Consider the following 49,005-nt stretch of genomic DNA (forward strand, 5'->3'; position numbering starts at 1 on the left):
TGCAGTACCGAAATCAGGCCTTGGCCGCTTAGTTTTTCACTGTCCAAGTTTATGGGGTCAGTTCAATGAGGTGTCGTTTTTGTTTTCGGCAACCGACATGGGAGCTTACTCTGGCGTTAAGGTTTGCACCTCATCAGCCTGACAAGGCCCTGGCTCGAGATTCAACAAAGTGCGAACCTGGTTCATATCAGATGGGAGAAACGGTGGATAAATGAGCGTTTATGGAATGCTTTTCATCGCCTGGGGCGCCGGTCTTATGGCACTTTTCGGGGGCTTTCTAGCACATGTTGAGGGAACCGCAAACACGATTGCCAAGCAAGAGCTTGTGCATGGAATCACAGCGTTTGGCGGCGGAATTTTAATGGCTGCTGTTGCCTTTGCGCTAGTGCCAGAGGGAATGCGTGAGTTAAACGCTTGGCAATTAACGGGATTGTTTGCCGCAGGTGGAGTCATTTTTTGTGTTTTGGATGCCTGGCTACAAAACAATGAAGGCAATGTCGCACAGTTTATGGCGATGTTATTAGATTTTGTGCCGGAAGCGGTTTCACTTGGCGCGGTGTTTGCTGCTAACCCGCAAATGGGTGTCTTACTGGCTCTTTTTATAGCTGCGCAAAATTTTCCCGAAGGTTTTAACGCCTATCGTGAATTAAGAGCCGCGAAATTAACCACCAAAACAGCATTATGGGGACTGTTGGGCGTGTCATTTTTCGGCCCGCTATCTGCAATAATGGGGTATTGGTGGTTAAGTGAGGCGCCACAAATTACGGCTATGATCATGAGCTTCGCAGCAGGCGGTATTCTGTATCTGGTATTTCAGGATATTGCGCCGCAAGCGCGAATGCGGCGCCATTGGACACCCTCACTGGGTGCTGTACTTGGCTTTATCATTGGCATGCTGAGTAAGCAACTTTTAGGCTAGCCTTCAGTTTATAAATAATGGTCATATCATCTGTAGTCGAGCGCCGGGAGAACAAAAGACCACCACTGCGGTGTACCTGAGAATACCCGACCCGGTTATCGAGCGGCTGCCGGTATAACGGGTGGGGGGTTGCGCTGGAAAGATGTCATTCCCATGCGAAATGAAGCCCGTAACTCCCCAGCCAGCGCCCCACACTCACCCATTACCGTCGCTCTAATCACTTTTTCTTACAAAACGTGTAAGGTTGGTACAACAACGGCCACTAAGTGGCATCGCTGATTCAGCAACGACACGGACTGCTCTATGCCGATACCGACTGAAGCGCGTTTACAGGCGCTGGCAAGTGAATTAAAGCGGGCCGGAATTACCTACCACGAGCTTACGCCGATGGCGGATACCGGGCTGGCCCATGATCATGTGTGGATTCACCGCATTGAGGGCGATGACTGGGTGGCGAGACTGCCCAAGCAGAGCCAGATGAACCTGCCGCCTGAAGAGAATCTGGCTTACCAAACCGCCTGTTACCAGCGCTCTAGCCCTGGCGGGCATACGCCAAAACTGTATAGCACACTTCCGCCGAACGAGGCACTGCCACGGGGCGGGCTGCTGGTCGAAGCGATCCGCGGCCGCTTGGCGCAACTGCCAGAAGATCTTCCCGCCATCGCGGATGCTCTAGCCAGCCTGCATAGCCAACCCCTGCCTAACGCCGCGAAGCAGGCGCCACTGCTTGCCCCTGAAGACCCCTGGCAGGCGATGATAGAAGAAGTGCGCCAGCAGGCGAACTGGTTAGCCGATGCGCAGCTTTCGTGCAAAGTCACTCAGCGCATTAAACAGGAGCTGGATCTTCTTCCCCCCCGTTTAAGCGATGCCACACCGAGACTGATTAGCTTCGACACCCACCCTGGCAACTTTTTAATCCGTGACGATGGTCGCGCGGTGCTGGTGGATTTAGAGAAGTGCCGCTACGGCCTGCCGGGTATCGATCTCGCCCACACCTCGCTTTATACCTCCACCACCTGGGACGTCAGCAGCCAGGCGGAGCTAACGCTAAGTGACGTAATTGATTTCTATCGCCGCTGGCAAACGGCCATGGGTGAGTCACCCGATACTGACACCCTGGTCGCCTGCCGTCGTGCCACCTGGCTCTGGTCATTAACCTGGTGTGCCAAGTGGCGCGCCCAGCACTTGAACGCCAAAGATGGCCAGCAGCTCGGTGAAGACTGGTCGGCAGAGCTTACCGATCCCAACGTGATTGACCACGTGCGAGACCGAGTGGAGCACTACCTCTCGCTGCCGATTATAGATCACGTTCATAGCGAGCTTCAGTGCTTGCAAGCCTCTCTATAACGCTTTGAATTCCTAAAAGAGAAATGCGATGCCCATTCAACATCTCCCTTTACGCCTAACGCTCGCCACAGCGATGTTAGCGCTTGCGCTTCCTACTATGGCTAACCCTGCCCCTGATGATTGGCAAGGCGTTTTAGCAGAAGCTGAAGGCCAAACCGTTTACTGGAATGCCTGGGGAGGCGATACACGCACCAATCGCTATATCGACTGGGTGGCAGAGCAACTGCAGGCGCAGTACGGCGTCGAAGTGGAGCATGTCAAACTGGACGATACCGGCAGTGCAGTGGCGCGGGTGTTGGCCGAAAAGCAGGCGGGTAATCACGACGAGGGCAGCATCGATCTAATCTGGATCAATGGCGAGAACTTTGCTGCCATGCGCGAAAATGATCTACTGTTCGGCCCTTTCGCAGAAGCGCTACCCAATTTCGCACTCACCAACCCCGACGAGAACCCCGAGGTGGTGACTGACTTTACGCTTCCCACTGAGGGCTATGAATCTCCCTGGGGTAAGGCACAGATCACCTTTTATTACGACAGCGCTCAAACCGAGACACCGCCACAGGATATCCAGGCACTACTTGAGTGGGCCCAAGCCAACCCCGGCCAGTTTAGCTATCCGCGTATCCCCGACTTCACCGGCAGCACCTTTTTAAAGCAGGCGCTGATTGAGCTTACCGAGCAGGACGAGGCACTTTACCAGCCGGTTTCAGAGAGCGATTTCGAGGCTGTGACTGAGCCACTGTGGGCCTATTTGGATGCGTTGCACCCGCACCTCTGGCGCAGCGGGCGCGCCTTTCCCGACTCGGGCCCCAACCTGCGCACCTTGATGAGCGACGGCGAGTTAAGTCTGGCGTTCTCTTTCTACCCCACCGATGCTGCCGTCGCGGTGATGGAGTATGAACTGCCCGATAGCGTGCGCAGCTACGTGCTGGAAGGTGGCACCCTCGGCAATGTTCACTTTGTGGCGATTCCCTATAACTCGCCGCATAAAGCCGGGGCTATGGTGCTTGCTAATTTTCTGCTCTCGCCGGAAGCACAGGCGCAAAAGCAGTCGCTGGCGATGTGGGGCGACCGCAGCGTGCTGGATATCGATCAGCTAGATGCTGAGACCCAAGCGCTGTTTGAGCAGGGAGATCGCCACCCCTCAGAGCTGCCAGCGGACGCGCTGTCTAACACCCTACCCGAGCCGCACCCCAGCTGGATGACCGCCCTTCAAGACGCCTGGCTTGAGCGTTACGGCGTTAACTAGGTCATGCTGCGACTGGCCCCAGTACTCATCATTGGCTTGCTGGTACTACCCGTGGGATCGGGGCTACTCATGGTACTACTGCCTGCGTTTGGCTACTTGCCAGCGCTAGGCGGCTATGGCTTTAGTTTAGCTCCCTGGCAAATGCTCTTTGCCCAGCCGGGGCTAGGACGTTCGGTGGCGGTTAGCTTTGCCAGCGGGTTAGTAAGCGCAGCCTTAGCGCTGGCTATTGTCGTGCTGTTTTTAGCCGCCAGTCGGGGCACTTGGTTAGATCGCAGCATACGACGGTTGGTATCGCCGCTGCTCGCCATCCCTCACGCCGCTATCGCCTTTGGGTTTGCTTTTTTGATTGCCCCTTCAGGCCTGATGGCACGGCTAATATCGCCGTCGCTGACGGGCTGGGAGCGCCCCCCGGACGCGTTGATAATCAACGATCCGTGGGGGCTTTCCCTAATGGCGGGCCTGGTGCTAAAAGAAGTGCCATTTCTGCTACTGATGAGCTTGGCAGCACTCCCGCAGTTAGCGCCGGAGAAGCGTTTGATGCTGGCGCGCTCGCTAGGCTATTCACCCACCATTGGCTGGTTAAAGACGGTACTGCCGTCGCTCTACCCCCTGATTCGCCTGCCAGTGTATGCGGTCATCGCTTACGCCACCTCGGTAGTCGATATGGCGCTGATTCTGGGGCCAACGCTGCCTCCCACGCTGAGCGTATCAATCTTAAGCTGGTTCAACGATCCCGATATTAGCCACCGCTTTATGGCTTCGGCGGCGGCAGTATTACAACTCGGGGTCACCATCGCTGCGCTGCTCTTTTGGTGGCTGCTGGAACAACTGACCCGCATACTGACACGACGCTGGCTGACCAATGGCAGCCGCCAGGGCGGTGAAATCGCCCTGCGTGTGGTTGGCCGCTCGGCGTTACTGTTTTCAAGTATCACGGCGCTGGCGGCCCTGGCCGGGTTGGGGCTATTTTCACTGGCTGGTTTCTGGCGCTTTCCAGAAGTGTTACCGCAGATGCTAACGCTGGATCACTGGCAACGCAGCGGCCCGATGCTGGTCACGCCGCTCATCAATACCGCATTGATTGGCCTGATTTCTACCGCCTTGGCCACGGCGCTAGTGCTAGCAACGCTGGAAAATGAGCACCGTCAGCACATTCAACCCAAGCGCGCGTTATGGCTACTCTATTTACCCCTGCTAGTGCCGCAAATTGCGTTTCTCTTTGGGCTAATCGTGGCGGCGGAAAGCCTGGGCATTCGCCCTCCGCTTGGCTTGGTAATCGCGGGCCACCTGCTCTTTGTGCTGCCCTATGTGTACCTCTCCCTGGCTGAAACCTACCGCCGCCTGGATCCCCGCTGGCTTAAGGTAGCGCGTTCACTGGGGGTGTCACGTAGCGCCGCTTTTTGGCGGGTTCGTCTGCCGCTGTTAATCGCGCCGCTGTTAACGGCCTTTGCGGTGGGCCTGGCGGTGAGCATTGGCCAATACTTACCCACTCAGTTACTCGGTGCGGGCCGTGTGACCACCGTGACCACAGAGGCCGTCGCGCTTGCCTCTGGCAGCAATCGGCGCTTAATCGGTGTTTGGGCATTAGTGCAGGCGGGCCTGCCGTTGATTGGCTTTATACTTGCGTTAGGGGTGCCCCGTTTATTGGCTACCCACCGCCGTGATCTAGCTACCTAAGAGAGGCATTGTGACGACTTCTTTATGTGCGCCGCTCAGCCTTGGGCAAACACTACGCCTTGAGCACATTAGCATCGCCCTGGCAGGCCGAGAGTTACTGGCCGTGGATGCCGCTATTGCCGCGGGTGAGGTGCTCACGGTAATGGGGCCTTCGGGGTCGGGCAAATCCACCTTGTTGGCCTATATTGCAGGTTTTCTTGACCGCGAGTTTACCGCCAGCGGCGGCGTATGGTTGGGCGAGCGCGATTTACTCGGACTGCCCGCCGAGAAGCGTGGTATTGGGCTGCTGTTTCAGGATCCACTACTATTTCCTCACCTCAGCGTGGGCGGCAACTTGCGTTTCGGGCTGCCTCGCAGCAGCAAAGAGAAGCACCAGCAGGTTAGCCAGGCCCTGGAGCAGGTTGGTCTTGCGGGGCTAGAGTCCCGCGATCCAGCCACCCTTTCCGGTGGCCAGCAATCACGCGTGGCGCTAATGCGCCTGCTGCTCTCCAAGCCCAAAGCGGTGCTGCTGGACGAACCGTTTTCCAAGCTGGATACGGCGCTGCGCCAGGAGATGCGTGCGCTGGTGTTTAGCCAACTGCGTGAAGCAGGTCTGCCTGCACTGCTGGTCACCCACGACCACGCGGATGCCAAGGCGGCGGGAGGGCCGGTCATTGAGCTCGGCTGACCCAGCGCCTCGATTAAGCATCATTATGCCCATGCTCAACGAGGCCGACAGTATTGAAACGGCCCTGGTGCCGCTGCAATCTCTGCGCGCCCAGCACCTCTCGGCACAGGTCGAAGTGATCGTAGTCGATGGCGGCAGTGGCGATGACAGCGTTCGCATCGCCAAACCGCTGGCCGACCGGGTGCTCAGCAGCCCACCGGGGCGAGCACGGCAAATGAACCTGGGCGCACAGCACGCCAGTGCGCCAGCGCTGCTGTTCCTGCACGCGGATAGCCTACTGCCTGAAGGCGCCGTTGAGCAGATAACCCACGCACTCATCCACCACGCTTGGGGGCGCTTTGATATTGCGCTTTCAGGTCGTAGCCGCTGGCTACCCGTAGTGAGTTGGATGATGAATCAGCGCTCGCGGTTAACCGGCATTGCCACCGGCGACCAGGGCATGTTTGTAAGCACCGCTAGCTTCAAGGCAGTCGAGGGCTTTCCCGAACAGCCGCTGATGGAAGATATTGCGCTCGCTGAACGGCTCAAACAGGTATCGCGCCCCGCCTGCCTAACGGCGAAAGTGATAAGCTCGGGCAGGCGCTGGGATCAGTTCGGCGCTTGGAAAACCATCCGCTTGATGTGGCGACTGCGCTATCGCTATTGGCGCGGCGTGAGCGCAACCCAACTCGCCAAGGAGTATCGCGATGCCCGCTGAAACACCCCACCTGCACCTGCTCGCCAAAGCGCCGCTGGCGGGGCAGGCCAAAACGCGCTTGGCGCCCCTGCTAGGTTTAGAAGGGGCTGCCAACGCCCACGCGGAGCTGGTACGCCACTGCGTCGCCAGCGCCTGCAAAGCGCTGCCTGCTGAAAACGTCACGCTATGGACGGCGCTTGATCACGTACACCCGCTGTTTACCGAGCTTCGCGAAGCCTTTGGTGTGGCGCTGTGCGCTCAACCAGAGGGTGATTTAGGCGCACGGGTTCGCTATGCCCTGAACAGTACGCCAGGGCCTGCCATGCTGATGGGCAGCGACTGCCCGAGCATCACCAGCGAACTGATCACGGCCTGCGCGCAGCAACTGGCTAGTTTTGATGTGGTGCTGTTACCCGCAGAAGATGGCGGCTACGGCTTTGTGGGTACCCGGCAAGACTACCCCGCACTGTTTGAAGATATTCCTTGGGGTACTAAAAGCGTACTGACCACCACTAAGCAGCGCATTGGGCAACTGGGGTTGAGCGCCGCCTACCCGGCAACAATTTGGGATGTGGATCGCCCGGAAGATTGGCAGCGCTGGAAAAGTGCTCCCGTGTCAGTGTAAGGAAACGGGCGACCCTCTCACAGATTAACCACCGATACTGTCCTTATTATTAGCGCTGGAGTTTTTATTGTGACCCGACAACGTTTGATGATTGCAGCGCTACTGATCACTGCCATTGGCGTGTTTTTCCTCAGCGGCGCCCACCACTGGTTCACCCTGGAAACCCTCAAGGCGTACCAGAGCGACTTTCAAACAGCGTTTAACCAATACCCGTGGCAAGTGGCGGGTGCCTTCTTTGCCGTTTATGTCGTGATGACGGCCCTTTCACTGCCTGGCGCCACGCTATTGACCCTGCTGGGTGGCGCGCTGTTTGGGCTTGGCTGGGGGCTGCTGATTATCTCCTTCGCCAGCACCATGGGTGCCACCCTGGCCTTTTTACTCTCGCGCTTTCTATTCCGTAACCCTATCGAAAAGCGATTTCCCCGCCAGTTCGCCGCCGTGAACCGCGGTGTCGAGCGAGACGGCGCCCTTTATCTCTTCACCCTGCGTTTGGTGCCGGTGTTTCCATTTTTCATGATCAACCTGATCATGGGCCTGACGCGGATCAAGACCGTCACCTTTTACTGGGTCAGCCAAGTCGCCATGCTGCCCGGCACCGCTATTTATGTAAATGCGGGTGGGCAGTTGGGAGACTTGGAGAGTCTGGGGGGCGTTCTGTCGCCAACCCTTATCACTTCGTTCTTGCTGCTGGCCATCTTTCCCTGGATCGCCCGACGCATTGTGCTGCTGGTGCAGCAGCGCAAGACATATAAAGGTTTTACCCGACCCGCATACTTTGACTACGACATTGTGGTGATCGGCGGCGGCTCGGCGGGGCTGGTCACCAGCTATATCGCTAGTGCCGTACAAGCCAAGGTGGCGCTGGTGGAGAAACATAAAATGGGTGGCGACTGCCTGAACACTGGCTGCGTGCCCTCCAAAGCACTCATCCGCGCCGCCCGCGCCGCCCATGAGATACGTAGCGCCCACCGCTTCGGGGTGACCGCCAGCGAGCCAGAGATCGACTTTGCCAAGGTAATGGGCCACGTCAAACAGGCGATTAGCGATATCGAACCCCACGACAGCGTGGAGCGCTATCGTGGCTTGGGCGTTGAGGTCTACCAGAAGCACGCTAAACTCACTTCACCATGGGAAGTTCAGGTCGGCGATAAGACCCTCACCGCCCGCCATATTGTGCTGGCCACCGGCGCACGGCCCCGGGTGCCCTCACTGCCAGGTATTGAGAGCGCCCCTGTTTTAACGTCCGAAAACCTCTGGTCGCTGACCGAACTGCCCAAACGCTTAGTGGTACTGGGTGGCGGCGCCATTGGCTGCGAGCTCAGTCAGAGCTTCGCCCGCTTGGGCAGTCAGGTTACGCTGGTGGAAGGGCTGTCCCAACTACTGAGTCGTGAGGATCAAGAGGTTGGTGAGCTGGCTGAAAGCACTTTGGCTGACGAAGGTGTGATGGTGATGACCGGCGCCAAAGCGCTGGAAGTTTTTAACGAGGATGGCGGCTATCAGCTAGCGGTGGAGCATCATGACGAGCGCAAATTGCTCCCTTTTGACTATTTGTTGGTGAGCGTGGGTCGCCAGGCCAATGTTGAGGGCTTAGGGCTGGAAGCGCTGGGGATCACAACTACCCAAGCAGGCACTCTTGAACTTAACGAGCGGCTGCAAACCCGCCTACCCAATATCTGGGCCTGTGGTGATTTAGTCGGGCCTTATCAGCTTACCCACGCCGCCGCGCACCAGGCGTGGCACGCGGCAGTCAATGCCTTGTTCGGCGAACTGAAAAGCTTCACGGTGGACTACCGCTATATGCCTGCAGTCACCTATACGCAGCCAGAAGTCGCCAGAGTTGGGCTGAATGAAAAGGAGGCCAAAGCACAAGGTATTGCCTTTGAGATTACCCGCTATGCCATGAGCGAAAGTGACCGCGCTATTGCCGAAGGCGCGACCCAGGGCTTTATTAAGGTGCTTACCATGCCTGGCAAAGACAAAATCCTGGGCGCCACCATCGTTGCCGAAAACGCTGGCGAGTGGCTAGGCGAATTTACCATCGCCATGAAGCACGGCCTGGGCCTCAACAAGCTGTTGGGCACCATTCACCCCTACCCAACGCTGGGCGAAGCGGCCAAGGCCACGGCGGGCGTATGGAAAAACGCTCATAAGCCCGAGCGGGTACTGGCACTATTGAAGCGTTACTTCAATTGGCGGCGCGGTGATAAAGATTAACGGCCGTCTTTCGGTGGATGTGCCTTAGCAAATGTTTCGATGATGTCGCGCACGACCTTTTTCTGCGCGGCAGGCAGCCCCCGATAGAGTAAAAGAACCTGCCACTCGTCACTTGAGGATGAAACCTCCCAGTTTGGCGTTGGCTCACTCACACTATTATAAGCGCTGTCGCCATAACGCAATTGGTGCGGATCCACTAGTAGCCAGCGTGCTAATACCTGAAGCTTGTCCTGACTGGGGATTGAGTCACCTCGCAGCCACCGCCTTACGGCCTGAAATGTAATCGGCTTTCCCCAGTAGCGCAGGTTAAATTCCCGCTCAAGCACCGATGGCCGCGCTTCGTAACCGGCTGCTTCGAGTGCTGATTTCAGACGCTCAGCGAACATGATTTTTTCATTCATGCCGCCAATGTGAAGCGATTGTTCAATAATAGTTGAATAACGGTTCACCTTTTGATTGAACCATTAATTCAATTTCGAGTTTTCGCTTAGCAGTATTAGGCGAGTGGCTATGCTAAGCGCTGAAACACGGCGCTTGAGGAGTCATTCATGATGAGTGGCACACTATCTCCATCAGTGCAAAATCTCGACAACCTGTGCCAAAAGCTGGCGCTACTATGCGGCTCAGCAACGCCTCTGGAGCTTTTTGAACTGCTGGCTAAAACGCTCCACGCACTTACCCAGGGTCAACCCGTGGTACTTTATCGCCGCTTAAGCACAGGCAACCTTCGATTGGCATACTGCTATCCGCTGGAAAGTACGCTGGTCTCCCATCACGCGCTGCTCGCTATTCGTTGTTATGAGGATCTGGCGACCTCAGACCTGCAACTTTATGAGCTAAAAGGCGAACATGAGGTATGGGGGTATATTGGGCATCCTCCTGCGGTTCACGCTGGGCCTGACAAGTGGATCCAGCTACTTGTCGACATTGCATCCCAGCGCTTACGCTTGTTAAAAGCAGAGCGTATAGCTGCTCGCCACTCAGGTTTAAAGTCTCTCCGCAGGCTGCTCTCCCGGGATATTAAACGACTCACCTCCATCGATGATATTTTGCAACATCATGGCGCCAGCTGGTGCGATATATTTCAGGCCGAAGGCATTGCGCTGGCTTATCAGGGCGATCTTCACTGCTTTGGCAAGTGCCCCTCGAAGCACCAGCTGTTTCATCAATTACAGCAGTTGAATCAGCAAAACACCCATGACGAAATTATCGAGCTGAATGGCAGTTGCCAAGGCGGCTTGGCTGCCCCTCTTAGTGTCGCGCATGCCCCTCTAGGCTGGTTGCTGCTGTTTCGCCAGCAGCCGCTCCTCCCTGCGTTGATAGCTAATACAACGTTTCAAGACGTCTTGAGCTATTGGCTGCCTCTGGAAGCCTCCATGATCATCGAGCTGGCCGACGATTTAGCAGTGGCCATAACAGCCCAGGAGGTCGTTCACCTCAATCGCCAGTTAACCAAGACCAATCAACGCCTTGAGGGCCTGGCCCATACCGATCCCTTAACGAAATGCTGGAACCGCTACTACACCGAGTTGGTGATGGAGGATTTGATCCACTCCTCTATCAGTTTCTCCATGTTGATGTTTGATATTGATGACTTTAAAAAGGTTAACGATACCTATGGCCACGCCATCGGGGATGATATCTTGTGTGATATAGCGCAGTTAGTGCAGGAAACGCTGAGAGCTGATGATCACCTTGGTCGCTGGGGAGGCGAAGAGTTCGTCGTCATATCCAAGCAGCTTGACCAAGACGCCAGCTTGAAGCTGGCTAACCGGCTCTGCCGCTGTGTGGAACAACACACCTTCTCCATCGCCGACCAGTTAACGGTGAGTATCGGCCTGACCCTATTAAAGCCCGGCGACCAGCCTCGACAGCTATTTGAGCGGGCGGATCAAGGCATGTATCTGGCCAAAATGGCGGGTAAAAACCAAGTCTTTGTCTGCTAAACATTCAATATCACCTTGCTTCTCTATAGGCGATGCCCATGCAGCAATTATTACTGATTGGTGCGGGCCATGCCCACGCCTTTGTCCTCGAAGCCTTTGCCCAACAGCCTGCTTCAGATATTGCCATTACTGTCGTGAGTGATAGCCCCTTCGCCGCTTACTCCGGCAGTGTACCCGCATGGCTAGCGGGAGAGTGCACGCTGCGCGAGACACAAATCGACGTGGCGGCGTTATGCCAACGGGCCAACGCTCGACTGATTCTTTCCCCAGCGAGTAGCATCAATAACCAGGCACGTTACGTAGCGCTGGCGAATGGCGAGCGCGTTAATTTTGATGTGGTTTCCTTCAATATCGGATCGACCCTGGCGCCCCCTCAGCAGCTGGGGGAGAACCTCCCCAAGCTACTCGCCATGCGACCACTAAGCAGCCTGCACCAGCGCTGGCAAGTAGTGAAAAATGAGATTAGCCGCTTGCCCAGCGGCGGTGCCCAACGAGTTCTAGGCGTTGGGGGCGGTGCAGCAGGCTGCGAAACACTGATGAGCGTACTGACCCAACTGCGCAAGCAGCGCCCGGATATTGATTGGCAGGGGCACTTACTCACTGCCGCTAATGCACTCTTGCCTGGGGCCGGGTACTTGCCACGCTGGCTTACCCGACGCGCGCTCTCAAAGGCAGGCATTACCGTGCACGTTGAGCAACGCGGCGAGACCTTGGTGGAAGGTGGGGTAACCACCCAGGACGGTACTCGTATTGATGCGGACATTGTGCTCTGGGCAACCGGGGCTATCGGCCACTCTTGGCTTGCAAGCACCGAACTACCATTGGATAAACACCACTTTATTCAGGTAGAAAATACGTTGGCAGTCGCCAGCCAGCCAACTATTTTCGCCGCGGGCGACTGTGCAGCATTGACCCCAGCGCTACCCAATGCGGGTGTATATGCAGTGCGTATGGGCCCCCACTTGGCAGACAACCTCCGCCGTGCCTGCCACAGCGAACCGTTACTCCCCTGGCAGCCACCCGAGAGGGTGTTGGCACTGATTGGCACCGGTGATGGCCGCGCCATTGCCAGCCGCGGTGGCTTCGGGGTATCCGGCAGGTGGGTATGGCAATGGAAAAAGCGGATTGATGCGCGCTTTATCGCCCGCTTCAACCCGCCTTTTGAGAGCTAACCGACTGTATTAGTTGCCTTCGCGCCAGCCGCCTAGCACCCGACTATCAGGGCCAAAGAAGACCAACCGATCATGGTCAATCAAATACCGATAGGCGGTTTCCAACATACCCGTGACCCGTTTGGCATCGGCCATTTGCGGGCATGCCATACGGGTGGTGGCCAGTTGGCTAAATCCTATGCGCTGGTTTTCACCGAGTGTGACTTCACCAGTAAAGCGGTTACAGCCGTCGTGGCCGCTAACCTTGCCCTCTTTTGAAATCTGGAAAAATGGCGTTTCCGGCATGGAGAGCCGCTCATCAGTTCCCACCAACAGTAGATTCCAACGCTGCTCAACAATAGCCCCCTCAAGCGAGGCATCGCTGGCGCCCGGTTGCGGTGTAGAACTTGGCCCTGGCGAACTGCTACAAGCACTTAACAGTAGCGCAGCGGAAGCCAACAGTGGCAGTAAATGCCAACCTTTCATGGTCATGATGAACTTTCCTTGTGTCATAGCCTTTGTGGAATAGCCTTTGTGGAATAGCCTTTGTGGAATAGTCTGTGTGGAATAGTCTGTGTGGAATAGCTCTTTGTGTAATAGTTACCAACTGCCGGTGTTTTCCATTGAGGCCCAGGGCTCTTGTGGTGCCAGGGCATCGCCTTTTTGCAACAGCTCTACAGAGATGCCGTCCGGTGATTTAACAAACGCCATATGACCATCACGGGGTGGGCGGTTAATGGTCACGCCGTTGTCCTGAAGGTGTTGGCAGAGCGCATAAATGTCATCCACCCGATAGGCTAGGTGGCCGAAATTACGCCCGCCAGTGTACTCTTCGGGATCCCAGTTATAAGTAAGTTCAAGCTCCGGAGCCGTCAGCCGCTCTGAGCGTGGCTCATCTTCTGGCGCAGCCAGAAACACCAGCGTGAAGCGCCCTTTCTCATTCTCTTTACGGCGCACTTCTTTAAGCCCCAGCAGATCGCAGTAAAAACGCAGCGAAGCATCTAGGTCACTGACACGCACCATAGTATGTAGATATTGCATATCGACTCCTGGTAAAAAACGCTCTTAGTCATGCTTTACAAAAACGTGACAGCGAAAATAAATCGCCGCGACGCTGTATAATTTAATCATAACGTTTATCTTAGCTGGGTTTACCCGTCGGAGAAACCTGTGGACTCAATGACTCAAGCCGCGCTGGGCGCAGCCATTGGCGGTGTCGTGCTGGGCCGACGTTTAGGCCGTAAGGCCATTCTCATCGGCGCCGTACTGGGCACCCTGCCCGACCTTGATGTAGCGTTGGATTATGGTGACGCCGTGGCCAATGTCACGGAGCATCGAGGTTTTAGTCACTCGCTTTTTGTACTGACAGGATTGGCGACTCTGTTGGCGTTACTATGCGCGCGGTTGGCTCCCGCAAAAGCTATTAGCCTGCCCCACTGGTGGTGCTTTTTTGCGCTGATTCTGATTACCCACCCTCTGCTTGATGCGCTAACCACTTACGGCACCCAGCTATTTTGGCCGCTTGACCTCACGCCCGCCGCTTGGCCGATTGTTTTCATTATCGACCCCCTCTATACACTGCCGCTGTTATTCGCTTTGGGGATCGCCTTGATCTCTCAGCGGGTGTGTAAAGCCTACACATGGGGGTTGGCCATCACCAGTATTTACCTCGTAATGGCGGCGGGTGCAAAGTTAGTGGTCGAGCAACGTCTGTCACCGGCCCTGGCAGAGCAGGGATTGGAAGAGGCGCCGCTATTGATACAACCAACGCCGTTTAACATTGTGCTATGGCGGGCCACGGTGGTTGACGGGGATCGCTATTATGAAAGCCTGATCAGTGTGCTTGATGGTGACCGTCAGCCGCGTTTTGAGCCGCTTATTCGTAATGCTGCCCTTGAGGACGTCGCACTGGCCAGCCATCAAGGGCGACGCCTGAACTGGTTTGCAGGCCCCTTTCTACGCTACGAAACACGCCTGTTGGACGGCAAAGAGACGCTGATCGCCACCGATATTCGGCTTGGCTTTCCAGGCTTCCATCCGTTTAGCTTTACCCTGGCGACCCTCGAAGGTGAACGCTGGGAACCACTTGCGGTAAGCGAACAGCTGTCGAGTACCCGCGGCATTCAACTGGAAACACTTTCGCGCCTCGCCGCACGTGCCGCTGGCAACACCTCGGCCCTGTGCGCCAGCGATTTTGTTGCGCATGAGTGGCGGGCCGAACGCTTTGTCTACCGTTGCTGATCTAACGCCTAGGGGGCGATACCCTGTCCACAGCCACTATATTGCTCCCCGCCATAGGTCAGCGTAACGCGAGCGGGAAAAGGCTTGCCGCTCATGTTATCGAAACAGGCTCCAGCGTCGATACGCACGCGGAAAAAGGGTTCCACGTCAGCATTTTCAATCACGACTCGGCCAGCCTCATTGTCCATCACGCTGACCATATAGGGTAACTGAAGACGCTCTTCCCCATAGTTCATCTCCAGTGTCAGCGTGGGCGTGTCATTAGCGAGCGCAACCGTCCAGCCAGGCTCGTTACCCTGCCCAAAGAGCATCACACCGGGCTTCTCCGCACGGGTTAAGGCATCACGCTGCTCGGCCAGCGAGCACTGCAGTTGGCCTCGCGGTGTTTCCACAAGCGCCTTTTCTCCTCGGTTCCAGAAACTGATCTCACCATCTTGATAGCGGGCGCCGCTAGCCACGACGGCTTGGGGCAGCCGCCATGCGCCGTGCAGCGACCATAGACGCAAATCGTTGGCATTGGTGGCAGTCACTAAGTGCTGCTGCGCAGGCTCGCAGTGCCACGCATCAAAACGCTGGGCGGAGCCAGGGAAAAGCGCCGAGGGCAGAAAGGGCGCCCGGTTATCCAACGTTGCTTGGTTAGCAGCTGTCGTTTCTGTTGAGGGGGTGGCTGCACACCCTCCGAGTACCACCATCATACTGGCTGCGGCGATGGCCCCGCCCCATGCTTTTAACGTATTCATACGCCTGCTCCCTGTAGAACTCACGCTATTGCTTGCTGAACGTCTTACCCGCGTTTGAACGCCTGTAGATCGTGTGTATCGATACTTTCTACCTGCGGGGGCAATCCCAACTCTTCGCGTTTGATTTTAACCTGCATTTTTTCCGCTAGCCGTTCGGCGTCGTCGTCGGTGGTGCGCCCATTAAGCTCTGCCAACTGCGCCATGCCCTGGTGATAGAAAGTGAGCAGATCCAGCGCCGTGCGGTTGTTCTCTTCCACCGCTTTACGCAGTTGCGAAAGATAGCCACTGACTTGCGACAGGTGATGTTTGAGCTGCCAGACGTAGCGCACCTCCGTCATCCATGGGCGCTCACGCAGCACGGCAAAGAGCGCACTGGTGGCCAATAGCCCAAGCAGCACACCTAGGGCATTGAGCCATAGGCTGCTGCCAAAGGTGGAGGTAAGGAGCATTGAGAACAGGAGGCCGAAAATAATCAGTTGCCCCGCCATGGCAAAGCTGATCATGCGGGCTTTGCGGCGGTAGGTTTCGGGGTCGTGATGTTCTAGGGTAAATACCATGGCCAGCCTCATTATCGCTGCAAACGCCCTATGATACGGGGCTGGCCAGGGCAAACAAGTAATAGCGTTTACAAATGCAATTACGCCAAACGCTCCGCGGCCGTTTTGAGTAAGTGTTCGGTGGTTTCCCAGCCCACGCAGGCGTCGGTCACCGATACGCCATAGCGCATAGCACCAGGCTTGAGCGGCTGCTTGCCTTCAAACAGGTGACTCTCCAGCATCAGCGCGACCAGATTGGCTTCGCCCGCCTGACGCTGCGCCAATACATCCAGCATGACTTCACTCTGGCGGCGATGATCTTTGCGGGCATTGGCATGGCTGCAATCCACCATTAGCCGTGGGTTTTGCCCGGCATTACGCAGTGCGGTGGTCGCCGCACGTACGTGTTGGGCCTGATAGTTAGGCTCTCCGTGACCACCGCGTAGCACCACGTGGGTATGCGGGTTGCCCACGGTTTGCTGGACGACCGGATGACCGTGAGCATCCACTGCAAAACGCTGGTGCGGGTGGGCCGCCGCACTCATGGCATCAATCGCCACTTGTACATCGCCACTGGTGGCATTTTTGAACCCCACCGCCGCTGACAAATCACTGGCCAGCTCACGGTGCAGCTGAGATTCGGTGGTGCGTGCGCCAATCGCCACCCAGCTTAGTAAGTCGTCTACGTAGGGCGCCAGCATCGGTTGTAAAAGCTCGGTAGCCACCGGCAGGCCGCGTGCGGCTACCGCATGCATCAGCTCACGAGAGAGCGCCAACCCACGGGGCATATCGCCGCTGCCATCCAAGCCTGGGTCGTAGGCCAGCCCTTTCCAGCCCACAGTGGTGCGCGGCTTTTCAACGTAGACGCGCATGACCGGTAAAATACGTTCACTGACCTCTTCGCTTAGCGCAGCCAGGCGGTCGGCGTACTCCAGCGCGGCATCGGGGTCATGCACGGAACAGGGGCCGACCACCACAAGGAGACGGTTATCCTGACCACTCAAAATTTGCTGCACGGCATGACGCTGGCGGGCAATTTGTTCGCTTAGCGAGTCGCTTAACGCAATACGTTGGCGTAGCTCGGCGGGGGTTGGCAATCGGTTTGCAGTGAGCGCAGGCGCTGAAGGCGTTAGTCGAGCAGTAACTTGGGCAGCAGGGCTGATAGGCGCATTCATGATTAATTCTCCGCAATCGTGTGACATCGTATGGCTGTGTGACCACCCAAGTGAACACGGTCGGAGGTGGCAGCTAGCACCGACCGCGCGTCGCTAAATCGCCAGCTATAGCCATAACCTACAAAGCCGGTAGCGAAAGCGTTAGTCAGTGCGCGATAGATCATGATGCTGCTCCTTAATGAAAAAATGATGAATAACGGTTGCTGAAAATCACTCAGTCTATAAATCGCGGGGGCCCAAAAACGCCAGAAGCCCCGGCGGGGTTACCGACCGGGGCTTCTGTGCTTGCGGCAGGCAACCGGGTGGTGTGCCTGTTGGCGCGACGTTAGGCGTCGGCCAGGGGCACACCGTGGCTAAACCAATACCCATAAAACGCAAAGCCGCCAGCCAATTCTGGCTGCGGGTTCACTGTAGGTGGGTTGGTTAGTCGCTGCATGCTCATCTTCCGTTAGATTCTGTTAGTGCCGCTGGCAGTCGCTAGCCCGGGTAAATCGTCTGACAGGGCTGCTCCATGGCATTGTGCTTTATCCTGCCTGCAAGCGCTGCAAATGGCAACACTCAACCGCTAAAAGCTTGTACCCAACCAATGGTAGCGGGCAGCGCGCTCATACTTACCAGCACAACCACGCCTAGAAAAATGGACAGGAAACCAGAGTCGTCTTTAAAGTTTTCGTCGTGATGGGCCATGTTAGCCTCCTTTTTTAACAACGCTATATCAGGGGGAGCGTTACAACGCTGCGGTCATATTAAGTAGAACGGGGGGCGTAGGCAAACACATCCGAAAACACCCGTTCAAGCTTTATGCCTTTTGTGTCGAGCACATCCAGGCAGGCGTAGACCATGTTGGGCGAACCCGAGATATAGACATCGTGGGTGTCTGGGGTGACATCGGCGCTTTTCAACACCTGATCAATACGGCCCAAGTGATGGAAGATCCGCTTGCCCGCTGCTAACGGCTCTTCTAAAGGCGATTCGGTTACCGCATGGAAGCAGACATTGGCGTGGGTTTGTGCCCAGTGGCTCGCCAGTTGCTCCAAATAGAGATCGCGGTGTTCGCGGGCTGCCCACCACAACGAAATTTCCCGCTCAGGCTGTTCGTGCAGCACCGCTTCGATGATCGCTTTCATCTGGGAAAAACCAGTGCCTGCGGCAATCAGCATTAACGGACGTTGGCTTTGACGATCAAGCACGCACTCGCCGCTAGGTAAACGCAGCGTGAGCTGGTTGGCTACCTGCAGCAGTTCACGCAGCCGCGCTGAGTTATCCCGCTCCGGCCAGTGCTGTATATGTAGCTCGATAACACCATCACTGCGGTCGGCACTGGCGATCGAAAACGGCACCCAGGTGGCATCGTCCAGTTTAAGCTCTAAATATTGCCCCGGCGCGTGCTGCATGGCTTCGGCGCGCCCGGCGAGCGTCACACCAAACACATCCGGGCTTAAGTTCTCAACCTCGGTGACCTGGCACGTCAACGTCCTTGCACTCATGAAAGCCTCTTTTAACAAATTTGTTCAGCGATACATCGCATTCAGCGGCGAGCGGGCGGCAATTCAAGGTCAATCCCCAGCGCTTCCCAACGTTCATCCACCCGCGCTTTAACAGCATCGTCCATCACAATCGGGGTGCCCCATTCACGATCCGTTTCGCCTGGCCACTTATTGGTGGCATCTAGGCCCATTTTTGAGCCGAGCCCCGAGACTGGCGAGGCGAAATCGAGATAATCAATCGGGGTATTTTCGACCATCACGGTGTCCCGGGCGGGATCCATCCGGGTGGTGATCGCCCAGATTACGTCTTCCCAATTGCGCGCGTCCACGTCGTCATCCAGCACAATCACAAACTTGGTGTACATAAACTGGCGCAGGAAGCTCCATACCCCCATCATTACGCGCTTGGCGTGGCCGGGGTACTGCTTCTTCATGGTGACCACCGCCATGCGGTAAGAACAGCCTTCCGGCGGCAGGTAGAAGTCGACAATTTCGGGAAACTGCTTACACAGAATGGGCACAAAGACTTCGTTGAGCGCCACGCCCAGAATCGCTGGCTCGTCCGGCGGACGCCCGGTGTAGGTCGAGTGATAAATCGCATCACGGCGCATGGTCATCCGCGTGATGGTAAACACCGGAAAGTGATCGACCTCGTTGTAGTAACCGGTGTGGTCACCAAAGGGGCCTTCCGCCGCCATGTCGTCAGGATAGATAAAGCCTTCGAGGATAATCTCGCTGGACGCGGGTACATCCAGATCAGCATGGCCGCACTTTACCAGCTCAGTACGCGAACCGCGCAGCAGGCCCGCAAAAGCGTACTCCGAGAGCGAATCCGGCACCGGGGTTACGGCGCCCAAAATCGTCGCCGGGTCGGCGCCAAGCGCCACTGCGACAGGGAAAGGCTCACCTGGGTGGGCTTTCTGGAACTCCAGAAAATCCAACGCGCCGCCGCGGTGGGAGAGCCAACGCATGATCAGGCGGTTTTTGCCAATTTTCTGCTGGCGATAGATCCCCAGATTCTGGCGCTTCTTATGCGGCCCTTTGGTAATCACCAGTGGCCAGGTGACCAGCGGCGCTGCATCGCCAGGCCAGCAGTGCTGAATCGGCAGTAGGTCAAGATCGACCTCGTCATCTTCATACACCACCTCTTGCACCGGCGCATGCTTGACGTTTTTGGGACCCATGCTGAGCACTTGCTTGAAGATCGGCAGCTTGTCCCAGGCGTCTTTCAAGCCTTTGGGCGGATCAGGCTCTTTGAGAAATGCTAACAGCTTGCCCACTTCTCTGAGTGCTTCTACCGACTCCTGCCCCATGCCCAGCGCCACCCGTTTGGGGGTGCCAAACAGGTTACCCAGCAGCGGCATGTCGTGGCCTTTGACGTTTTCAAACAGCAACGCCGGGCCACCGGCACGCAGTGTGCGGTCACAAATTTCGGTGATTTCCAGGTAAGGATCGACTTCGACATGGATACGTTTGAGTTCCCCCTGGGCTTCAAGCGCCGCGATGAACTCACGCAGGTCTTTGTACTTCAAGGCACGCTCCCTGGCTGGCGAATGCGCCGCTAGATGACATTAGCGGCGTTGATCATAGCGGCGGTTCTGCACTACACGCTAGCGTCGCACTTGCGCTGCCACTTAGCGACGTTTCATCGCTTCAAAGAACTCGAGATTGGTCTTGGTATCTTTCAGACGGTCAATCAGGAATTCAGTGGCGGCGGTATCTTCCATCGGATTGAGTAGCTTGCGCAGAATCCACATACGCTGCATTTCATCTTCAGAGGCCAGCAGGTCTTCACGACGGGTGCCACTACGACGGATATTGATCGCCGGGAATACGCGACGCTCAGCCAGCTTGCGATCCAGGTGGGCTTCCATGTTGCCGGTACCCTTGAACTCTTCGAAGATGACTTCGTCCATTTTGGAGCCGGTATCGACCAACGCCGTGGCGATAATCGTCAGGCTGCCGCCCTCTTCGATGTTACGCGCCGCACCAAAGAAGCGTTTCGGCTTTTCCAGGGCGTGGGCATCGACACCACCGGTAAGTACTTTGCCTGAGCTCGGTACCACGGTGTTGTAGGCACGCGCTAAGCGAGTAATCGAGTCGAGCAGAATGACCACGTCTTTCTTGTGCTCGACCAGGCGTTTGGCTTTCTCGATAACCATCTCGGCCACTTGCACGTGTCGCGCCGGTGGCTCATCGAAGGTCGACGCCACTACTTCGCCACGCACGGTGCGCGACATTTCGGTCACTTCCTCAGGGCGCTCATCGATCAGCAGTACGATCAGATGACACTCTGGGTTGTTGCGTGTGATGGAGGTCGCGATGTTCTGCAACATCAGCGTTTTACCCGCCTTGGGCGGCGATACCAGCAGACCACGTTGGCCTTTACCGATTGGCGCGGTTAGATCGATGATCCGCGCGGTAAGGTCTTCCGTGGAGCCGTTACCGATCTCCATACGCATACGATCGTCTGGGAACAGTGGCGTTAAGTTCTCAAACAGGATCTTGTGCTTGGCATTTTCCGGACGGTCAAAGTTGATTTGACTGACCTTCAGCAGGGCGAAATAGCGTTCCCCCTCCTTCGGCGGGCGGATTTTGCCGGAAATGGAGTCACCCTTGCGCAGATTGAAACGGCGGATCTGCGAAGGCGATATATAGATATCGTCGGGACCGGCGAGATACGAGCTGTCAGCGCTACGCAGGAAGCCGAAGCCATCCTGAAGAATTTCCAGCACACCGTCGCCATAGATATCCTCGCCACTTTTGGCGTGTTTCTTGAGGATGGCGAAAATGATGTCCTGCTTGCGCGAACGGGCCAAGTTATCAATACCCATTTCACGGGCGATATCGAGGAGCTCGGGAACGTTTTTTTGCTTGAGTTCAGTGAGATTCATCGGTGTGTTAGAAAGTTGCTCATGGAAGCTGGGCGCCAGGCGCCGGGAGTAAGACAGGAGGCGTGAAAGTGACGCCGTGTGATGCGTTCAGACCCCGGTAAAGGCACGCGCTCGAAGATGAAAGGAACGTCGCTGGACTTAACTAACAACGCTGCTGCTGGTTGTTATTAAGACTCAACTCGAGGGTGCTAACACTTGCCAACTCTGGTTCTCACAGGAGAGTGGTTGAACCAGTGGGTTATCTGACGACTTGGAATTCTGGCTGACGCTAACGGGATACACTGAGAGTAACGTCTGGGGCGACTAAGGTGCCGTACTTGAACGACGCATGCAAGATGTTTTACCTAAACAACGTATCTAAGACGCTCTTTATCTCTGAGCTAGCTCTAATAAACTATTCTTAAGACGTTGCGTAATCTCAACCGCGGCGTGCTTGTGGACACACTAACTAACCAGGTCAGATCAAGCCAGTAGGTCGATGGTAGTCAAGCGCCGCGACAAACGCAAGCCTTTAGGCGCCTGGCAATTGACAATAGATAAAGGTCGCCGCAACCTTGGCACAGCCAACACGAAGGAAAGCTCATGCCCAAGGACATTACGCTCCCCATTGCCCCCTCTGCCGCTGAGGTAGACAGCGGTGCGCCGCAGCGCTTCGCCGCTATAGATCTGGGCTCCAACAGCTTTCACCTACTGGTGGCTAACTACCAGCACGAGCGCCTCCAGGTGGTGGCCCGCTTGGGTGAAAAGGTACAGCTCGCTGCAGGCTTGGACGATGACGGCCTGCTCAGCGAAGAGGCGATGCAGCGCGCGCTGGACTGCCTGGGGCGCTTTGCGCCGTTTTTAAGCGATATTACCAACGCCAATTTGCGTATTGTCGGCACTAACGCTCTGCGCGATGCCGATAATAGCCAGGCATTTATCGAGCGCGCCGAGACCCAGCTAGGTCATGCCATCGAAATTATTGCCGGCCGTGAAGAGGCGCGTCTGATCTATTTAGGTGCTGCCCACGCGCTGGCCGAAAATGGCCGCCGATTAATCGTCGATATTGGCGGCGGTTCAACCGAATTTATCATTGGCGAAGCCTTTGAGCCCAAAGCGCTGGAAAGCCTACGCATGGGCTGCGTGACCTTTTCCCGGCGCTTCTTCCCCGACGGCGAATTAAATGAAAAACGCATGCGCCGCGCCGAACTCGCCGCACTTTCCGAGCTTGCTAATATTCAGCGCCCCTACCAACGCCTGGGCTGGGACGACCCGGTCGGCTCCAGTGGCACCATCAAGGCTGCCGCCAGCGTACTGCATGCCTACGGCGACACTCCCCATGAAGGCGTTATCACCCGCGACGGTTTGCAGAAGCTGCGCGAACGGCTGCTGAAGTGTAAACAGCTGGATAAAGTCGTGCTGGATGGACTTAAAGCCGACCGCGCCAAAGTCTTCCCGGCAGGTATTGCCATTCTTGGAGCGATTTTCGAGGCCTTTGATTTAACCCAGATGCGCTATGCGGATGGCGCACTGCGCGAAGGCGTCCTCTACGATATGGCCGGACGCAACACGGCAGAGGATTCACGCTCCAAGAGCCTCGAATCGCTGAAGCGTACCTACGACGTGGATAGCCGCCAAGGGCTGAACGTTGCTGATACCGCCATGCGTCTGTTTAACCAGGTGCGCCACGCCTGGTCACTCAGCCCCGAGCAGGGGCGCTACCTGCAGTGGGCCTGCCATCTACATGAAATCGGTCTGGCGATCTCACATAGCCAGTTTCATCGCCACGGTGCCTACCTGTTAGAGCATTCGGATCTCGCTGGTTTTTCACGCCCTGAACAGCGCCAACTGGCGTTTCTGGTGCGCGCCCACCGGCGCAAATTTCCGCTCAAGGAGTGGCAGGCCCTGCCCGAGGCGCAGCAGGCGACCACTCAAAAACTTGCCCGACTGCTGCGTTTAGCCGTGCTGCTCAACCATTCACGCCCGGAAACCGCTCCCTCGCTGCCAGAAATAAACGTCGACAGCGATAGCCTGACCATCACTCTGCCCGCCAATGATGAACCCACCCTGCTGAGCACTGATTTGGAGCAGGAGCAGGCCTTTATGGAAGCTGCCGGTTTTAAACTGGTAATTAAGCAGGCAAATTAAGACGCGCAAAGCGAGTGCCCTCTGCTTGCCATAACAGCTGAGCAGGGGGGCGTATGATGCCGACACATGCCCCTGCTTGCATAATGACCACCAGCCGCTCGCGCTCCCAAGGGGGGATGTCCGCCTCTTGCAGTAACCGCTTCACATCCCGCCGTCCTCGCTTGGGCAGTTGAATCACCTCCCCACCCTGCCGCCAGGTCGCTTTCAAGACCTGGGGCTGAGACGGCTGTTTTAGCACGACCACCTGCCAGCCTAACGGCCCGATGGGCGTTTCCAGTGGCGTTTGACCATCCCAGTGAACTTCCCAAGCCGGGAGCGGTTCAAACGGCGCCAGCAGATAGAGCCGCTTGCGCCACAAGCGCGCCTGAGCGCCCGGCCACTCGATGCATACCGCGGCATCCGCTTTGGCTGATAGCTGCTCAAGAAGGCTCGCTAGGCGCTTCTGGGGCGGTGTCGGCAAGCCTTGGCGCTGGCATAGAGTCCGTACCAGTAGCCGCTGGCGTGCCCGGGGGCGCTCGCCCAGTGCCGTCGCGTCGATGCATGAACCAAGGTACGGACTATCGAGCCGTAAGCGGTGCAGCTCTTCTTGGGCGTATTCGCGCAGCAACAAATCCGCTTCGCCGACATGGGCAGCACTGCTCGCCAGGGCTGTATCGGCCGTTGGCCAGCGCTCACGTAATACGGGCATTAGCCGGTGACGCAGACGGTTGCGATCAAAGCGAACATCCTGATTGGTGGGATCTTCGCACCAGCTCAAATCGAGCAACTCGGCTGCAGCTTCCAGTTCAGCCCGGCGCACGCTGAGCCATGGGCGCACCAGGGTAATGCCCTGGGCCTCACGCCGAAAGGGCATGCTCGCCAGGCCAGGCAGTCCGCTGCCGCGCAGAGCGGCAAGCAGAAAGGTTTCCGCCTGATCATCCTGGTGCTGGGCCAGCCAGAGAGTATCGCCCGCGGCAAGGGTGGCAGAAAACGCCTTATAGCGGGCAGTGCGGGCGGCGCCTTCGATGCCTTCACCTTGTACATCTACCGACACATTGACCACCGCCAGCGGCACGCTCAAACGCTCGCAGAGTGTTTGAGCGTGCGCTTGGAAGGTCTCTGCCGCAGCCTGGAGACCATGGTTAACGTGAATGGCTTGCAAGTGGCGGCCTGCTTGTTCGCAGACCTGTGCGGCTAAAGTGAGCAGCAGGCAGGAGTCCAAGCCGCCGGAGAGTGCCACCCAAACAGAGCGCCCCGGCGGGGTTTCCGCCAGGGCGTCGTTGAGCAGGCCTTGCAGCGTATTAAGCGGCTGGGGCGCCATAGCTCATTAAGCGCTTGTAACGACGCTCTAGCAGCGCGTCGGTGTCCATCGCCTGCAGGCGTTCCAGGCTGGCGGTCAGCGCCTCTTTGACCCGCTCCGCGGTAGTCAGCGGGTGGCGGTGGGAGCCACCGAGGGGCTCTTTGATCAGTGAATCGACAAAGCCCAGCTCTTTTAAGCGCTCGGCGGTGATCCCCATGGCTTGGGCCGCTTCAGAGGCTTTTTCAGCGCTTTTCCATAAGATTGAGGCGCAGCCTTCCGGTGAAATAACCGAGTAAGTAGAGTACTGCAGCATCTGCAGCTCATCGCAGACGCCAATAGCCAGCGCGCCGCCGGAGCCACCTTCGCCCACCACGGTGGAAATAATCGGCGTTTTCAGTCGCGACATAACGGCCAGGTTATAGGCGATGGCTTCGGACTGACCGCGCTCTTCCGCATCGATGCCGGGATAGGCGCCAGGGGTGTCAATAAAGGTCAGCACCGGCATCTTAAAGCGCTCCGCCATCTCCATCAGGCGGCACGCTTTGCGGTAGCCTTCCGGGCGGGGCATGCCGAAGTTACGGCGCACTTTCTCTTTTACATCACGGCCTTTTTGATGACCAATCACCATCACCGGGGCATCGTTCAAGCGTGCGATGCCGCCGACCAACGCCGCATCATCGGCGAAGTTGCGGTCGCCGTGCAGCTCGTCGAAGTCGGTGAAGATGTGTTCGAGATAGTCCAGCGTGTAGGGTCGCTGGGGGTGCCGGGAAAGCTGAGAAACCTGCCAGGGAGTCAAATCCTTGAAGATCGATTCCGTCAGCTTACGACTCTTCTCTTCCAGCCGAGAAATCTCGTCGGAAAGGTTGACTTGGCTATCGGAGCTGACTAACCGCAGCTCCTCAATTTTTGCCTGTAGTTCGGCAATCGGCTGTTCAAAATCGAGATAATTAGGATTCATCGGCGCTGCCTATAAAAAAGTAGCCTGATCAAAATAAGCATTGATAAGTAATAAAAGAGTAAGCGCATTATCGCACCCTGACCCAGCCACGCAAGTTGAGTGCCTGCCGCCCCTCTATTTAACGATAACGGAGTTGCACACCCGTCTGGCCCTGGACATCCCGCAGCGCCAGCAGTAAATCGTCGCTAGGGGCGACCTTCCACTCATCATCCAGTTCCAGCCATGCCACCGCCGCTGGGTGGCGGTACTGCAGCCGCACGGGCAAGCCCTCTTGATCGCGATAGGGCGTCAGGCTGTCGCGCAGGGTTTCAATTAAGCGACCATTGATCTGCCCCGCATCCAGCGCCAGCTCCACCGCCTGGCCGTAGCGAATGCGCGCCGTCACCATCGGCGTGACGTCTTTACCGCGCAGGCGCAGGCCGCCAGAGAATTCATCGCTAGAGACTTCGCCCTCAACGATGAGTACCTGATCGGCCTCAATCTGACCGCGCAGTTGCTCGAATAGCTCCCCAAACAGCGAAGCTTCAATACGTCCGGTGCGGTCATCCAGGGTGATAAACGCCATGGTATCACCACGCTTGGACTTCATGGTGCGCACGCCGACCACGAGCCCAGCCACGCGCTGGGGATCGCGGGAGGGTTTCAGATCGCTGATCCGGGTCGACACAAAGCGCTTTAACTCACGCTCGTACTCATCAATCGGGTGGCCGGTGAGGTAGAGTCCCAGGGTATCTTTCTCTCCCGAGAGCCGTTCGCGATCCGTCCACTCACGGGCGTTGATATACTCGGCGTAAACGTTGCTGTCACCGTCGTCTTCATCGTCAGCGGCGAACGCATCACCAAACATATCCAGCATGCCCAGGTTCTGATTGGCGTGGTTTTGGGCAGCGGCTTTTAGTGCATCCTCCATCGCTGCGAACAGTACCGCACGATTGGGGCCTAAAGTATCCAGCGCACCGGAGCGAATCAGCGCCTCCAGGGTGCGTTTATTCATCCGCTTGGGATCAATGCGGCGGCAGAAATCAAAGATATCTTTGAAAGGGCCATCTGCTTCACGGGCTTCGACAATGGCGCCAATGGGGCCTTCGCCCACGCCGCGAATGGCACCTAGCCCATAGACCACCCGGGCGTCGGTATCGACGGTGAACTTGTAGCCACCGACGTTGACGTTCGGCGGCGTCACGGTGAGGCGAAGATTGCGACACTCCTCAATCAGCGGCACCACTTTATCCAGGTTGTCCATTTCCGTGGACATTACCGCGGCCATAAAGGGCCCCGGATAGTGGGCTTTCAGCCACGCGGTCTGGTAAGACACTAACGCATAGGCGGCCGAGTGGGATTTGTTAAAGCCGTAGCCGGCGAATTTCTCTACCAGGTCAAAGATGTTACCGGCCAGGTCTTTATCGATACCGTTGGCAGCACAGCCTTCCATAAAGCCGTCACGCTGCTTGGCCATCTCTTCAGGCTTTTTCTTACCCATGGCACGGCGCAGCATATCGGCCTGGCCGAGGCTGTAGCCTGCCATTACCTGGGCGATCTGCATGACCTGCTCTTGGTAGAGAATGATGCCGTAGGTGGGTGCCAAGACCGGTTTCAACAGCTCGTGCTGGTAATCTGGGTGTGGATAAGAGACTTCGGCCCGGCCGTGCTTACGGTTGATAAAGTCGTCGACCATGCCCGACTGCAAGGGGCCTGGGCGGAACAGCGCCACCAGGGCAATCATGTCGTCCAGGGAGTCGGGCAGCAGGCGCTTGATCAGTTCCTTCATGCCGCGGGACTCAAGCTGGAACACCGCCGTGGTTTCGGCGCGCTTGAGCATCTCGAAAGTGGGGGCGTCATCCAGCGGGATGCTGTCGATGTTGAGCGGATCCTGGCCGTTAACGCTGCGCACCTTGTCGACCATCTCCAGCGCCCAGTCGATAATCGTCAGCGTCCGCAGGCCTAGAAAGTCGAATTTGACCAGCCCGGCCTCTTCAATGTCGTTTTTATCGAACTGTACAACTAAACCAGAGCCATCTTCATCGCAGAGCAGCGGTGAAAAATCAGTCAGTTTGGTGGGGGCGATAACCACACCCCCGGCGTGCTTGCCGGTACCGCGGGTGGTGCCCTCTAGCTTGAGCGCCATCTCCCAGATTTCTTCGGCTTCGTCGTCGTTGCCGATAAATTCTTTGAGCGCGGGCTCCTGCTCAATCGCCTTGGACAGGGTCATGCCCACTTCAAAGGGAATCAGCTTGGAGAGCTTATCCCCCAGCGAGTAGGGACGACCTTGAGCACGGGCCACGTCGCGTACCACGGCCTTGGCCGCCATGGTGCCGAAGGTGACAATCTGGGAGACCGCATTACGCCCGTAGCGCTCGGCTACGTACTCGATCACCTTGTCGCGCTTCTCCATGCAGAAGTCGACGTCAAAGTCGGGCATCGAGACACGTTCCGGGTTCAAAAAGCGCTCGAACAGCAGGTCATAACCAATCGGGTCTAAGTCAGTGATCTTCTGCGCATAAGCCACCAGCGAACCGGCACCAGAGCCCCGCCCAGGCCCAACCGGCACCCGGTTATCTTTCGCCCACTGGATAAAGTCCATTACGATCAGGAAGTAGCCGGGGAACCCCATCTGGATAATAACGTTGAGTTCAAACTCCAGCCGGTCGCGGTAGCGCTGGTCGATCGCCTGGTACTCTTCGCTGTCGCGGGGGTAGCGCTGCGCGGGAAACAGAAAATCCAACCGCTCGGTTAAGCCGTCATGGGAGACTTTGCGGAAGAACTCATCCTGGGTCATGCCTTCGGGAATGCCGAACTCGGGCAGGAAAATCTCGCCCAGGCGTACGTCCACACTGCAGCGCTCGGCAATCATCACGCTGTTTTCCAGCGCTTCGGGAATATCGGCAAACAGCGCCGCCATCTCATCGGGGCTTTTTAGATACTGCTCTTCGCTATAGCGACGCTCCCGGCGCGGGTCGTCCAGCGCTTTACCTTCGCCGATGGCGACGCGGGTTTCGTGCGCCCAATAATCGTCACGCTCAAGAAAGCGCACGTCATTGGTCGCCACCACTGGCGTGCCTGTTTCAATGGCCAGCTTGACGCTGGCGTGAACGCAGGCCTCTTCCAGCGCGCGCCCGGTGCGAACCAGCTCCAGATAAAACCGATCTGGAAATGCCGCCTGCCACTCTTCGAGTAGTACCCGCGCATCCTGTTCATGATCAGACAGCAGGTGGCGGCCAATTTCCCCCTCCCGGGCGCCGGAAAGTGCAATCAGGCCTTCGCTCTGTTCCAGCACCCACTGTTTATCGAGAATGGCGCGCCCCTGGCGTTGACCATGCGTCCAACCTTTCGAGATCAATTCGGTCAGGTTGCGATAGCCCACATCGTTCATCGCCAGCAGCGTTAGCCGGTAAGGATGGGACTCGTCATGGGGATTCTGGAGCCATAAGTCGCTGCCAATAATCGGCTTCAACCCCGCCCCCTGGGCGGCTTTGTAGAACTTCACCAGGCCGAACAGGTTGGTTTCATCGGTCAAAGCCAGCGCTGGCATCGCCCGTTCAGCCGTGGTACTCACCAGCGATTTAAGCTTCACCAAGCCATCGACCAGGGAGTATTCACTGTGCAAACGCAGATGAACAAACGGTACCGTCATAACACTCTCGCTAAATAAATAAACAGGCTTAAAGCAGCGCTAGCTGACGCTGCACCGGCGCGAAGCTACGGCGATGTTCGGCCAGTGGCCCGTGTGCTGCAAGCGCCGTCAGGTGCTCTTTGGTCGGGTAGCCTTTATGGCGCGCAAAACCATACTCAGGATAGCACTCATCCAAGGCGACCATCTGCGCATCGCGAGCGACCTTGGCCAAAATCGATGCTGCGGCAATGGCACAGTGGCGTGAATCGCCCTTTACCACAGCCTGCCCAGGCAGCAGATGGCCAGGTAATTTATTGCCATCCACGAGTAGATATTCCGCCGCCGGCGCCAGCGCATCAATGGCGCGGCGCATGGCCAAGTGGGTGGCATGGTAAATATTTAGCGCATCCACTTCGGCGGCGCTGGCTTCTGCTACGGCAAAGGCTAACGCCCGCTCACGAATCTGACTATCCAGCGCTTCACGTTTGCGCGCCGTCAATTTTTTAGAGTCGGTAAGACCGTCGATGGGCTGAGCGGGGTCAAGAATCACCGCGGCGGCCACCACGCTACCTATCAACGGCCCGCGGCCTACTTCATCGACCCCCGCCAGCCGCTCGCCGCTGTAGGCAATTTCTAGCGTTGGAAAATACTTGTGTTCGATCAACCAGTGCTCTGTCACCCTATCTTTAATGGCCATCAACACTCTCCAGCGGCTGCCCCGCGACCAACAGGCTTACTGCCTCGGCGGCGCGACGGCTGGCATTGCGCTGGAGCGTGGCATGCATCTCGGCAAAGCGTGCTTCCAGGGCGTGTCGGCTTGTCTCGTCCGCCAGCATGGCACTGAGCTGCTCGGCAATGGCTTCAGGCGAGGCCGCGTCCTGAATAAGTTCAGGCACCAGCGTCTCCTGGGCAATCAAATTGGGCAGCGAAACCCACTGGGTTTTGACCATTCGCTTGGCCAGCCAGTGGGTCATCGGCGCCATTTTATAGGCCACTAGCATGGTGCGGTGGCACAGCATGGCTTCAAGCGCAGCCGTGCCAGAGGCCAGCAGTACCACATCGCTCGCCACCATGGCTTCGCGGGCTTGGCCGTCCAGCAGTCGAGTACGCTCCGCCAGCAGGGGGTAATTAGCCAGCAGTGCGCTGATTTCCTGGTGGCGATCAGCGGTGGCCGCAGGAATTACCACCTGCAGCGCAGGGTGGCGCTGACATAGCTGGTTGGCAGCGGCAAGAAAGGTGTCGCCCAGAAAACGAATTTCATTGGCCCGGGAACCCGGCAGCAACGCCAACACCTGACTGTCTAGCGACATTTCCAGCGCCTGCCGGGTGGCAATACGGTCATTCTCCAGCGGCATTTCATCGGCCAGCGGGTGGCCCACAAAGGCGACGGGCACCCGATGATCGCGATAGAAGGCGGCCTCAAAGGGTAGCAGTGTCAGCATGCCGTCTACCGACTTGGCGATACCTTTTACCCGCCCCTGGCGCCATGCCCATACGGAAGGACTCACGTAGTGAGCGGTGGTAATGCCTGCTTTGCGCAGTTGGCGCTCCAGACCTAAATTGAAGTCAGGTGCATCAATGCCCAGCATGATATCCGGCTGCCAGGCGAGCGCTTCGGCTTTCAACGTACGCCGTACCCGGATCAGTTCGGGGAGATGCTTCAGCACCTCAACCAACCCCATCACCGCCAGTGTCTCTAAAGGAAAGCGGCTCTCCATGCCCTCTGCCTGCATGCGCGGGCCGCCAATGCCGCGGAACTCGACGTTGGGATGGTGTGCCTTGAGTTCGCGCATCAGACCAGCGCCAAGAATATCGCCGGATAGCTCTCCGGCCACGAGATAGACGCGTTGCAGGGTCATAGGCAGATCAGCATGGGTTAGCGGGTGATGCCGCGGGTCGAACGCTCAATAGAGGCGGCAAAATGCTCGATTTCGGGCAGGTCAAAACGGCTACGCATTTCGACTAGTGCCTGCTCAGTGGTTAGCCCTTGGCGGTAGACCATTTTATAAGCAGCGGTTAAGGCACTAATCGCCTCGCGGCTAAAGCCTCGGCGCTTTAAACCCACCAGGTTAAGGCCACGCGCTTCTGCTGGGTTGCCATTAATCATGATATAGGCGGGAGTGTCTTTGGTAATGATCGAGCCACCACCGGCCATGGCGTGATCACCAAAGTGGCAGAACTGATGCACTGCCGCCAAGCCACCCAGAATGGCATGATCGCCGACGGTGACATGGCCCGCCAGGGTGACCTGATTGGCTAAAATGCAGTCGTTACCAATCACACAGTCATGGCCGACATGCACGTAGGCCATAAACAGGTTGCGCGAACCAATGGTGGTTTCACTGCGATCCTGAACGGTGCCACGGTGAAGGGTGGCGCCTTCGCGAATCACGTTATCGTCCCCCATCACTAACCGCGTGGGTTCACCTGCATATTTTTTGTCCTGACAGTCTTCGCCTACCGAGGCAAACTGAAAGATTCGCGTGCGCTCACCCAGGGTGGTGGGGCCTTTAACCACCACATGAGGGCCAATCACCGAACCCGCACCGATGGTGACGTCAGGGCCGATAATGCTAAAAGGGCCTACCTCAACATCGTCGGCAAGGCGCGCCGTCGGGTCGACCAGGGCAGTAGGATGTATCAAGCCACCTTCCTCTCGGCACAAATAATTTCCGCTTCGCAGGCCAGCTCACCGTCAACCGTGGCACGGCAGGCGAATTTCCAAATACCGCGTTTACCTTTAATCACATCGGCCTCTAGAGTGAGCTTGTCACCCGGCATTACCGGGCGCTTAAAGCGCACTTTGTCACTGCCTACGAGGTAATATACATAGCCATCGGCAGGCAGTTTATTGACCGTTTTAAAGCCAAGAATGCCGCATACCTGAGCCAGCGCTTCAATCACCAGCACACCAGGCATGATCGGGTGATGCGGAAAATGGCCGTTGAAGAACGGCTCATTGATGCTGACATTCTTGTACGCAACGATGGATTCACCGATGGTGAGTTGCGTTACTCGATCCACCAGCAAAAACGGGTAGCGGTGGGGCAAGTACTCGCGAATTTCATTGATATCCATAACCATCGTAGCGACCTCTAAAATAAAAACGCCTGATGTACTCCTAAAGAGAGCCAGGCAAATACCAGCACGTCCGCTGATTAAAAGGCTGAGATTATACCCTGCCGCCATCTAGCCTCAAAACAGCAGCCGGCAAAATTCAATCAGCACTCATTAATCACGCTGTTTTTTTTCCAATCTGGCTAGGCGCTTAGCGATGTCATCAAGCTGTTTAAAACGCACCGCGTTCTTACGCCACTGGCTATTGGCCATGGCGCCGGTTCCGGAGGAGTAGACCCCTGGCTCATGGATTGAGTTCGTTACTAAACTCATTCCTGTTACCTGAACGCTATCGCAAATCGTCAAATGGCCTGACAAACCAACGCCACCACCCAGCATACAGTGCTTACCAACCTTGGTAGAGCCAGCAATACCGACACAACCCGCTAAGGCGCTGTGATCACCAATGATGACGTTATGGGCGATTTGCACCTGACTATCAATTTTGACGTCATTGCCAATCACCGTATCACCCAGCGCGCCACGATCAATGCTGGAGCAGCTTCCCACCTCGACATCATCGCCTAGCACCACGCCTCCCAACTGGGCGATTTTATGCCATCCAGAACCGTCATGGGCGAAACCAAACCCGTCACCACCGATGACACAGCCGCTTTGCAGGATGACTCGCTTACCCACCACCACCCCATGGCAGACAGTGACATTGGCGTGCAGGCGCGTTGCTTCACCGATAATGCTGTCGGCCCCCACCACGCTCCCTGCCCCAATTACTACACGGTCGCCCAACACCGCACCCGCTTCAATCACGGCGTGCGCTTGAATGCAGACATCGGCGCCTATTTGAGCGTCCTCTGCCACTACCGCCGTGGGGTGGATACCGACGACGTCGCGGGCAGGCAGCGGGTCAAACAGCTGCGATAGCTTGGCATAGCCCAAGTACGGGTTATCGATTTCCAGACGCGCTACCGGGCAGTGTTTGCCATGCTCCGGGTGCAGCAATACCGCTGCTGCCTTGGTGGTCGCCAAATCTTTCAGATAGGCACGGTTGGCCAGGAAAGCGACTTGATCCGGCTGCGCTTCTTTTAGCGTCGCCAAACCACGTATCGGCTGCTGGGCGTTGCCGCTAACGGTAACGCCCAGTTGGCGCGCAATGTCTGCGAGGGTTAGGTGATGAGAAGCGTGCGTCATGGGAGCCCAGGGAAGCTTTAGTGTGGCTTGGCCACAGCATTCATCGTTTAAATTTAGTTCAAGGTATCAAAAATCTGCGTGACTTCGTCGGTCACATTGGGCAGATCCACACCTGAGTGCAGGACGCCCTGAGGCTCAACCAGTACATCAATACCGTGGCGTTCCAATACCTGTGCGACGGCTTGCTCCAACTTTGGTTCAGCGCTTTCCAAAAACTGCTGTTCGGAGCGCTGCTGGGCCTGCATGACTTCGCGGCGAAGCTGCTCAAAACGGCCACCCTTCTCTTGTAGTTCGCTAATTAGCGACTCACGTTGAGACTGGGCCATGGTTTCGCCTTCGTTCTGCAAACGCTGCTGTAATTGCTGTAGCTCATTACCCAGGTTCTGCGCTTCACGCTGCTGGTTACCGATCTGGCCTTCCAGGCTGCTCATTGAGGCCTGTGCGGACTGGGTATTCATCAATGCTGCTCGCCAGTCCAACACCGCGACTTCTGCGGCGTGAGCGGGCAAAATCATCGCGCCCAACAGGCATACCACCGCTGTTAGTCTACGCATCCTATTATCTCCTTAATGTCACGCCAGCCGCGCGCCACCATGGCACGCGGTCTAGCAAAATTAGAACGATTGGCCAAGTGAGAACTGGAAGAACTGGGTATCATCGCCGCTCTTATCGTTCAATGGCTCGGCAACGCTGAAGGTTAGCGGGCCCACCGGCGTTAGCCACGAAAGGCCGATACCGGCACTGTAGCGCAAATCGCCTAGATCAACGCCGGAGTTACACTGCTGGCGCCCTGCGTCTTCTGCAAGCACATCGTAGCAAGAGGTCAGGAAGGTATTACCGCCATCCAGGAACAGCGATGTTTGCAGCGCGCGCTGGTTTTCAACAAAGGGCAGCGGGAAAATGATCTCGGCGCTACCTTCTATTGAGACGTTACCGCCCAGAGTACGGTCACGGCCACCTTCGGTTGCTGGCGTGGTGCGCTGCCCCAGCGTATTCGACGTAAAGCCACGCACCGAGCCAAGACCGCCCGCGTAGAAGTTCTCATAGAAAGGGAACGGATCGTTGCCGCCCAGCGTATCGGCATAACCAGCGTTGCCGGTAAATTTGAACGCCCAGGTCTCATCATCGTTAATCGGGAAGAGCTGTTGCGCCCGCGCGCGCAGCTTGTAGTACTCTGAATCGCTGCCCGGCACGCCGGTTTCAAGCGATAAACGCTGATAGTTACCATCGGTCGGCATAATACCGCGGTTGAGGTTGTTGCGTGTCCAGCTAGCGGTCAGCTTCAGGCTTTGCGCATCTTCGCCCTGATCTTCCACATAGCGACGAATTTCTGAGGCGGTGTCGAAGTAGGTTTTCACCGTTAGGTCTTCAACGCTGGCACCGAAGTTAAGACGCGACAGTTCGCTAATGGGATAACCAAAGTTGATGCCGGCACCGTAGGCATCCGTCGAGAAGGTTGAAATATCCGAATCGGCGTAATCGGTTTCACGGTAGAACACATTGTAACCGCGAGAAATGCCATCCAGCGTCCAGTAGGGGTCGGTGAACCCAAAGTTAACGCTGGTAAACGTATCACTGCGCTGAGCGCCTACGTTGACGCGATTACCGGTACCCAGGAAGTTGTTCTGGGATAGTCCAACACCGTAAATAACCCCGGCGCTCTGGGAGAAGCCAACGCTTGCCGAGACTGAGCCCGAGGGCTGCTCTTCGACATTATAAGTCACATCGAGCAAATCCGGTTCGCCAGGCACTGACTCAGTATCCACTTCTACTTGACTAAAGAAGCCCAGCCGTTCAAGACGCTGACGCGATTGGGTAATGGCTTCGGTGGAAGCGGGCGCGCCCTCCAACTGAATCATCTCTCGCCGCAGTACTTCATCCTGAGTGGTGGTATTTCCGTAAAACTCGATGCGGCGCACGTAGGCGCGCTCACCGGGATTGACGGCAATCACCAGGTCGACCGTTTCACCGTCCTCAGCCATTTCAGGCACGCCCTGAATATCAGCAAAGGCAAAGCCCTCGGCGCCTAAACGTTGGCGAAGGGCTTCCGTAGAGGCATTTACATCACCACGGGAAAAAATCTCTCCCTCTTTGACGGTGAGTAGTTGGCGGGCTTCATTTTCGCTGATCTGTAGATCACCTGCGAAACGGATGTTGCCAACCCGGTACTGGGCACCCTCATCAACGTTGAGAGTAATAAAGATTTCTGATTTTTCAGGGCCAATCGATACCTGAGTCGAGGTAACATCGAAGTTGACGTAGCCGCGATCCAGATAAAATGATCGCAGCCGCTCGATATCACCCGAAAGCGCTTCACGGGAGTACTCGTCGCTAGAGAACCAGCCGAAAAAGCGTCCTGGCCGATCATTTAACTCAAACACACCCCGCAGCGTTTCATCATCAAAGGCTTCGTTACCAACGATATTGATTTGGCGAATCTTGGCCACTTCACCTTCGTTGATATTGATATTGACCTGCACCCGGCCCTCATCAACCTCTTCCACTTCGGTATCGATGCTGGCGCTGTAGCGGCCTTGAGACTGATAGACACCTTCCAGCTCACGCTGTATCTCTTCCAGCGTTGAGAGCTCCAGCACCTGGCCCTCCGAGAGCCCTGATTCACGCAAACCATTGCGCAAGTCCTCTTCGGAGATCTGGTCGTTGCCGCTGATCTGAAGCCGCGCAATGGTTGGACGCTCGACGACCTGAATAACCAGCACATCGCCTTCGCGTGCCAGGGAGACATCGTCAAATAGCCCTGTGGCGAACAAGTCACGGGCAGCGGCAGCTAACTGCTCTTCGCTGACGCGCTCATTGGCACTCACCGGAAATGCATTGAAGACCGAGGCGGCGGATACCCGCTGCAGTCCTTCCACTCGAATGTCTGAAACATCAAAGGATTGTGCTTGGGCGCCGCTGGCGCCTGCCAGCAAGAGTGCCGCCATTCCAAGGGTCTTGATTTTCATGCAGTCAATTCGCTCGCGTTGGTCTGCCGTTCATTCCAGAAAGGCACCATATACATTTGTGCAGGCAGATGACAAGGCATCCTGCGCGCTACACGCGTCATTACCACAGGCGCATCAGATCAAAATAGAGAGCCATCAACATTAGGGTGCCTACCATGGCAAGCCCAATGCGCAATCCTACAGCTTGGGTTTTTTCCGATACTGGCCGTCCACGCACGACCTCCATAAAATAATAAAGCAAGTGGCCACCATCGAGCACCGGGATAGGTAGTAAGTTAAGCACCCCCAGGCTGATAGAAAGATACGCTAGAAAGCCAATAAACGCTTCCATCCCCGCACGGGCGGAATCACCTGAGACCTGCGCAATGGTGATTGGTCCGGACAAATTGGAAGGCGAGATCAGCCCCACAAACATTTTGCGTATGGCATCTAAGGTTAGAAGCGTCATCGCTCCAGTGCGCGAAACAGCCTGGCCTACCGCTTCGATAGGGCCGTAACGGATTTCACGCTGGAACTCTGCTGGCCACTCGACCTGTTCAGCGCCTGCGCCGATATAACCAATCTCAACCCCGGTTTCCAAACGGTTACGCCCGGGGGTTAAGTCAACACTCGACTGCTCCCCATTTCGCTCATAGGTGAGCTGCAGCGTTTCGCCGGGACTACTTCGCACCATGTTAACGAAGTGCATCCAATCATCGACTGTTTCGCCATTAACCGCCACCATCCGATCACCAGCTTCCAGCCCTGCTTGGTCTGCGGCTTCCCCACTGACTACCTGGCCTAAAACAGCCGGGAATTCCGGCTGCCATGGGGTAATACCCAGTGTTTGCAACGGCTGAGGCGGATCCTGGCGCACTAAATAATCAGTCACAGACAACCCAAAGCGCTGTGGGTCGCTCGCGCCTTCAGGGCGGGCGTCGATATCCAGCTCTCCGCTGAAGCCAATAATCGACACCAGCTTGAGGTTAACATCCTCCCAAGAGCGCATCTCATCGCCCTGAATGGCGACAATTTCATCGCCATTGGAAAGCCCAGCCTCGGCGGCTGGGGAGTCAGGCGCAACGCTGCCTACCATTGGCGATACCACCGTGGTACCTGCCACGAACAGCACCCAATAAGCCACGATCGCCAGTAAAAAGTTAGCAATAGGCCCTGCCGCCACAATCGCAATGCGCTGCCACACGGTTTTGCGGTTAAACGCTTGGTCAAGCTGCTCTTCCGGAACTGGCGCCTCACGCTCATCGAGCATTTTGACATAGCCACCCAGCGGAATGGCGGCTATCGCGAACTCGGTGCCGTGGCGGTCAACACGCGACCATAGCGGCTTGCCAAAGCCTACCGAAAAACGCAGCACTTTGACCCCGCAGCGCCTGGCCACCCAAAAGTGGCCAAACTCGTGGAAGGTCACTAACAGACCCAACACCACGATGACCGCTAAAATATTCTGTATTAGGCCCACATTCACTCCTTAACGCCCTGCACTAACGACCAACTCATCGAATGCTTAAGCGGACCACCTTGTTACCAGTTCCAGCGCCTGCTGCCGCGCCCATTGATCGGTTGCCAATACGCTGTCCAGGCTGTCGACCCGGCCTTGACAGGGGCGCGATAGGACGTCGGCCACCAGTTGTCCAATCGCCGTAAAGCCGATCCGGCGCTGCAGAAAGGCGTCTACAGCGACTTCATTAGCGGCGTTGAGCACAACAGGTGCCATACCGCCCTGTTGCATCGCGTCGCGGGCAAGCCCCAGGCAGGGGAAACGGCCTTCATCGGGGGCTTCAAAATCGAGCCGTGCCACCTGAAAAAGGTCAAGGGTTTCAACGCCAGCGTCAATGCGCTCCGGCCAAGCAAGCCCATAGGCAATCGGTGTACGCATATCTGGATTACCCAGCTGGGCAATCACAGAACCATCGTGATACGCCGCCATGGAGTGAATCACGCTTTGGGGGTGGACTACCACTTGGATCTGCTCAGGGGTAGCGTCAAATAACCAACAAGCTTCTATCAACTCCAACCCTTTGTTCATCAGCGTGGCGCTATCCACCGATATTTTACGCCCCATCGACCAGTTCGGGTGAGCGCAGGCCTGCTCGGGAGTGACATTGTTGATATCGATCTGGCTCCAGGTACGAAACGGCCCCCCAGAGGCCGTTAGCAGTAGCTGACGAACGCCGTGCTTGGCAAGTCCGCCGCGATGCTCCGCAGGTAGACACTGGTAAATGGCATTATGTTCGGAATCAATCGGCAGTAATGTCGCGCCGGAGCGCGAAACCGCATCCATAAATAGCGCGCCGCTCATCACCAGCGCTTCTTTATTGGCCAATAGCACGCGCTTGCCTGCTTCAGCCGCGGCTAGTGCAGGTAGCAGGCCTGCAGCCCCTACAATGGCTGCCATCACGCAGTCGACGCTCGCGTCTCTGGCAACATCACACAGCGCCTGCGGCCCTGCACTCACTTCGGTGGTTTGGCCCGCTCGCTTAAGCTCCTCGCGCAGCCAAGCGGCATCGGCTTCATCATCCAATACAGCTACCGCGGGGCGGTGCGTTAAACACTGCGCTAGCAGGGCCTCTTTGGAGGTGTGTGCAGTGAGGGCATGGACGCTATAACGGTCAGGGTGGCGACCAATCACATCCAGCGTGCTGGTTCCCACAGAGCCTGTCGACCCAAGTACCGTCACGCGCTGCATAGCCGTGGGCTGATTAGCGTATTGACTCATAGCGGCGGCACCTGAGCAAACACTTGAACCAGCACTTCCACATAGAACAGCGCAAACAGCGGTATCGCCGCAGTGAGGCTATCAATGCGATCCAGCACCCCGCCGTGGCCGGGGAGCAACTGGCTCGAATCTTTGATATTGCGATGGCGCTTGAGCATACTTTCCAATAGATCCCCTAGCACAGAAGCCAGGGTGACCACGGCGGTGACGAGTACCAGGGTAATCCCGCCGACCAGGTTCAGCGGCAACCACAGCGCAAACAGGATGGCCAGCATCGCGGTCGCCGCCAAGCCACCGAATACGCCCTCCCATGATTTGCCAGGACTGACGTGGGGCGCCAATTTGCGCTTACCCCAGTTCCGTCCGACAAAGTAGGCGCCAATATCCGCGCACCACACCAGCAACAGCACAAACAGCAGCCAAGCCATACCAATGTCGCGCAGAACGTTAAACCCCACCCAGCAGGGCAACAGCACCCATAGGCCCATCGCCAACCGCCGCCCAGTGGCCTGCCACTGGCCACCTGAAGCAGGGTAGCGGGTAACCCAATAGAGATTCACCAGCCAGCCAGCGGCGGAGAGCCAAAGCGGCCATATCGCCGTGGCAGCGCCGGTCAGCCACATCGCTAGCATCAATACGGCCATCACGGCCACTAGCTGGGCACGCTGCACCGTGCGGGTAACACCCGCCAGATTGGCCCACTCCCAGGTGGCAAGTAGCACCATCAACGCCGTAAATAGCGCGAATGCGCCGCCGTCTAATCCAAACAGGCCAGCCAGCACCAGGGGTGCCAGCCAGGCTGCGGTGATAATCCGCTGTTTAAGCACCCTGCGCCTCTATTTGTTCGTCCGTCATGCCAAAGCGACGACGGCGCTGACAGAAGTCGTTTAATGCCGCGTCAAACGCCTCCGCACCGAAGTCGGGCCATAGCAGCGGGGAAAAGTGCAGTTCAGCATAGGCCAACTGCCAAAGCATAAAGTTGGATAGCCGCTGCTCACCGCTGGTGCGTATGCACAGATCCACCGGCGGCACGTCTTCAATCCCCATTGCGGTGTCAAAACACGCCTCGTCGATCTCCGCAGGTGATAACTCGCCTGCCGCCACTTGTTCGGCGAGTGTGCGTGCCGCACGCGCTATATCCCACTGCCCCCCATAGTTAGCAGCAATCACCAAATGCATACCCGTGTTGCCCGCGGTTAACGCTTCAGCACGCTGAATATGCTTCTGGATGGCGTGGGAAAAGCCCCGCTGTTCACCAATGATCGAGAGGCGCACATTACGCTCGTTGAGCTTTTTGACTTCGCGCTTTAGCGCCATCAAAAAAAGCTCCATCAAGGCGTTGACCTCTGCGGCTGGGCGCTTCCAATTTTCACTGGAAAACGCAAACAGGCTGAGCGTTTGCACTTCGCGTTCGGCGGCCCGCTGAATCACCGCACGCACGGTTTCCACTCCGGCCCGGTGCCCGCGCACCCCCGAAAGTCCGCGCGCACGCGCCCAGCGGTTATTGCCATCCATAATGATGGCAACATGAGACGGCGGGGCTTCCCCGGCCAGAGAAGACGCACTGGCATCGTCCGGCTGTTTTTCAGGAAGCTGCGGTGACGTCATGGATTCTCGCACCAAAGATCAGTCATAAAAAAACCAGCCAGAGTGTGGCAAAACGGGCAGCCTAAGCTGCCCGCGGCTGAATAAAGCACAGGTTTATACCTGCATGAGATCCTGCTCTTTTGCAGTTAGCGCCTTATCGATTTCAGCAATATATTTGTCGGTCAGCTTTTGAATCGCGTCTTCGCCTTCACGCTGATCGTCTTCGGTGATCTCTTTATCTTTTAGCAACGATTTGAAATCACCGTTGGCATCGCGGCGTACGTTACGCACGGCAACGCGGGCGTTTTCAGCTTCGCTGCGGGCCTGCTTGATGTAGCCTTTGCGGGTCTCTTCGGTGAGCATGGGCATCGGCACACGGATCACGTTGCCAGCACTGGCCGGGTTCAAACCCAGATCAGAAGTCATGATGGCCTTTTCGATCTTCTGCACCATGCCCTGCTCCCACGGCGCAATCGTCAGCGTGCGGGCGTCTTCAACGTTGACTGAAGCCACTTGGCTAAGCGGTACCTGGCTGCCGTAATAATCCACAGTCACCGCGTCTAAAATGCTCGGGTGAGCACGACCGGTACGAATTTTATTGAAGTTGCTATGCAGCGCCTCAACGCTTTTCTTCATGCGCGATTCGGCATCTTTCTTAATATCGTTGATCACGTCATTACCCTCTGTATATCAGCGTGCCTTCCTTGCCCCCTACCACCATGTTCAGTAGGGCACCAGGCTTATTCATGTCAAATACCCGCACCGGCATATTATGGTCACGTACCAGGCAGATAGCGGTCAAATCCATAACGCCCAATTTTTGATCCAGGGCGTCGTCGTAAGAGAGCTGGTCGTACTTCACCGCATCTGGATGTTTTACCGGGTCTTTATTGTAGACGCCATCGACTTTGGTCGCTTTGATCACGACATCGGCGTCAACCTCAATACCGCGTAAACAGGCAGCAGAGTCGGTAGTGAAGAAGGGGTTACCTGTCCCTGCAGAGAACAGCACGACATCCCCGGAGGTTAAATAGCGAATGGCGGTACGCCGGTCATAGTGCTCTACTACACCGCTCATGGGGATGGCGGACATCACGCGCGAGCGGATGTTGGAGCGCTCTAAGGCATCGCGCATCGCCAGCGCATTCATCACGGTCGCCAGCATACCCATATGGTCACCGGTGACGCGATCCATACCCGCTTCATTGAGCGCCGCGCCACGGAACAAGTTACCACCGCCAATCACGATGCCCACCTGCACCCCAATGCCGACGAGCTGGCCAATCTCCAGCGCCATGCGGTCAAGCACCTTAGGGTCAATACCAAAATCGTGCTCCCCCATTAACGCTTCGCCAGACAGTTTGAGCAAAATACGTTTGTATTTTGACTTGGTGCCCGCGGCTTTGCTGGGTGCTACATGGGGGGTAGGCTCTTGAACATCACTCGACATGGCATCTCTCCTGAGGCAGACCTATAAACAGGCAGGCGGGGCAGCCCCTTGGTATAAAACCAGTGAATAAAACCAGCTATATCAGGGCTGATTATACTAGCATTCATTATACAGGGGCCGGATACGCGAAGGCGTGCGCTCGCGCGCACGCCATCTTCTTTCTGAAACCTCTGACCTCAGCGACGGCCAGCCTGTTCCATTACTTCTTTAGCGAAGTCGACTTCTTCTTTCTCGATACCTTCGCCAACTTCAAAGCGCGTAAAGCCAACCACTTCGCCGCCCGCCGCTTTGACGAACTCAGCGACCGTTTGGTTGGGATCTTTAACAAACGGCTGCTCGGTCAGGCTGTTTTCTGCCAAGTACTTTTTCAAGCGGCCCTGAACCATTTTCTCAGCGATCTGCTCCGGCTTACCGGCCATATCCGGCTGCGCCAGAATAATCGCCTTTTCCTGATCCAGCTGCTCTTGGGGCATATCGGCAGGATGCGCAACCGCAGGATTAATTGCAGCGACGTGCATCGCAACGTCTTTTGCGACTTCCGAAGTACCGCCAGTTAGCACGGTCAGAACGCCAATGCGGCCACCGTGGACGTATTCGCCTACCAGACCACCGTCAGCAGCGTTCACAACGATGGCACGACGCACACCGATGTTCTCACCGATTTTCTGAACCAGCTGCTCGCGGGCTGCTTCCAGTTCGCCAGCCATAACGGCAGCGACATCTTCACTTTTGGCCGCAAAGAAAGCCGCGGCGATTTTGTCGGCAAACGCGATGAAGTTGTCATCACGAGCAACAAAGTCAGTCTCGGAGTTGATTTCAACCATTACGCCGTAGCTGCCATCTTCCGCTACACGTGTAACCACTACACCTTCTGCGGCGATACGGTCGGCTTTCTTCGCTGCTTTTAGGCCGGAGCTTTTGCGCAGGTTTTCAATCGCAACTTCGATATCACCGTCGGCTTCGGTGAGTGCTTTTTTACACTCCATCATGCCGAGACCGGTACGTTCGCGAAGTTCCTTGACCTGAGAGGCGCTGATAGCTGCCATGAGAATTCACCTCTGAAATGGTTCTATGAGAGTTAGACGCAACACAGAGTATAGGCATGATAAATGACCATCATGTATCACACGCCCTATGTCTCTCTGTATTGCGGGGCCGGTATTGAGTGCCGGCAAATTCGTCCGCTCAGACAGTTCATCTGTAGCGGGAAAAAGGGGGCAGAGCCCCCTTTATCTTGATGCGGAACACCTGCTCACCGCACCCACTGCTGCACTTACTCAGCGGCAGTGTTGTCTTCAGCTGCAGCGGCCTCTTCGGTCACTTCAACGAACTCTTCAGCGTTGGCTTCTTTAGCACGACCACACGCATCCGCAATCGCTTTCACGTAGATCTGGATAGCGCGGATAGAGTCATCGTTGCCGGGGATTACGTAGTCAACGCCATCGGGGTTGGAGTTAGTATCCACCACGCCGATAACCGGGATGCCCAGCTTGTTGGCTTCGTTGATCGCGATGCGCTCGTGGTCAACGTCGATCACGAACAGTGCGTCCGGCAGGCCGCCCATGTTCTTGATACCACCGATAGAACGCTCAAGCTTGTCCTGCTCGCGAGTCGCCATCAAGACTTCTTTCTTGGTCAGCTTCTCGAACGTGCCGTCTTCGCGCATGGTTTCAAGATCACGCAGACGCTTAATGGACTGACGGATGGTCTTGAAGTTAGTCAACATGCCGCCCAACCAGCGATGGTTGACGAAGGGCTGACCAGCACGGTTAGCTTCTTCTTTAATTACCTTGCTAGCGCTGCGCTTGGTGCCAACAAACAAAATTTTGTTGTTGGATGCCGCCATCTTCTCGACCACATCGATCGCTTCGTTCAGCGCCGGAAGGGTGTGCTCAAGGTTGATGATGTGAATCTTGTTGCGCGCGCCGAAGATAAATTTGCTCATCTTCGGGTTCCAGTACTTGGTCTGGTGGCCGAAGTGAGCACCTGCTTTAAGCAGGTCACGCATATTAACGTGAGACATGGTAGAACTCCTAAAACTCGGGTTAGGCCTCCACGCACCCCATGGATCCGACCGTTGACCACGTTAGACGTTGCCAGCGGCACCCGGGACCATGTGCCGGTGCATGTGTGTTTTTAAGGCTTGATAGTGAGCATTGTGTCTCTTGAGAGGCATAATGCGGATTCATCGCCCTGCCCTACTGCGTCCTTCCCAGCCAAGAAGCTCGGAATCACGATTGCAGGAAAGCGCGCGGCTTTATACCATAGATCATTGCCAAGATGAAGTCGCACCCCGTTTGACGGTCTTAAATTGCGCCATTCAATTTTCCACTCTGCATTCATATAGAGCATTCATGAACGTTCCTATCAAGACGCCTTCTGAAATCGAACACATGCGCGAAGCCGGGCGCCAAGCGGCTAGCGTGATCGAAATGATCACCCCCCATATCCAAGCGGGTATCAGCACGGGTGAAATCGACCGTCTCTGTCATGAGTATATTGTTAACGAGCTGGGTTCAGCCCCGGCACCGCTGAACTACCACGGCTTTCCCAAAGCGACCTGTACGTCGATCAACCACGTGGTGTGCCACGGCATCCCCGACGACGCCAAGAAGCTTAAAAATGGCGATATCATGAATCTGGATATCACCGTCAAAACCAGCGACGGCTATCACGGCGACTCCAGCGTGATGTTCGTGGTTGGGGAGACGATTCAGGGCGAACGGCTGTGCCGCGTGACCCAAGAGTGCCTGTATAAAAGCATTGAGCGGGTCAAACCCGGTGTGCGCCTCTCTGAACTCGCCCGGGTGATTCAAAAACACGCTGAAGAGCACGGCTACTCCGTGGTGCGCGACTTCTGCGGCCACGGCATCGGCGCCGAGTTCCACGAAGAGCCGCAGTTTTTGCACTACGACGGCTACGCCCCCGACGCCGACATCAAGCTCGCCGCAGGCATGTGCTTTACCATTGAACCGATGATTAACGTCGGCGGCTATAAAACCAAGGTGCTGCGCGATGGCTGGACCGCCGTCACCAAGGATCGCAGCCTCTCGGCCCAATGGGAGCACACGCTGCTGGTGACCGAAGAAGGTGTTGAAGTGCTGACCGCGCGCGGCGATGAAGACTTTAGTTTTCTGACCAACTGATGCTCCTTCACCACCACCGGTTTGAGCCGGACACCACGCTTTACGACCTAGATCTTTTCCGCACTGAACTTGCCGGATCTCGCTCGCCGGTGGCGCCCTTCAAGGCCGCACTGCGCGAGCTACAGGCGCGCCTGGACGACCAGTTTCGCGCCGGTGCAGATATTCGCGACCTTGTTCGCGGCCGCGCCTGGTATCTAGATCAACTGTTGGCGATTGCCTGGGCACAGCATGAGTGGCCCGATGAGGGTATCGCGCTGGTAGCGGTAGGTGGCTATGGCCGCGGCGAGCTGCATCCCCACTCGGATATCGACCTACTGCTACTGCTGGAGCAGGATGACGACACCGCCTACCGGGAACCACTCACCGCTTTTATCACCTTCTTGTGGGATATTGGCCTGGAGATTGGCCATAGCGTGCGCTCGCTCAACGACTGCGAGCGCGAGGCCGAAGCGGACGTGACGGTGATCACCAACCTGCTCGAATCACGCCTGATCGCGGGGCCCGAGAGCCTGCGTGAAGCAATGCGCGAACGCCTCAGCGCCGAGCACATTTGGCCCGCCGACCGTTTCTTTGAAGCCAAGTGGCAGGAGCAGATCTCCCGCCACTACCGCTACAACAACTCTGAGTACCACTTGGAGCCGAACCTTAAAAGCTCCCCCGGCGGGCTGCGCGATATCCAGATGATCGGCTGGGTGGCCAAGCGCCACTTCGGCACCGAGCAGTACACCGACATTGTTGCCAACGGCTTTATGAACGACGCCGAGCTGCGCATTCTAAGCCAGGGCCAGGCATTCCTGTGGCAGGTGCGTTACGCCCTGCACATGCTCACCGACCGCGCCGAAGACCGCCTGCTGTTTGACCACCAGCGTACCATCGCCGAGATGTTTGGCTTTCGCGATACCCCGGAACGTCTGGCAGTTGAGCAGTTTATGAAGCGCTACTACCGCCATGTCACTGCGCTCGCCGGGCTCAACGATATGCTGCTGCAACACTTTGACGAAGTGATCCTGCGCGGCAAGGAGACACTGGAAACCGTCAAACTCAACGAGCGCTTCGAGACCAAGGGCGGCTATATCCAAGTGCGTTCGCGAACCCTGTTCCGCGAGCGCCCTGCGGCGATGCTGGAGCTGTTTCTGCTGATGGCCAAGCACCCCGAAATCGAAGGGGTGCGCGCCGACACTATCCGGCTGATTCGCGACCACCGCCACCAGATCGACGATCACTACCGGGAAGACCCGCGCCACCAGCGGCTCTTTATGGCCATTATGCGCGCTCCCGGCAACGTGCCCCGCCAGCTACGGCGCATGAACCGCTACGGCATTCTGGGCAAATACCTGCCTGAGTTTGGCCGCGCGGTAGGCCTAATGCAGCACGATTTGTTTCACATTTATACGGTCGACGCCCACACCCTGCTACTGCTCAAATTTCTACACAATTTCCGCAAACCGGAAGCGAAAGGCGACTTCCCGGTAGCGGCAGCGCTAATGCAGCAACTGCCCAAGCTGGATCTGCTGTGGATTGCCGGCCTGTTTCACGATATCGGCAAGGGGCGCGGCGGCGATCACTCGGAGATTGGCGCCAGGGACGTTGAGCAGTTCTGCCAGCGCCATAACATATCGGTTCACGATACCAACTTGGTCAGTTGGCTGGTGGAGCACCATCTGTTGATGTCGATGACCGCGCAAAAGCGCGACATCAGCGACCCCGACGTTATTCGTGATTTCGCTCTGATCGTGCGTAACGAAACCCGGTTGGACTACCTGTATGTACTCACCGTCGCCGATATCAATGCCACCAACCCCACGCTGTGGAACGGCTGGCGAGCGTCGCTACTGCGCCAACTGCACGCCGAAACCAAACGCGCCCTGCGCCGCGGCCTGAACAATCCGCCCGACCGTGACGACTGGGTGCGGGAAACGCGCACCGAAGCGCGCTCTTTGCTGCTAACCATCGGCGTTAATCGGGAGCAAATCGATCATCTTTGGGAATCGCTAGGGGAGGACTACTTCCTGCAGTATGCGCCCAGCGAAATCGTTTGGCAGACCCAGGGCATCCTCAATCACAACCAGTCGCCGCTGCCGTTGGTACTGATCAGCGCGCCGACTGCGGACATGTCCGAAGGCGGCACCAAGGTATTTATTCACACCCGCTCGGTGGATGATCTGTTCGCCGCCACCGCCGCGGCCATGGAGCAGCTGGGCCTCTCGATTCACGATGCGCGCATTGCGACCTCCCACAACGACTGGACGCTTAACACCTTTATTGTGCTCGACAATCACGGCCAGCCCATACGTGACCCGGTTCATATCGAAGAGATGCGCCAGCACCTGGTGGAAGAACTCGATGACCCGGACGACTACCCGGACATCGTCACCCGCCATACGCCGCGCCAGCTCAAGCACTTCAAGGTGCCCACGGAGGTGCTAATTGAACAGGATCCGGCCAATGAGCGCACGCTGCTAGAGCTAACGGCTCCCGACCGTCCCGGCCTGCTGGCCCGGGTGGGACGTATCTTTATGGAGCAGGACATCTCGCTGTCCGCGGCAAAAATCGCCACTCTCGGTGAACGGGTAGAAGACGTCTTTTTCATCACCACTAAGGCAGGCGAACCGCTGACCGACCCCGAGCGCCAGCAGCAGCTGCGCGAACGTCTAATTGAGGTGCTGGGAGTTTAAGGTAATTCACCGAACCCCGAGGCTGATGCAGAGATTGTTGTGCCAAGCCTGGGGGCGAGGGTAGGTTTCCGCGAGGGCGCTGTGAACCCCTCCATGGGCGCTACTTTCGCCATCCATGGCGAAAGACCCTCGCTCCAACCTACCCTCGCTCCCGTCTATCGGGTGTCTGTATAAGCATTCATTGCAAAATCACACCCTCGTTAGGTTTGAGCCTGCACCGGGCCTTGCCTATAATCGACGGTTTACGCCGCCAGCCATCAACGGACACATCATGAACGCCGACCTCGACGCCCTGCATCCCTACCCGTTTGAAAAGCTGGCTGCGCTGAAAGCCGACCTAACGCCCCCGGCTGACTTGACGCATATCCCACTGACCATTGGTGAACCCCAGCACGCGCCCTACCCCGCGGCGCTTGAAGCGATGGTGGCGCACCAACTGGAAATGGCCCGCTATCCCGCGACCAATGGCCTGCCAGCGCTCCGCCAAACCATCGCCAACTGGGCAAGCCAACGCTTTCAACTGCGCGAACTCGACAGCGAACGGCACGTGGTGCCCGTTAACGGCACTCGGGAAGCCATTTTTGCCTTTGTGCAGGCAGCGCTGGATCGCAGCCGCCCGGCGAAAGTGGCGGTGCCCAATCCGTTTTATCAAATCTACGAAGGTGCGACGCTGCTGGCAGG

The 49,005-nt window shown here is 56.9% G+C and carries 43 protein-coding genes; 15 read left to right on the forward strand and 28 right to left on the reverse strand.

Going from position 1 to position 49,005, the window contains the following annotated elements; all coding sequences use genetic code 11:
* Window positions 1-211 precede the first annotated feature (211 nt).
* The 8 genes from JI62_RS03250 to JI62_RS03285 all read left to right on the forward strand — a co-directional run bounded on the left by JI62_RS03250 (window position 212) and on the right by JI62_RS03285 (window position 9,374).
* The gene (locus JI62_RS03250; protein ID WP_088698796.1) at window positions 212-919 is read left to right on the forward strand and encodes a ZIP family metal transporter; all 708 of its coding nucleotides are present in this window, start codon (window positions 212-214) and stop codon (window positions 917-919) included.
* A 303-nt stretch (window positions 920-1,222) separates the two neighbouring features.
* Window positions 1,223-2,266 carry an aminoglycoside phosphotransferase family protein gene (locus JI62_RS03255; RefSeq protein ID WP_088698797.1) on the forward strand — a complete coding sequence of 348 codons (1,044 nt, stop codon included), beginning with the start codon at window positions 1,223-1,225 and terminating at the stop codon, window positions 2,264-2,266.
* A gap of 28 nt (window positions 2,267-2,294) precedes the next feature.
* Window positions 2,295-3,515 carry an ABC transporter substrate-binding protein gene (locus JI62_RS03260; RefSeq protein ID WP_088698798.1) on the forward strand — a complete coding sequence of 407 codons (1,221 nt, stop codon included), beginning with the start codon at window positions 2,295-2,297 and terminating at the stop codon, window positions 3,513-3,515.
* Window positions 3,516-3,518: 3 nt separating this feature from the next.
* A complete protein-coding gene (locus tag JI62_RS03265) occupies window positions 3,519-5,192 on the forward strand; it encodes an ABC transporter permease (protein WP_088698799.1) in 1,674 nt (557 codons plus the stop codon).
* A 10-nt stretch (window positions 5,193-5,202) separates the two neighbouring features.
* Window positions 5,203-5,859 carry an ATP-binding cassette domain-containing protein gene (locus tag JI62_RS03270; protein WP_088698800.1) on the forward strand — a complete coding sequence of 219 codons (657 nt, stop codon included), beginning with the start codon at window positions 5,203-5,205 and terminating at the stop codon, window positions 5,857-5,859.
* A gap of 25 nt (window positions 5,860-5,884) precedes the next feature.
* Window positions 5,885-6,556, forward strand: coding sequence for a TIGR04283 family arsenosugar biosynthesis glycosyltransferase (locus JI62_RS03275; RefSeq protein WP_430750710.1), 672 nt, complete (start codon window positions 5,885-5,887; stop codon window positions 6,554-6,556).
* Window positions 6,546-7,160: a TIGR04282 family arsenosugar biosynthesis glycosyltransferase gene (locus JI62_RS03280; RefSeq protein ID WP_088698802.1), complete on the forward strand. Its 615-nt coding sequence runs from the start codon at window positions 6,546-6,548 to the stop codon at window positions 7,158-7,160. Before JI62_RS03275 ends, JI62_RS03280 begins: the two co-directional genes overlap by 11 nt.
* Window positions 7,161-7,229: 69 nt before the next feature.
* Window positions 7,230-9,374, forward strand: coding sequence for an FAD-dependent oxidoreductase (locus JI62_RS03285; protein WP_088698803.1), 2,145 nt, complete (start codon window positions 7,230-7,232; stop codon window positions 9,372-9,374).
* Here JI62_RS03285 and JI62_RS03290 read toward each other — a convergent pair.
* On the reverse strand, window positions 9,371-9,823 hold the full coding sequence (locus JI62_RS03290) for a transcriptional regulator (protein WP_276206544.1): 453 nt from the start codon (window positions 9,821-9,823) through the stop codon (window positions 9,371-9,373). The genes JI62_RS03285 and JI62_RS03290 overlap by 4 nt on opposite strands.
* 99 nt (window positions 9,824-9,922) lie before the next feature.
* Here JI62_RS03290 and JI62_RS03295 point away from each other — a divergent pair, with 99 nt between their 5' ends.
* Entirely contained in the window at window positions 9,923-11,320 is a 1,398-nt protein-coding gene (locus tag JI62_RS03295) for a GGDEF domain-containing protein (RefSeq protein ID WP_240513115.1), read from the forward strand.
* 32 nt (window positions 11,321-11,352) lie between these two features.
* The gene (locus JI62_RS03300) at window positions 11,353-12,492 is read left to right on the forward strand and encodes an FAD-dependent oxidoreductase (protein WP_088698804.1); all 1,140 of its coding nucleotides are present in this window, start codon (window positions 11,353-11,355) and stop codon (window positions 12,490-12,492) included.
* A gap of 9 nt (window positions 12,493-12,501) precedes the next feature.
* Here the strand turns inward: JI62_RS03300 and JI62_RS03305 are convergent, their stop codons facing one another.
* Window positions 12,502-12,963 carry an META domain-containing protein gene (locus JI62_RS03305; RefSeq protein ID WP_088698805.1) on the reverse strand — a complete coding sequence of 154 codons (462 nt, stop codon included), beginning with the start codon at window positions 12,961-12,963 and terminating at the stop codon, window positions 12,502-12,504.
* Between the two features lie 108 nt (window positions 12,964-13,071).
* Window positions 13,072-13,512 carry a lactoylglutathione lyase gene (gloA, locus tag JI62_RS03310; protein WP_088698806.1) on the reverse strand — a complete coding sequence of 147 codons (441 nt, stop codon included), beginning with the start codon at window positions 13,510-13,512 and terminating at the stop codon, window positions 13,072-13,074.
* Between the two features lie 129 nt (window positions 13,513-13,641).
* On the opposite strand from gloA, the gene JI62_RS03315 reads away from it, so the two are divergent.
* Complete coding sequence (locus tag JI62_RS03315) at window positions 13,642-14,712, forward strand: metal-dependent hydrolase (protein WP_088698807.1); 1,071 nt, start codon at window positions 13,642-13,644, stop codon at window positions 14,710-14,712.
* 8 nt (window positions 14,713-14,720) lie between these two features.
* Here JI62_RS03315 and JI62_RS03320 read toward each other — a convergent pair whose 3' ends face one another.
* The 7 genes from JI62_RS03320 to rho all read right to left on the reverse strand — a co-directional run bounded on the left by JI62_RS03320 (window position 14,721) and on the right by rho (window position 21,544).
* Entirely contained in the window at window positions 14,721-15,452 is a 732-nt protein-coding gene (locus JI62_RS03320) for an MliC family protein (RefSeq protein ID WP_088698808.1), read from the reverse strand.
* Window positions 15,453-15,496: 44 nt separating this feature from the next.
* On the reverse strand, window positions 15,497-16,009 hold the full coding sequence (locus JI62_RS03325; RefSeq protein ID WP_064236090.1) for a DUF3087 family protein: 513 nt from the start codon (window positions 16,007-16,009) through the stop codon (window positions 15,497-15,499).
* Window positions 16,010-16,089: 80 nt separating this feature from the next.
* On the reverse strand, window positions 16,090-17,163 hold the full coding sequence (locus JI62_RS03330) for a 3-deoxy-7-phosphoheptulonate synthase (protein WP_088698809.1): 1,074 nt from the start codon (window positions 17,161-17,163) through the stop codon (window positions 16,090-16,092).
* A gap of 558 nt (window positions 17,164-17,721) precedes the next feature.
* Window positions 17,722-17,850, reverse strand: coding sequence for a hypothetical protein (locus JI62_RS23070; RefSeq protein ID WP_276206545.1), 129 nt, complete (start codon window positions 17,848-17,850; stop codon window positions 17,722-17,724).
* Between the two features lie 59 nt (window positions 17,851-17,909).
* Window positions 17,910-18,650 carry an FAD-binding oxidoreductase gene (locus tag JI62_RS03335; protein WP_088698810.1) on the reverse strand — a complete coding sequence of 247 codons (741 nt, stop codon included), beginning with the start codon at window positions 18,648-18,650 and terminating at the stop codon, window positions 17,910-17,912.
* A 41-nt stretch (window positions 18,651-18,691) separates the two neighbouring features.
* Entirely contained in the window at window positions 18,692-20,182 is a 1,491-nt protein-coding gene (gene ubiD, locus JI62_RS03340) for a 4-hydroxy-3-polyprenylbenzoate decarboxylase (protein WP_088698811.1), read from the reverse strand.
* Window positions 20,183-20,284: 102 nt separating this feature from the next.
* Window positions 20,285-21,544: a transcription termination factor Rho gene (rho, locus tag JI62_RS03345; RefSeq protein ID WP_088698812.1), complete on the reverse strand. Its 1,260-nt coding sequence runs from the start codon at window positions 21,542-21,544 to the stop codon at window positions 20,285-20,287.
* 582 nt (window positions 21,545-22,126) lie between these two features.
* Here rho and ppx point away from each other — a divergent pair.
* Window positions 22,127-23,671: an exopolyphosphatase gene (gene ppx, locus JI62_RS03350; protein WP_088698813.1), complete on the forward strand. Its 1,545-nt coding sequence runs from the start codon at window positions 22,127-22,129 to the stop codon at window positions 23,669-23,671.
* On the opposite strand, the gene tilS is transcribed toward ppx, so the two are convergent.
* The 18 genes from tilS to rpsB all read right to left on the reverse strand — a co-directional run bounded on the left by tilS (window position 23,655) and on the right by rpsB (window position 44,526).
* Entirely contained in the window at window positions 23,655-24,971 is a 1,317-nt protein-coding gene (gene tilS / locus JI62_RS03355) for a tRNA lysidine(34) synthetase TilS (RefSeq protein ID WP_088698814.1), read from the reverse strand. The genes ppx and tilS overlap by 17 nt on opposite strands.
* Window positions 24,952-25,908, reverse strand: coding sequence for an acetyl-CoA carboxylase carboxyl transferase subunit alpha (gene accA, locus JI62_RS03360; RefSeq protein ID WP_088698815.1), 957 nt, complete (start codon window positions 25,906-25,908; stop codon window positions 24,952-24,954). The genes tilS and accA overlap by 20 nt, the downstream gene beginning before the upstream one ends.
* A 118-nt stretch (window positions 25,909-26,026) precedes the next feature.
* The gene (dnaE, locus tag JI62_RS03365) at window positions 26,027-29,539 is read right to left on the reverse strand and encodes a DNA polymerase III subunit alpha (protein WP_088698816.1); all 3,513 of its coding nucleotides are present in this window, start codon (window positions 29,537-29,539) and stop codon (window positions 26,027-26,029) included.
* A gap of 28 nt (window positions 29,540-29,567) precedes the next feature.
* Complete coding sequence (rnhB, locus tag JI62_RS03370; protein WP_240513116.1) at window positions 29,568-30,215, reverse strand: ribonuclease HII; 648 nt, start codon at window positions 30,213-30,215, stop codon at window positions 29,568-29,570.
* Window positions 30,205-31,377, reverse strand: a complete 1,173-nt coding sequence (lpxB, locus tag JI62_RS03375) for a lipid-A-disaccharide synthase (protein ID WP_088698817.1) — start codon at window positions 31,375-31,377, stop codon at window positions 30,205-30,207. The genes rnhB and lpxB overlap by 11 nt, the downstream gene beginning before the upstream one ends.
* A gap of 17 nt (window positions 31,378-31,394) precedes the next feature.
* Complete coding sequence (gene lpxA, locus JI62_RS03380; protein ID WP_088698818.1) at window positions 31,395-32,162, reverse strand: acyl-ACP--UDP-N-acetylglucosamine O-acyltransferase; 768 nt, start codon at window positions 32,160-32,162, stop codon at window positions 31,395-31,397.
* Complete coding sequence (gene fabZ / locus JI62_RS03385) at window positions 32,159-32,602, reverse strand: 3-hydroxyacyl-ACP dehydratase FabZ (RefSeq protein ID WP_088698819.1); 444 nt, start codon at window positions 32,600-32,602, stop codon at window positions 32,159-32,161. The genes lpxA and fabZ overlap by 4 nt, the downstream gene beginning before the upstream one ends.
* A gap of 147 nt (window positions 32,603-32,749) precedes the next feature.
* Complete coding sequence (lpxD, locus tag JI62_RS03390; RefSeq protein ID WP_088698820.1) at window positions 32,750-33,784, reverse strand: UDP-3-O-(3-hydroxymyristoyl)glucosamine N-acyltransferase; 1,035 nt, start codon at window positions 33,782-33,784, stop codon at window positions 32,750-32,752.
* Between the two features lie 53 nt (window positions 33,785-33,837).
* A complete protein-coding gene (locus tag JI62_RS03395; protein WP_088698821.1) occupies window positions 33,838-34,338 on the reverse strand; it encodes an OmpH family outer membrane protein in 501 nt (166 codons plus the stop codon).
* Between the two features lie 60 nt (window positions 34,339-34,398).
* On the reverse strand, window positions 34,399-36,750 hold the full coding sequence (bamA, locus tag JI62_RS03400) for an outer membrane protein assembly factor BamA (protein ID WP_425348153.1): 2,352 nt from the start codon (window positions 36,748-36,750) through the stop codon (window positions 34,399-34,401).
* 100 nt (window positions 36,751-36,850) lie between these two features.
* Entirely contained in the window at window positions 36,851-38,209 is a 1,359-nt protein-coding gene (rseP, locus tag JI62_RS03405) for an RIP metalloprotease RseP (protein ID WP_088698823.1), read from the reverse strand.
* Window positions 38,210-38,254: 45 nt separating this feature from the next.
* Complete coding sequence (gene ispC / locus JI62_RS03410; protein ID WP_240513117.1) at window positions 38,255-39,466, reverse strand: 1-deoxy-D-xylulose-5-phosphate reductoisomerase; 1,212 nt, start codon at window positions 39,464-39,466, stop codon at window positions 38,255-38,257.
* The gene (locus JI62_RS03415; RefSeq protein ID WP_088698824.1) at window positions 39,463-40,293 is read right to left on the reverse strand and encodes a phosphatidate cytidylyltransferase; all 831 of its coding nucleotides are present in this window, start codon (window positions 40,291-40,293) and stop codon (window positions 39,463-39,465) included. The genes ispC and JI62_RS03415 overlap by 4 nt, the downstream gene beginning before the upstream one ends.
* Window positions 40,286-41,074: a polyprenyl diphosphate synthase gene (gene uppS / locus JI62_RS03420; protein WP_088698825.1), complete on the reverse strand. Its 789-nt coding sequence runs from the start codon at window positions 41,072-41,074 to the stop codon at window positions 40,286-40,288. Before uppS ends, JI62_RS03415 begins: the two co-directional genes overlap by 8 nt.
* A gap of 93 nt (window positions 41,075-41,167) precedes the next feature.
* A complete protein-coding gene (gene frr, locus JI62_RS03425; protein ID WP_088698826.1) occupies window positions 41,168-41,725 on the reverse strand; it encodes a ribosome recycling factor in 558 nt (185 codons plus the stop codon).
* Window positions 41,726-41,729: 4 nt separating this feature from the next.
* Entirely contained in the window at window positions 41,730-42,503 is a 774-nt protein-coding gene (gene pyrH, locus JI62_RS03430) for a UMP kinase (RefSeq protein WP_088698827.1), read from the reverse strand.
* Between the two features lie 176 nt (window positions 42,504-42,679).
* Entirely contained in the window at window positions 42,680-43,549 is an 870-nt protein-coding gene (gene tsf / locus JI62_RS03435) for a translation elongation factor Ts (RefSeq protein ID WP_088698828.1), read from the reverse strand.
* A gap of 227 nt (window positions 43,550-43,776) precedes the next feature.
* Window positions 43,777-44,526: a 30S ribosomal protein S2 gene (rpsB, locus tag JI62_RS03440; protein ID WP_088698829.1), complete on the reverse strand. Its 750-nt coding sequence runs from the start codon at window positions 44,524-44,526 to the stop codon at window positions 43,777-43,779.
* Between the two features lie 331 nt (window positions 44,527-44,857).
* On the opposite strand from rpsB, the gene map reads away from it, so the two are divergent.
* The 3 genes from map to JI62_RS03460 all read left to right on the forward strand — a co-directional run.
* Complete coding sequence (map, locus tag JI62_RS03450) at window positions 44,858-45,649, forward strand: type I methionyl aminopeptidase (protein WP_088698831.1); 792 nt, start codon at window positions 44,858-44,860, stop codon at window positions 45,647-45,649.
* Window positions 45,649-48,324, forward strand: coding sequence for a [protein-PII] uridylyltransferase (locus JI62_RS03455; protein WP_088698832.1), 2,676 nt, complete (start codon window positions 45,649-45,651; stop codon window positions 48,322-48,324). Before map ends, JI62_RS03455 begins: the two co-directional genes overlap by 1 nt.
* A gap of 271 nt (window positions 48,325-48,595) precedes the next feature.
* The coding region (locus JI62_RS03460; protein ID WP_141101296.1) for an aminotransferase class I/II-fold pyridoxal phosphate-dependent enzyme at window positions 48,596-49,005 on the forward strand (410 nt) is incomplete at its 3' end.

The organism is Halomonas campaniensis, from assembly GCF_002211105.1.
Taxonomy (GTDB): Bacteria; Pseudomonadota; Gammaproteobacteria; order Pseudomonadales; family Halomonadaceae; genus Vreelandella; species Vreelandella campaniensis_A.

What these genes read in the sequence shown, in the direction of transcription:
- JI62_RS03250 (WP_088698796.1), top strand. Translation starts at nt 212, where the DNA reads ATGAGCGTTTATGGAATGCTTTTCATCGCCTGGGGCGCCGGTCTTATG.
- JI62_RS03255 (WP_088698797.1), top strand. Translation starts at nt 1,223, where the DNA reads ATGCCGATACCGACTGAAGCGCGTTTACAGGCGCTGGCAAGTGAATTA.
- JI62_RS03260 (WP_088698798.1), top strand. Translation starts at nt 2,295, where the DNA reads ATGCCCATTCAACATCTCCCTTTACGCCTAACGCTCGCCACAGCGATG.
- JI62_RS03265 (WP_088698799.1), top strand. Translation starts at nt 3,519, where the DNA reads ATGCTGCGACTGGCCCCAGTACTCATCATTGGCTTGCTGGTACTACCC.
- JI62_RS03275 (WP_430750710.1), top strand. Translation starts at nt 5,885, where the DNA reads ATGCCCATGCTCAACGAGGCCGACAGTATTGAAACGGCCCTGGTGCCG.
- JI62_RS03280 (WP_088698802.1), top strand. Translation starts at nt 6,546, where the DNA reads ATGCCCGCTGAAACACCCCACCTGCACCTGCTCGCCAAAGCGCCGCTG.
- JI62_RS03295 (WP_240513115.1), top strand. Translation starts at nt 9,923, where the DNA reads ATGATGAGTGGCACACTATCTCCATCAGTGCAAAATCTCGACAACCTG.
- JI62_RS03300 (WP_088698804.1), top strand. Translation starts at nt 11,353, where the DNA reads ATGCCCATGCAGCAATTATTACTGATTGGTGCGGGCCATGCCCACGCC.
- JI62_RS03305 (WP_088698805.1), bottom strand. Translation starts at nt 12,963, where the DNA reads ATGACCATGAAAGGTTGGCATTTACTGCCACTGTTGGCTTCCGCTGCG.
- gloA (WP_088698806.1), bottom strand. Translation starts at nt 13,512, where the DNA reads ATGCAATATCTACATACTATGGTGCGTGTCAGTGACCTAGATGCTTCG.
- JI62_RS03320 (WP_088698808.1), bottom strand. Translation starts at nt 15,452, where the DNA reads ATGAATACGTTAAAAGCATGGGGCGGGGCCATCGCCGCAGCCAGTATG.
- JI62_RS03325 (WP_064236090.1), bottom strand. Translation starts at nt 16,009, where the DNA reads ATGGTATTTACCCTAGAACATCACGACCCCGAAACCTACCGCCGCAAA.
- JI62_RS03330 (WP_088698809.1), bottom strand. Translation starts at nt 17,163, where the DNA reads ATGAATGCGCCTATCAGCCCTGCTGCCCAAGTTACTGCTCGACTAACG.
- JI62_RS23070 (WP_276206545.1), bottom strand. Translation starts at nt 17,850, where the DNA reads ATGGCCCATCACGACGAAAACTTTAAAGACGACTCTGGTTTCCTGTCC.
- JI62_RS03335 (WP_088698810.1), bottom strand. Translation starts at nt 18,650, where the DNA reads ATGAGTGCAAGGACGTTGACGTGCCAGGTCACCGAGGTTGAGAACTTA.
- rho (WP_088698812.1), bottom strand. Translation starts at nt 21,544, where the DNA reads ATGAATCTCACTGAACTCAAGCAAAAAAACGTTCCCGAGCTCCTCGAT.
- ppx (WP_088698813.1), top strand. Translation starts at nt 22,127, where the DNA reads ATGCCCAAGGACATTACGCTCCCCATTGCCCCCTCTGCCGCTGAGGTA.
- tilS (WP_088698814.1), bottom strand. Translation starts at nt 24,971, where the DNA reads ATGGCGCCCCAGCCGCTTAATACGCTGCAAGGCCTGCTCAACGACGCC.
- accA (WP_088698815.1), bottom strand. Translation starts at nt 25,908, where the DNA reads ATGAATCCTAATTATCTCGATTTTGAACAGCCGATTGCCGAACTACAG.
- dnaE (WP_088698816.1), bottom strand. Translation starts at nt 29,539, where the DNA reads ATGACGGTACCGTTTGTTCATCTGCGTTTGCACAGTGAATACTCCCTG.
- rnhB (WP_240513116.1), bottom strand. Translation starts at nt 30,215, where the DNA reads ATGGCCATTAAAGATAGGGTGACAGAGCACTGGTTGATCGAACACAAG.
- lpxB (WP_088698817.1), bottom strand. Translation starts at nt 31,377, where the DNA reads ATGACCCTGCAACGCGTCTATCTCGTGGCCGGAGAGCTATCCGGCGAT.
- fabZ (WP_088698819.1), bottom strand. Translation starts at nt 32,602, where the DNA reads ATGGTTATGGATATCAATGAAATTCGCGAGTACTTGCCCCACCGCTAC.
- lpxD (WP_088698820.1), bottom strand. Translation starts at nt 33,784, where the DNA reads ATGACGCACGCTTCTCATCACCTAACCCTCGCAGACATTGCGCGCCAA.
- JI62_RS03395 (WP_088698821.1), bottom strand. Translation starts at nt 34,338, where the DNA reads ATGCGTAGACTAACAGCGGTGGTATGCCTGTTGGGCGCGATGATTTTG.
- bamA (WP_425348153.1), bottom strand. Translation starts at nt 36,750, where the DNA reads ATGAAAATCAAGACCCTTGGAATGGCGGCACTCTTGCTGGCAGGCGCC.
- ispC (WP_240513117.1), bottom strand. Translation starts at nt 39,466, where the DNA reads ATGAGTCAATACGCTAATCAGCCCACGGCTATGCAGCGCGTGACGGTA.
- uppS (WP_088698825.1), bottom strand. Translation starts at nt 41,074, where the DNA reads ATGACGTCACCGCAGCTTCCTGAAAAACAGCCGGACGATGCCAGTGCG.
- pyrH (WP_088698827.1), bottom strand. Translation starts at nt 42,503, where the DNA reads ATGTCGAGTGATGTTCAAGAGCCTACCCCCCATGTAGCACCCAGCAAA.
- tsf (WP_088698828.1), bottom strand. Translation starts at nt 43,549, where the DNA reads ATGGCAGCTATCAGCGCCTCTCAGGTCAAGGAACTTCGCGAACGTACC.
- rpsB (WP_088698829.1), bottom strand. Translation starts at nt 44,526, where the DNA reads ATGTCTCACGTTAATATGCGTGACCTGCTTAAAGCAGGTGCTCACTTC.
- map (WP_088698831.1), top strand. Translation starts at nt 44,858, where the DNA reads ATGAACGTTCCTATCAAGACGCCTTCTGAAATCGAACACATGCGCGAA.
- JI62_RS03455 (WP_088698832.1), top strand. Translation starts at nt 45,649, where the DNA reads ATGCTCCTTCACCACCACCGGTTTGAGCCGGACACCACGCTTTACGAC.